At 72.7% G+C, this 44,602-nt stretch carries 46 protein-coding genes, 1 pseudogene and 1 riboswitch; of the genes and pseudogenes, 34 read left to right on the top strand and 13 right to left on the bottom strand.

Annotated elements, in window-relative coordinates:
* The first annotated feature begins 190 nt into the window (after positions 1-190).
* From clsA to ABT129_RS33350, 10 genes are all read left to right on the top strand, one after another.
* Positions 191-799, top strand: a complete 609-nt coding sequence (clsA, locus tag ABT129_RS33395) for a cardiolipin synthase ClsA (protein WP_351909138.1) — start codon at positions 191-193, stop codon at positions 797-799.
* Between the two features lie 116 nt (positions 800-915).
* Positions 916-3,411: a sugar phosphate nucleotidyltransferase gene (locus ABT129_RS33390; RefSeq protein ID WP_351909136.1), complete on the top strand. Its 2,496-nt coding sequence runs from the start codon at positions 916-918 to the stop codon at positions 3,409-3,411.
* Positions 3,412-3,512: 101 nt separating this feature from the next.
* Positions 3,513-4,442, top strand: a complete 930-nt coding sequence (locus ABT129_RS33385; protein WP_351909134.1) for a DUF881 domain-containing protein — start codon at positions 3,513-3,515, stop codon at positions 4,440-4,442.
* Positions 4,439-4,771, top strand: a complete 333-nt coding sequence (locus ABT129_RS33380; protein WP_015032176.1) for a small basic family protein — start codon at positions 4,439-4,441, stop codon at positions 4,769-4,771. Before ABT129_RS33385 ends, ABT129_RS33380 begins: the two co-directional genes overlap by 4 nt.
* Positions 4,772-5,094: 323 nt before the next feature.
* Positions 5,095-5,847 (top strand): DUF881 domain-containing protein, encoded by a 753-nt coding sequence (locus tag ABT129_RS33375; protein WP_502981985.1) that lies wholly within the window; start codon positions 5,095-5,097, stop codon positions 5,845-5,847.
* A gap of 81 nt (positions 5,848-5,928) precedes the next feature.
* Positions 5,929-6,870: an FHA domain-containing protein gene (locus tag ABT129_RS33370; RefSeq protein ID WP_351909142.1), complete on the top strand. Its 942-nt coding sequence runs from the start codon at positions 5,929-5,931 to the stop codon at positions 6,868-6,870.
* 29 nt (positions 6,871-6,899) lie between these two features.
* Positions 6,900-7,643 carry a transcriptional regulator FtsR gene (gene ftsR, locus ABT129_RS33365; RefSeq protein WP_351909130.1) on the top strand — a complete coding sequence of 248 codons (744 nt, stop codon included), beginning with the start codon at positions 6,900-6,902 and terminating at the stop codon, positions 7,641-7,643.
* 176 nt (positions 7,644-7,819) lie between these two features.
* Positions 7,820-8,293 carry a bifunctional nuclease family protein gene (locus tag ABT129_RS33360; protein WP_017238433.1) on the top strand — a complete coding sequence of 158 codons (474 nt, stop codon included), beginning with the start codon at positions 7,820-7,822 and terminating at the stop codon, positions 8,291-8,293.
* 192 nt (positions 8,294-8,485) lie between these two features.
* Positions 8,486-9,151: a MerR family transcriptional regulator gene (locus ABT129_RS33355; protein ID WP_351909128.1), complete on the top strand. Its 666-nt coding sequence runs from the start codon at positions 8,486-8,488 to the stop codon at positions 9,149-9,151.
* Positions 9,152-9,232: 81 nt separating this feature from the next.
* Positions 9,233-10,663, top strand: a complete 1,431-nt coding sequence (locus ABT129_RS33350; protein WP_351909126.1) for a DNA polymerase IV — start codon at positions 9,233-9,235, stop codon at positions 10,661-10,663.
* A 54-nt stretch (positions 10,664-10,717) separates the two neighbouring features.
* Here ABT129_RS33350 and ABT129_RS33345 read toward each other — a convergent pair whose 3' ends face one another.
* Entirely contained in the window at positions 10,718-11,092 is a 375-nt protein-coding gene (locus ABT129_RS33345; protein ID WP_351909124.1) for a PRC-barrel domain-containing protein, read from the bottom strand.
* 112 nt (positions 11,093-11,204) lie between these two features.
* Positions 11,205-11,304: riboswitch (glycine riboswitch) on the top strand.
* A 177-nt stretch (positions 11,305-11,481) separates the two neighbouring features.
* Between ABT129_RS33345 and gcvP the strand changes: the two genes are divergently transcribed.
* Complete coding sequence (gene gcvP, locus ABT129_RS33340; protein ID WP_351909122.1) at positions 11,482-14,367, top strand: aminomethyl-transferring glycine dehydrogenase; 2,886 nt, start codon at positions 11,482-11,484, stop codon at positions 14,365-14,367.
* A gap of 91 nt (positions 14,368-14,458) precedes the next feature.
* Here gcvP and ABT129_RS33335 read toward each other — a convergent pair whose 3' ends face one another.
* Together ABT129_RS33335 and ABT129_RS33330 are read right to left on the bottom strand one after the other, a co-directional pair.
* Entirely contained in the window at positions 14,459-14,665 is a 207-nt protein-coding gene (locus tag ABT129_RS33335; protein ID WP_041662108.1) for a DUF5999 family protein, read from the bottom strand.
* Between the two features lie 342 nt (positions 14,666-15,007).
* Positions 15,008-15,598 (bottom strand): hypothetical protein, encoded by a 591-nt coding sequence (locus ABT129_RS33330; protein ID WP_351909120.1) that lies wholly within the window; start codon positions 15,596-15,598, stop codon positions 15,008-15,010.
* A 478-nt stretch (positions 15,599-16,076) separates the two neighbouring features.
* On the opposite strand from ABT129_RS33330, the gene ABT129_RS33325 reads away from it, so the two are divergent.
* Positions 16,077-17,576, top strand: coding sequence for a glutamate-cysteine ligase family protein (locus ABT129_RS33325; protein WP_351909118.1), 1,500 nt, complete (start codon positions 16,077-16,079; stop codon positions 17,574-17,576).
* A gap of 199 nt (positions 17,577-17,775) precedes the next feature.
* On the top strand, positions 17,776-18,558 hold the full coding sequence (locus ABT129_RS33320; RefSeq protein ID WP_351909116.1) for a CPBP family intramembrane glutamic endopeptidase: 783 nt from the start codon (positions 17,776-17,778) through the stop codon (positions 18,556-18,558).
* 81 nt (positions 18,559-18,639) lie between these two features.
* Here ABT129_RS33320 and ABT129_RS33315 read toward each other — a convergent pair whose 3' ends face one another.
* Complete coding sequence (locus ABT129_RS33315) at positions 18,640-19,449, bottom strand: PhzF family phenazine biosynthesis protein (protein ID WP_351909114.1); 810 nt, start codon at positions 19,447-19,449, stop codon at positions 18,640-18,642.
* 293 nt (positions 19,450-19,742) lie between these two features.
* Here ABT129_RS33315 and ABT129_RS33310 point away from each other — a divergent pair, with 293 nt between their 5' ends.
* Positions 19,743-20,372 (top strand): PadR family transcriptional regulator, encoded by a 630-nt coding sequence (locus ABT129_RS33310; RefSeq protein WP_351909112.1) that lies wholly within the window; start codon positions 19,743-19,745, stop codon positions 20,370-20,372.
* Positions 20,373-20,441: 69 nt separating this feature from the next.
* Here the strand turns inward: ABT129_RS33310 and ABT129_RS33305 are convergent, their stop codons facing one another.
* Positions 20,442-20,873 carry a type II toxin-antitoxin system Rv0910 family toxin gene (locus tag ABT129_RS33305; protein ID WP_351909110.1) on the bottom strand — a complete coding sequence of 144 codons (432 nt, stop codon included), beginning with the start codon at positions 20,871-20,873 and terminating at the stop codon, positions 20,442-20,444.
* Positions 20,874-20,942: 69 nt separating this feature from the next.
* Positions 20,943-21,167, bottom strand: coding sequence for a hypothetical protein (locus ABT129_RS33300; RefSeq protein WP_351909108.1), 225 nt, complete (start codon positions 21,165-21,167; stop codon positions 20,943-20,945).
* Between the two features lie 195 nt (positions 21,168-21,362).
* Here ABT129_RS33300 and ABT129_RS33295 point away from each other — a divergent pair, with 195 nt between their 5' ends.
* The 3 genes from ABT129_RS33295 to ABT129_RS33285 all read left to right on the top strand — a co-directional run bounded on the left by ABT129_RS33295 (position 21,363) and on the right by ABT129_RS33285 (position 24,295).
* On the top strand, positions 21,363-21,932 hold the full coding sequence (locus tag ABT129_RS33295; protein ID WP_351909106.1) for a Clp protease N-terminal domain-containing protein: 570 nt from the start codon (positions 21,363-21,365) through the stop codon (positions 21,930-21,932).
* A gap of 104 nt (positions 21,933-22,036) precedes the next feature.
* Positions 22,037-23,098, top strand: coding sequence for an EamA family transporter (locus tag ABT129_RS33290; protein ID WP_351909104.1), 1,062 nt, complete (start codon positions 22,037-22,039; stop codon positions 23,096-23,098).
* Positions 23,099-23,323: 225 nt separating this feature from the next.
* Complete coding sequence (locus ABT129_RS33285) at positions 23,324-24,295, top strand: DMT family transporter (protein WP_351909140.1); 972 nt, start codon at positions 23,324-23,326, stop codon at positions 24,293-24,295.
* Positions 24,296-24,402: 107 nt separating this feature from the next.
* Here ABT129_RS33285 and ABT129_RS33280 read toward each other — a convergent pair whose 3' ends face one another.
* Together ABT129_RS33280 and ABT129_RS33275 are read right to left on the bottom strand one after the other, a co-directional pair.
* Positions 24,403-25,050 carry an FMN-binding negative transcriptional regulator gene (locus ABT129_RS33280; protein WP_351909102.1) on the bottom strand — a complete coding sequence of 216 codons (648 nt, stop codon included), beginning with the start codon at positions 25,048-25,050 and terminating at the stop codon, positions 24,403-24,405.
* A 52-nt stretch (positions 25,051-25,102) separates the two neighbouring features.
* The gene (locus ABT129_RS33275; protein WP_351909100.1) at positions 25,103-25,774 is read right to left on the bottom strand and encodes a pyridoxamine 5'-phosphate oxidase family protein; all 672 of its coding nucleotides are present in this window, start codon (positions 25,772-25,774) and stop codon (positions 25,103-25,105) included.
* A 35-nt stretch (positions 25,775-25,809) separates the two neighbouring features.
* Here ABT129_RS33275 and ABT129_RS33270 point away from each other — a divergent pair, with 35 nt between their 5' ends.
* Positions 25,810-27,144: an aminotransferase class I/II-fold pyridoxal phosphate-dependent enzyme gene (locus ABT129_RS33270; RefSeq protein ID WP_351909098.1), complete on the top strand. Its 1,335-nt coding sequence runs from the start codon at positions 25,810-25,812 to the stop codon at positions 27,142-27,144.
* Positions 27,145-27,245: 101 nt separating this feature from the next.
* On the opposite strand, the gene ABT129_RS33265 is transcribed toward ABT129_RS33270, so the two are convergent.
* Positions 27,246-28,325: a DMT family transporter gene (locus ABT129_RS33265; RefSeq protein ID WP_351909096.1), complete on the bottom strand. Its 1,080-nt coding sequence runs from the start codon at positions 28,323-28,325 to the stop codon at positions 27,246-27,248.
* A gap of 73 nt (positions 28,326-28,398) precedes the next feature.
* Here ABT129_RS33265 and ABT129_RS33260 point away from each other — a divergent pair, with 73 nt between their 5' ends.
* Positions 28,399-29,301 carry a LysR family transcriptional regulator gene (locus ABT129_RS33260; RefSeq protein WP_351909094.1) on the top strand — a complete coding sequence of 301 codons (903 nt, stop codon included), beginning with the start codon at positions 28,399-28,401 and terminating at the stop codon, positions 29,299-29,301.
* Between the two features lie 35 nt (positions 29,302-29,336).
* On the opposite strand, the gene ABT129_RS33255 is transcribed toward ABT129_RS33260, so the two are convergent.
* A complete protein-coding gene (locus ABT129_RS33255) occupies positions 29,337-29,804 on the bottom strand; it encodes a pyridoxamine 5'-phosphate oxidase family protein (RefSeq protein ID WP_351909092.1) in 468 nt (155 codons plus the stop codon).
* A gap of 78 nt (positions 29,805-29,882) precedes the next feature.
* On the opposite strand from ABT129_RS33255, the gene ABT129_RS33250 reads away from it, so the two are divergent.
* Positions 29,883-30,611, top strand: a complete 729-nt coding sequence (locus ABT129_RS33250) for a cysteine hydrolase family protein (RefSeq protein ID WP_351909090.1) — start codon at positions 29,883-29,885, stop codon at positions 30,609-30,611.
* Here ABT129_RS33250 and ABT129_RS33245 read toward each other — a convergent pair.
* Complete coding sequence (locus tag ABT129_RS33245) at positions 30,598-30,999, bottom strand: Rieske (2Fe-2S) protein (RefSeq protein ID WP_351909088.1); 402 nt, start codon at positions 30,997-30,999, stop codon at positions 30,598-30,600. The genes ABT129_RS33250 and ABT129_RS33245 overlap by 14 nt on opposite strands.
* Before the next feature lie 266 nt (positions 31,000-31,265).
* Between ABT129_RS33245 and ABT129_RS33240 the strand changes: the two genes are divergently transcribed.
* Together ABT129_RS33240 and lepB are read left to right on the top strand one after the other, a co-directional pair.
* On the top strand, positions 31,266-32,414 hold the full coding sequence (locus tag ABT129_RS33240) for an AraC family transcriptional regulator (protein WP_351909086.1): 1,149 nt from the start codon (positions 31,266-31,268) through the stop codon (positions 32,412-32,414).
* A 209-nt stretch (positions 32,415-32,623) separates the two neighbouring features.
* A complete protein-coding gene (gene lepB, locus ABT129_RS33235) occupies positions 32,624-33,232 on the top strand; it encodes a signal peptidase I (RefSeq protein ID WP_351909084.1) in 609 nt (202 codons plus the stop codon).
* 8 nt (positions 33,233-33,240) lie between these two features.
* On the opposite strand, the gene ABT129_RS33230 is transcribed toward lepB, so the two are convergent.
* Positions 33,241-33,858, bottom strand: coding sequence for a TetR/AcrR family transcriptional regulator (locus tag ABT129_RS33230; RefSeq protein ID WP_351909082.1), 618 nt, complete (start codon positions 33,856-33,858; stop codon positions 33,241-33,243).
* 190 nt (positions 33,859-34,048) lie between these two features.
* Here ABT129_RS33230 and ABT129_RS33225 point away from each other — a divergent pair, with 190 nt between their 5' ends.
* The 11 genes from ABT129_RS33225 (at position 34,049) to ABT129_RS33175 (ending at position 43,168) form a co-directional block, all read left to right on the top strand.
* The gene (locus ABT129_RS33225) at positions 34,049-34,729 is read left to right on the top strand and encodes a DUF6230 family protein (RefSeq protein ID WP_351909080.1); all 681 of its coding nucleotides are present in this window, start codon (positions 34,049-34,051) and stop codon (positions 34,727-34,729) included.
* 96 nt (positions 34,730-34,825) lie between these two features.
* On the top strand, positions 34,826-35,329 hold the full coding sequence (locus ABT129_RS33220) for a DUF6114 domain-containing protein (protein WP_351909078.1): 504 nt from the start codon (positions 34,826-34,828) through the stop codon (positions 35,327-35,329).
* Positions 35,326-36,132 carry a DUF6230 family protein gene (locus ABT129_RS33215; RefSeq protein WP_351909076.1) on the top strand — a complete coding sequence of 269 codons (807 nt, stop codon included), beginning with the start codon at positions 35,326-35,328 and terminating at the stop codon, positions 36,130-36,132. Before ABT129_RS33220 ends, ABT129_RS33215 begins: the two co-directional genes overlap by 4 nt.
* Before the next feature lie 5 nt (positions 36,133-36,137).
* Entirely contained in the window at positions 36,138-36,524 is a 387-nt protein-coding gene (locus tag ABT129_RS33210; RefSeq protein ID WP_351909074.1) for a DUF6114 domain-containing protein, read from the top strand.
* Positions 36,521-37,159: a hypothetical protein gene (locus tag ABT129_RS33205; protein WP_351909072.1), complete on the top strand. Its 639-nt coding sequence runs from the start codon at positions 36,521-36,523 to the stop codon at positions 37,157-37,159. The genes ABT129_RS33210 and ABT129_RS33205 overlap by 4 nt, the downstream gene beginning before the upstream one ends.
* Entirely contained in the window at positions 37,156-37,857 is a 702-nt protein-coding gene (locus ABT129_RS33200) for a DUF6230 family protein (RefSeq protein WP_351909070.1), read from the top strand. The genes ABT129_RS33205 and ABT129_RS33200 overlap by 4 nt, the downstream gene beginning before the upstream one ends.
* A gap of 230 nt (positions 37,858-38,087) precedes the next feature.
* Positions 38,088-39,344, top strand: coding sequence for an NAD(P)/FAD-dependent oxidoreductase (locus ABT129_RS33195; RefSeq protein ID WP_351909068.1), 1,257 nt, complete (start codon positions 38,088-38,090; stop codon positions 39,342-39,344).
* On the top strand, positions 39,341-40,339 hold the full coding sequence (locus tag ABT129_RS33190; protein ID WP_351909066.1) for a DUF1365 domain-containing protein: 999 nt from the start codon (positions 39,341-39,343) through the stop codon (positions 40,337-40,339). The genes ABT129_RS33195 and ABT129_RS33190 overlap by 4 nt, the downstream gene beginning before the upstream one ends.
* Positions 40,336-41,691, top strand: coding sequence for a class I SAM-dependent methyltransferase (locus tag ABT129_RS33185; protein ID WP_351909064.1), 1,356 nt, complete (start codon positions 40,336-40,338; stop codon positions 41,689-41,691). Before ABT129_RS33190 ends, ABT129_RS33185 begins: the two co-directional genes overlap by 4 nt.
* On the top strand, positions 41,688-42,524 hold the full coding sequence (locus ABT129_RS33180; RefSeq protein ID WP_351909062.1) for a DUF1295 domain-containing protein: 837 nt from the start codon (positions 41,688-41,690) through the stop codon (positions 42,522-42,524). The genes ABT129_RS33185 and ABT129_RS33180 overlap by 4 nt, the downstream gene beginning before the upstream one ends.
* Positions 42,521-43,168: an alpha/beta fold hydrolase gene (locus ABT129_RS33175; protein WP_351909060.1), complete on the top strand. Its 648-nt coding sequence runs from the start codon at positions 42,521-42,523 to the stop codon at positions 43,166-43,168. Before ABT129_RS33180 ends, ABT129_RS33175 begins: the two co-directional genes overlap by 4 nt.
* Positions 43,169-43,201: 33 nt before the next feature.
* On the opposite strand, the gene ABT129_RS33170 is transcribed toward ABT129_RS33175, so the two are convergent.
* Entirely contained in the window at positions 43,202-43,930 is a 729-nt protein-coding gene (locus tag ABT129_RS33170) for an adenosylcobinamide amidohydrolase (RefSeq protein WP_351909058.1), read from the bottom strand.
* 127 nt (positions 43,931-44,057) lie between these two features.
* On the opposite strand from ABT129_RS33170, the pseudogene ABT129_RS33165 reads away from it, so the two are divergent.
* Positions 44,058-44,602: pseudogene (locus ABT129_RS33165) on the top strand (hypothetical protein); the annotation flags it as partial.

Below are 44,602 nucleotides of genomic sequence, written 5' to 3'. Positions count from 1 at the left end.
TGCAGGGGGGACCCTGTGGGAGAGTAGGACGCCGCCGAACAATTTTTAGCCTCAACCCCCGGACTCTGTCCGGGGGTTGAGGCATTTTTGCGTTCCGGGGCGGGCCGGTGCCCCCTGTGCGCGGGGGCGTCGTGGCTGAGGGTAAGGTCAGGGGGCCATTGTCCATACGTTCTCAGCAGGAGGCCCCCGGGTGGAGGTCCAGGAGACCCGCGTTCAGACCGACCGGGTCCTCACCATCCCCAACATTCTCAGCATGGCGCGTCTCGCCGGCGTGCCGCTGTTTCTGTGGCTGATTCTCCGTCCGGAGTTCGGCGGGCCCAACAGTGACGGCTGGGCGCTCCTCGTCCTGATGCTCAGCGGCGTCAGCGACTATCTCGACGGCAAGCTCGCCCGGCGCTGGAACCAGATCAGCAACCTCGGTCGGCTGCTCGATCCCGCGGCCGACCGGCTGTACATCCTGTCCACCCTCGTGGGGCTCACCTGGCGCGAGATCCTGCCCTGGTGGCTGACCGCCGCCCTGCTGGCGCGCGAGGCCATGCTGCTGGTGATGGTGGGAATCCTCCGCCGGCACGGCTACCCGCCGCCGCAGGTGAACTTCCTGGGCAAAGCTGCGACATTCAACTTGATGTACGCGTTCCCGTTGCTGCTTCTCAGTGACGGAACGGGCTGGCTTTCGTCACTCGCTGAAGTTTTCGGGTGGGCCTTCGCCGGATGGGGTACAACTCTGTATTGGTGGGCAGGGATCCTCTACGTGGTCCAGGTCCGTCGACTCGTGAAGACGGATACCGCGGCCGATTGAGCCCGTCCGTCCTGTGCCGAGCAGCGTCGCCGGCAACAACGAGGACGTCCGAGGGCCACTGAGCGGACAGGTGAAGTCGGCAGGACCGTCGTCTCTTCAAGGAGGACGCTTCCGACATGAAGGCCGTTGTGATGGCCGGTGGCGAAGGAACACGCCTTCGCCCGATGACCTCGAGCATGCCCAAGCCTCTACTGCCGGTGGTGAACCGGCCGATCATGGAGCACGTCCTACGACTGCTCAAGAGGCACGGTCTCAATGAGACCGTCGTGACCGTGCAGTTTCTCGCCTCTCTCGTCAGGAACTACTTCGGCGACGGCGAGGAGCTCGGGATGGAGCTCACGTATGCCAACGAGGAGAAGCCGCTCGGTACAGCGGGAAGTGTGAAGAACGCCGAGGAGGCGTTGAAGGACGACACCTTCCTCGTCATCTCGGGGGACGCGCTCACCGATTTCGACCTCTCCGATCTCATCGCCTTCCACAAGGAGAAGGGCGGCCTCGTCACGGTCTGCCTGACCCGGGTGCCGAACCCACTGGAATTCGGCATCACGATCGTCGACGAGGAAGGAAAGGTCGAGCGCTTCCTGGAGAAGCCCACCTGGGGCCAGGTCTTCTCGGACACCGTGAACACGGGTATCTACGTGATGGAGCCCGAGGTGTTCGACTACGTCGAGGCCGACGCCTCGGTGGACTGGTCGGGTGATGTCTTCCCCCAGCTCATGAAGGAGGGCAAGCCGATCTACGGCTATGTCGCCGAGGGCTACTGGGAGGACGTCGGCACGCACGAGAGCTATGTGAAGGCCCAGGCGGACGTCCTGGAGGGCAAGGTCCAGGTCGACATCGACGGCTTCGAGATCTCGCCGGGAGTATGGGTCGCCGAGGGCGCGGAGGTGCACCACGACGCCGTGCTGCGCGGGCCGCTCTACATCGGCGACTACGCCAAGGTCGAGGCCGGTGCCGAGATCCGCGAGCACACCGTCATCGGGTCGAACGTGGTCGTCAAGAGCGGCGCCTTCCTGCACAAGGCCGTCGTCCACGACAACGTCTACATCGGCCCGCAGAGCAATCTGCGCGGCTGTGTGATCGGCAAGAACACCGACATCATGCGGGCCGCCCGGATCGAGGACGGAGCCGTCATCGGGGACGAGTGCCTGGTCGGTGAGGAATCGATCGTGCAGGGCAACGTCCGGGTCTATCCGTTCAAGACGATCGAGGCCGGCGCTTTCGTCAACACCTCGGTCATCTGGGAGTCCCGCGGGCAGGCCCATCTCTTCGGGGCCCGAGGGGTCTCCGGCATCCTCAACGTGGAGATCACCCCCGAGCTGGCCGTCCGGCTGGCGGGGGCGTACGCCACGACCCTGAAGAAGGGCTCGACCGTCACGACGGCCCGTGACCACTCCCGTGGTGCGCGGGCGCTGAAACGGGCGGTGATCTCGGCGCTGCAGGCCAGCGCCATCGACGTACGGGACCTGGAGAACGTACCGCTGCCGGTGGCGCGGCAGCAGACCGCGCGGGGAAGCGCCGGCGGGATCATGGTGCGTACCTCGCCCGGGGTGCCCGACTCCGTGGACATCATGTTCTTCGACGAACGCGGGGCGGACCTCTCCCAGGGCGGGCAGCGCAAGCTCGACCGGGTGTTCGCCCGGCAGGAGTACCGCCGGGCCTTCCCCGGAGAGATCGGTGACCTCTCCTTCCCGGCGAGCGTCTTCGACTCGTACACCGGGTCGCTGCTGCGGAACGTCGACACGACCGGGATCGCGGAAGCCGGTCTGAAGGTGGTCGTGGACGCCTCCAACGGCAGTGCGGGGCTCGTCCTGCCCAGCCTGCTCGGGCGGCTCCAGGTCGACTCGCTGACGATCAACCCCGGGCTCGACGAGTCCAGGCCCACCGAGTCGGTCGAGAGCCGGCGCGCCGGGCTCGTACGGCTCGGGGAGATCGTGGCGTCGGCGCGGGCCGCGTTCGGGGTCCGGTTCGACCCCGTCGGTGAGCGGCTGTCGCTCGTGGACGAGCGGGGCCGGATCATCGAGGACGACCGGGCGCTCCTGGTGATGCTCGACCTGGTCGCCGCCGAGCGGCGTTCCGGGCGGGTCGCGCTGCCGGTGACGACCACACGGATCGCCGAGCAGGTCGCCGCGTACCACGGCACCCAGGTGGAGTGGACGACCACCTCGCCCGACGACCTCACCAGAGTCGGACGCGAGGAGTCGACGATCTTCGGCGGCGACGGCCGTGGCGGGTTCATCGTGCCCGAGTTCAGCAGTGTCTTCGACGGTGCCGCCGCCTTCGTGCGGCTGATCGGTCTCGTCGCGAGGACACAGCTCACGCTCAGCCAGATCGATGCGCGGATTCCGCGGGCGCACGTCCTCAAGAGGGACATCGCGACCCCGTGGGCCGTGAAGGGCCTGGTGATGCGCCGGGTGGTGGAGGCGGCGGGCAACCGCTCCGTGGACACCACCGACGGCGTCAGGGTGGTCGAGGCCGACGGCCGGTGGGTGATGGTGCTGCCCGACCCGGCCGAGGCCGTCACCCATCTGTGGGCGGAAGGTCCCGACGACGCCTCCGCCCAGGCCCTGCTCGACGAGTGGGCCGAGGTGGTCGAGAGCGCAGGTCGCTGAGGGATCGCACCCTCAGGCCGGGAGGTGCCCGCTCGGGTGCCTCCCGGCTTCGTCGTGGGGCCATTCGGCGGTAGGCCGTGCGACGTGCGACGATGTGCGGCATGTCGCAGCAGCCCCCCGTTCGGAGCACCGGATCGCCTCCGCCGCGCCCGGACGCGTCCATGTCGCTGCTGAACAACGTGATCGACCACGCGCTCGACGACGGCTACGCCGAGGCGACCGCCCGGCGCGCCGCCGAGGGCGGGGGACTGCCGCGCAGCCTCCGGGCCAAGCTCGGGGTGGCCGCCGGTCTCGTGCTCGCCGCGGCCGTGGTGACCGTCGGCGCCGCCGAGGCACGGATCTCCGCGCCCGTCGTCGCCAAGGAACGGCAGGAACTGATCGACCGGATCGAGGCGGAGACGTCCACGGCCGATCAGCTGGAACAGGACGTCGAACGCATCCGCTCCGAGGTCGGCGAACGCCAGCGGCAGGCGCTGCAGGAGCACGGCGGCGACCAGGCCGAGCTCGTCGCTCTCCTCTCCGGGGCGACCCCGGTGCACGGGCCCGGCGTGAAGCTCGTCGTCGACGACGCCAAGGGCACCGACAGCGGTGGGGGCGGACCGCGGGAGAGCAGTGGTTTCTCCGACACGGGGCGGGTACGCGACCGGGACATGCAGCGAGTGGTCAACGGGCTGTGGGAGTCGGGCGCCGAGGCCGTGGCCATCAACGGCCAGCGGCTGACATCGCTGTCCGCGATCCGGGCCGCCGGCGACGCCATACTGGTCGACAACAAGCCGCTGGTGCCGCCGTACACCGTCCTCGCGATCGGGGACGGGCAGCGGCTGAGCACGGCGTTCCAGGACAGCGCCGACGGGCAGTACTTGCACGCGCTGGTGGAGAACTTCGGGATCAGGAGCAGCATCTCGGCCGAGGGCGACGTACGCCTGCCGGCCGCGCCGAGCTTGAGCGTACGTACCGCAGAGCCGAGGGGGGCCGGGGCGGCGACGCCCTCCGGTCGGGCCACGGCCGACACAGGGAAGGGCACATCGTGATCGCCGTACTGGGCCTGATCGTCGGAGTCGTGGTGGGACTGTTGGTCCGCCCCGAAGTTCCGGCGGTGGTCGAGCCCTATCTTCCGATCGCCGTGGTCGCCGCCCTCGACGCGGTCTTCGGCGGCCTCCGGGCCATGCTGGACGGGATCTTCGTCGACAAGGTCTTCGTGGTCTCGTTCCTCTCGAACGTGGTCGTGGCCGCGCTGATCGTCTTCCTCGGCGACAAGCTGGGCGTGGGCGCCCAGCTGTCGACCGGTGTGGTCGTCGTGCTCGGCATCCGGATCTTCTCCAACGCGGCCGCCATCCGGCGCCACGTCTTCCGGGCGTGAGGCCGATGAGCGAGAACCCGCAGGAACCGCAGAAGCCGCAGGACCCCCAGGAGCCGCGTGCCCCTCAGGACGCGCGGAAGCCGCCGAGTTCCCAGGAGCCGCCGAGTTCCCACGGGCCGCAGAGCCCTCAGGGGCCGCACAGCCCCCAGGGTCCGCTGGACCCGCGTGTGCCTCAGGAGTCGCGCAAGCCCCTCGACCCGCGCGGGGGCGAGGGGGCGGAGGCGCCGGAGGGCGCCGGTAGGGGTGCGGAGAGCGCCGGACCGGCCGAGCCCGAGGAGCCTTCGGGTTCCGTCTACGGCGGGACCGCGGACCACGACGTCCGGGTGCCGGTGACGCCGCCCGCTCCCGGGGCCGAGTCCAGCGGGCGGCGCAGGCTGGCCTCCGCGCTGTGGCCGCCCCGTGTGACCCGCGCCCAGCTCATCGTGGCGCTGCTGCTCTTCGTCCTCGGCCTCGGCCTGGCCATCCAGGTCTCCTCCACCAGCGAGAACAGCGCGCTGCGCGGGGCCCGCCAGGAGGACCTGGTGCGGATCCTGGACGAGCTCGACGACCGCACGCAGCGCCTGGAGGACGAGAAGGCCCGGCTCGAGAAGCAGCGGACCGAGCTGGAGTCCAGCTCCGACCAGGCCGAGGAGGCGCGCAAGCAGACCCAGGAGAAGGAGCGGCAGCTCGGGATCCTGGCCGGCACCGTCGCCGCCGAGGGGCCCGGCATCACCCTGACCGTCGGCGACCCCACCGGGGCCGTCGAGTCGGACATGCTGCTCGATGCCATCCAGGAGCTGCGCGCGGCGGGTGCCGAGGCGATCCAGGTCAACGGTGTGCGGGTGGTCGCGGACAGTTATTTCACCGGTGGCGGTGAAGACATGCGGATCGATGGAACGAAGGTGGCCGCTCCGTACGTCTTCAAGGTCATCGGCAAGCCGGAGGATCTCGAGCCCGCGCTCAACATCCCCGGCGGTGTCGTGCAGACCCTGGAGAAGGAGCAGGCCACAGCCACGGTGGAGCGGTCGGCGAAGATCGTCGTCGATGCCTTGCGACCCGCGAAGCGGCCTGACTACGCTCAGTCGTCCTCCCAGTGAGAGGGGGACGAGGGGGGTCCCGCGACATGGGCACGACGTTGCGGGGGGTCGGCGCACCACAACGGTGGTGCGTGGTGGAAACTGTCCGGAGGATACGGACGTTGTGAAGGTGTCCGGGTCGGCAGGTGTGATGGATCTCGGTTCGTCCTGCCCCACGGGCGGGTCTGTTTCGGTCAAGGGGAATCGCCCGTGAAGTTGTTTGCGAAGTTGTTCGGCAAGAGCGCACGCGAGGACGGCGGCAACGCCAGGCACCGCGCGCCGCGCCATGCCCAGAGCGAGGAGCAGGGCGGCGAGCGCCCCCTCTTCCGCGACGAGGTCGGTGGCCAGGGCGGTGACATTCCGGGCACTCAGGGCGCGTCGTCTGTTGACCCCGCCGGGGCCGCCCGCATAGGTTTCGGAGAACCATCAACCTCAAGTACGGGTGGAGGGTTTGCCCCCGATCCGTACGCGACACAGACCTCGGCGGGGCAGCCGCGGCAGGAGGATGCGTCCATGCCGGTGTGTACGAGGTGCGGTCACCGCAACACGGCCGACAGTCGCTTCTGCTCCCACTGCGGTACGCCGCTGCGCGGCGGGGTCGCTCCCGAGCGCGCGTCGGAGACGACGTCCACGATCTCCATCTCGGGCCTGGAGGCCTACGACGCGGAGGTCACCGGCCAGACGCAGCTGCCTTCGCTCTCTCCCGAGGCGCTGGCGGCCGTGGAGGCGCTGCCTCTGGGCTCCGCGCTCCTCGTGGTGCGGCGTGGTCCCAACTCCGGCAGCCGGTTCCTGCTCGACGGTGAGCTGACGACCGCCGGCCGTCACCCCCAGAGCGACATCTTCCTGGACGACTTCACGGTCTCCCGGCGGCATGTCGAGTTCCGGCGGGCCCAGGACGGCAGCTTCACCGTCTCCGATGTCGGCAGCCTCAACGGCACGTACGTCAACCGTGAGCCGATCGACTCGGTCGTTCTGTCCAACGGCGACGAGGTGCAGATCGGCAAGTACCGGCTGGTCTTCCACTCGAGCCAGCGGGGCGTGTGACGCCTCGGAGAAGCCTTCAGGGAAGGTCCATGCTGCGAACACCGACGGGCGGCGCCGGATCCGGCGCCGCCACCGCGGGCGACAGGCTGGTGAGCATCGGCTCGGTGCTGAACCAGCTGCGCGACGAATTTCCCGAAGTGACCATCTCCAAGATCCGGTTCCTGGAGGCCGAGGGGCTCGTAGAGCCCCGTCGTACGGCCTCCGGGTACCGGAAGTTCAGCCCGCAGGACGTGGAGCGGCTCGCTCAGATCCTGCGGATGCAGCGGGACCACTATCTTCCGCTGAAGGTCATCCGCGAGCACCTCGACGCCCTCGCGAGGGGGGAGCAGATCCCGCTCCCCGCCCCGGGGCGCCGTCGGGACCTGATCGAGGGCGCCTGGGAGCAGGAGACCGAGCCGCCGACCGCCGCGCGGATCGGGCGGGCCGAGCTGCTTGCCGCGGCCGAGGTGACAGAGACCGATCTCGTCGCCTGGGAGTCGTACGGTCTGATCTCCGAGACGGAGGCCGGGGGCTACGACCCCGAGACCGTCACCGTCGCGCGGCTGGTCGCGGATCTGGGGCGGTTCGGCCTGGAGCCCCGGCACCTGCGGGCCGTCAAGGCGGCCGCGGACCGGGAGGCCGGGCTGATCGAGCAGGTCGTCGCGCCGCTGCGCCGGCACCGCAATCCGCAGACCAGGGCGCATGCGGAGGCCACCGCGCAGGAGCTGGCGGCGCAGTCGGTGCGGCTGCACGCGGCGCTCGTCCAGACCGCTCTGGGAATTCGGCTCCAGTGACCCCGTGAGGGTCCGGGACCGGTTCGGCACGCTCGGACGCGGCCTCGGACGCGCCTTCGTCCCGGCCTCGGAGGGCCGTCCGGGAGCGGCCTCCGTACGGGTTCGGCGGTCGGTTCGGCACGTCCTTGGACGGGCCCGACTATCCAAACCGGTCGGGCACGTCCTAGGGTTGCTGTGTGAACGAGCTCGACGTTGTGGGTGTCCGGGTGGAAATGCCCTCCAACCAGCCGATCGTGCTCCTGCGTGAAGTGGGAGGCGATCGGTACCTCCCCATCTGGATCGGACCGGGGGAGGCGACCGCGATCGCCTTCGCCCAGCAGGGGATGGCGCCTCCGCGGCCGCTGACGCACGACCTGTTCAAGGACGTGCTGGAGGCCGTGGGGCAGGAACTTACCGAAGTCCGCATCACGGATCTGCGTGACGGGGTCTTCTACGCCGAGCTGGTCTTCGCCAGCGGCGTCGAGGTGAGCGCGCGCCCGTCGGACGCGATAGCACTGGCCCTCCGGACCGGAACGCCGATCTTCGGCAGTGACGGTGTCCTGGACGACGCGGGCATCGCGATTCCGGACGAGCAGGAGGACGAGGTGGAGAAGTTCCGCGAGTTCCTCGACCAGATCTCTCCGGAGGATTTCGGGACCAACAGTCAGTGAGCCGAAGCGGCGCGGCCGCATGCCGTTCACGGGGTGCTGTCAGGGCATTCGAGTAGCCTTTCCCCGGCGAGAGACATGGGAAACCACTCTCAGGGTGATTATCACTCGGCGTGCCGAGTGTGGCGATCGTTGACGCACCCCGAGTGACTGCCTACCTTCGTGTGGGCAGGTCAAGGACGGAGGGTCGGCGTGATGAGCAGCGCGGACGGTACGGCAGGGAGCTCGCTCGGACGCGTGTCCGGAGAGGGCGGTCCGTATCCGCTTCACGGCAGTGGGGGCGACTTCGGTACGGACGCCGGTGCGGGGACCGGGTCGGGCACGGGACAGGTGGCCGGACAGGGTTCCGGTCCGGGCGAGGCCGGTGAGGTGGTCGGCTACCGCGGCCCCACGGCCTGCGCGGCGGCCGGGATCACGTACCGCCAACTGGACTACTGGGCCCGCACGGGTCTCGTGGAGCCGAGCGTGCGGCCGGCGTACGGGTCGGGGACACAGCGGCTCTACAGCTTCCGCGATGTCGTCGTCCTGAAGATCGTCAAGCGCTTCCTCGACACCGGGGTGGCCCTGCAGAACATCCGGGCCGCCGTGCAGCACCTGCGCGCCCGGGGCTTCCGCGATCTGGAGCGGATGACGCTCATGAGCGACGGGGCCACGGTGTACGAGTGCTCCTCGCCCGACGAGGTCGTCAAGCTGCTCCAGGGCGGACAGGGCGTCTTCGGCATCGCCGTGGGCGTGGTCTGGAGGGACGTGGAGACGGCCCTCTCGCAGCTGCACGGCGAACGGGTCGACACGGGGGAGACGCTCGTGGGGAACAACCCGGGGGACGAGCTGGCGCGGCGGCGCCGCGACAGGGCCGTCTGAGGGCCTGCCGCCGCCCGGTCCCCGGGCCGGTGGCGGGTCGGTGCGGTCGCGTTGTCAGTGGTGTGAGGCAGCATCGGACGCGTGAGAGCCGCGCCCACCATCCTGCATCTCGACATGGATGCGTTCTTCGCCGCCGCAGAGCAGGCGTCGAAGCCCAGCCTGCGCGGAAAACCCGTGGTCGTCGGTGGTCTCGGGCCCAGGGGTGTCGTCGCCACCGCCTCGTACGAGGCACGCCGGTTCGGGGTGCACTCGGCGATGCCCATGGGCCAGGCGCGGCGGCTCGCCCCGAACGCCGCCTACCTCGTCCCCCGCTTCGCCTTCTACCGGTCGATCAGCGAGCAGGTGATGGAGCTGCTCGGGCGGCTCTCCCCGCTCGTGGAACCGCTCAGCCTCGACGAGGCCTTCGTGGACCTGGAGGCCGGAGGCGTGGCCGACGACAGCGCGAGCGCGCGCGCCGCGGGGGAGCGGCTGCGGGTGGACATCCTGGCGACGACCGGCCTGACGGGGTCCGTGGGGCTCGCCGGGTCCAAGATGATCGCGAAGATCGCCTCGGAGGAGGCCAAGCCCGACGGACTCGTCCTCATCGAGCCGGGGACGGAGCGGGAGCTGCTCGGGCCGCGTTCGGTGCGGATCCTGCCCGGGGTCGGGCCGGCGACCGGGGAGCACCTGCGGCGGGCCGGGATGACCACCGTCTCCGATCTCGCGGAGGCGGGCGAGGACGAGCTCGTACGGCTCCTCGGGCGGGCGCACGGGGCCTCCCTCCACCGCATGGCCCAGGGGTACGACGATCGGCCCGTGGTGGCCGAGCGGGACGCCAAGTCGGTGTCCGTCGAGGACACCTTCGACGTCGACCTGCACGACCGCGTGCGGATCAGGACCGAGGTGGAGCGGCTGGCGGAGCGGTGCGTGGGGCGGCTGCGGGCCTCGGGGCACTCGGGACGGACCATCGTCCTCAAGGTCCGGCGGTTCGACTTCTCCACGCTCACACGGTCCGAGACGCTCCGGGGGCCCACGGACGACCCGGGTGTGGTGCGGGAGGCGGCGGGGCGGCTGCTGGAGGGGGTCGACACGACGGGGGGTGTGCGGCTGCTGGGGGTCGGGGTGAGCGGGCTCGCCGACTACACGCAGGAGGATCTGTTCGCCCAGGCCGAGGCGGAGGCGGTGGCCGAGGCGATGGCGGGGGCAGCGGCCGATGCGGGGGCCGGGGCCGAGGCGGGGGCCGGGGCTTCTCCCGGTTCGGGAGGGGCCGAGGAGGGTGACGGGGCCCCGGGCGCGACGGCCGTGGCCCCCGCCGGGCCCGGGACCGAGGGGGCCGGCGAGCGGCACTGGTCGCCCGGACACGACGTGCGGCACGCCGTGTACGGGGCCGGGTGGGTCCAGGGGAGCGGGGTCGGGCGCGTCACGGTGCGGTTCGAGTCGCCCGGGTCGAAGCCGGGGCGGGTACGGACCTTCGCGGTGGACGATCCCGAGCTCGTGCCCGGGGAGGCGTTGCCGTTGGTGGGTGGGGAATAGGGGCGGCGGCCCCCGGGCGCGCCCGGGTCCGCCCGCGCCGCCCCTGTGAGGGGGCTACTGGCCGTCCTGGCCCGCCAGGCGGCCGAAGTCGGCGTCCGGGGCGTCGCTGGGCGGCGGGGGGAGCGCAAGGCTGTAGTGACGGTAGAGCTGGAGCTCCTGTTCGGGGGAGAGGTGGCGGCCCACGCCGAAGTCGGGGGCGTCCTTGATGAGCGCCCGCTCGTACGGGATGTGGAGACCGTCGTCCAGCAGGTCGCTCGGTTCCAGGGGAACGAAGGCGTCCCGGCTGAACAGGCCCGTGCGGACGGCCGCCCACTCGGGGATGCCGGTCGCGTCGTCCAGGTACACCTCGTCCACGGTTCCGATCTTGTGCCCGCTCCGGTCGTACGCCTTGCGGCCGATCAGGCTGCGCGGATCGATATCGGTCTGCACGGTCCCTCCAACTGGTCGCAACTGCTCTACACCCTACGAAAGTGCACATCTGGGATGTCGGCCACTTGAGCGATGGGAGCCGCAACCTCGCTGGTAGGCTGGCTGTGGCTGTCGACCCTGTGCGGGAGAGTCCCCCGGAGAAACCTTCCGGTGGGCGCCGAAGGAGCAAATCCTCCCCGGAATCTCTCAGGCCCCTGTACCGCGCGGACGAGGTCACTCTGGAAAGCAGAGCGGTGTCCGACGGCATGCGCTCTCACCGACGGTGAAAGCCGGCGTGCCGCGAAGCGTGCCGGTGAAACTCTCAGGTTGAGATGACAGAGGGGGAGGCCGTCCGGGTACCCGCGCCGTGGTGCCCCTCGCAGGTCGTGACGACCAGGAGGCCTCCGTACATGACCGCCAACCGCATTCCGCTCTCCGAGCTCGAACAGGGCATCCCGTTCGAGCAGCGGCACATCGGACCCGACGCCGAGGCGCGCGCCAAGATGCTCGCCCAGGTCGGTTACGGCTCCCTCGACGAGCTCACGGCCGCCGCCGTTCCGGACGTGATCAAGAACGCCGAGGCGCTCGGCCTGCCGGCCGCGCGCACCGAGGCCGAGGTGCTCGCCGAGCTGCGCACGCTCGCCGACCGCAACCAGGTCCTCGCGCCCATGATCGGCCTCGGGTACTACGGCACCTTCACCCCGCCGGTGATCCTGCGGAACGTGATGGAGAACCCCGCCTGGTACACCGCTTACACCCCGTACCAGCCGGAGATCTCGCAGGGCCGCCTCGAGGCCCTCCTGAACTTCCAGACCGTCGTCGCCGACCTGACGGGGCTGCCCACCTCCGGCGCCTCCCTCCTCGACGAGGGCACCGCGGCCGCCGAGGCCATGGCGCTCGCCCGGCGCGTCGGCAAGGTCAAGAACGGTGTCTTCCTCATCGACGCCGACGCCCTGCCGCAGACGATCGCCGTCATCGAGACCCGCGCCGAGCCGACCGGTGTCGAGGTCGTCGTCGCGGACCTCGGCGACGGCATCCCGGCAGAGATCGCCGAGCGCGGCGTCTTCGGCGTGCTCCTCCAGTACCCCGGTGCCTCCGGCGCCGTCCGCGACATCAAGCCGCTGATCGACGCCGCCCACGAGCTCGGTGCCGTCGTCACCGTCGCCGCCGACCTGCTCGCGCTCACCCTGCTCACCTCGCCCGGCGAGCTGGGTGCGGACATCGCCGTGGGCACGACGCAGCGCTTCGGTGTGCCGATGGGCTTCGGCGGCCCGCACGCCGGCTACATGGCAGTCCAGGACAAGCACGCCCGCTCCCTGCCCGGCCGTCTGGTCGGTGTCTCCGTCGACGCCGACGGGAACCGCGCCTACCGCCTGGCCCTGCAGACCCGCGAGCAGCACATCCGCCGCGAGAAGGCCACCAGCAACATCTGTACCGCACAGGTGCTGCTCGCCGTCATGGCCGGCATGTACGCCGTCTACCACGGCCCCGAGGGCCTCAAGGGCATCGCGCGCCGCACCCACCGGTACGCCGCGATCCTCGCCGCCGGCCTGACCGCCGGAGGCGTGGAGCTCACCCAGGGCGCCTTCTTCGACACCCTCACCGCCCGCGTGCCCGGCAAGGCCGACGAGGTCGTCGCCGCCGCCCGCGAGGCCGGTGTGAACCTCTACCGCGTCGACGCCGACCACGTGTCGATGTCCTGCGACGAGACCACCGGGCGCGCCCAGCTCGCCGCCGTGTGGGGCGCCTTCGGCGTCACCGCCGACGTCGAGGCCCTGGACGCCGACGCCGAGGACCGGCTGCCCGCCGGTCTGCTGCGCTCGGACGCGTACATGACCCACCCGGTCTTCCACGCGCACCGCTCCGAGACGTCGATGCTGCGCTACCTGCGCAAGCTCGCCGACCGCGACTACGCGCTCGACCGCGGCATGATCCCGCTCGGCTCCTGCACGATGAAGCTGAACGCGACGACCGAGATGGAGTCGGTGACCTGGCCCGAGTTCGGCCAGATGCACCCGTTCGCCCCGGTCGAGCAGGCGCAGGGCTACGTCACGCTCATCACCGAGCTGGAGGAGCGCCTCGCCGAGGTCACCGGCTACGACAAGGTCTCGATCCAGCCGAACGCCGGCTCGCAGGGCGAGCTGGCCGGTCTCCTCGCCGTCCGCGCCTACCACCGCGCCAACGGCGACGAGCAGCGCACGGTCTGCCTCATCCCGTCCTCCGCGCACGGCACCAACGCCGCCTCCGCGGTGATGGCCGGCATGAAGGTCGTCGTCGTGAAGACGGCCGACGACGGCGAGGTCGACGTCGAGGACCTGCGCGCCAAGATCGCGCAGTACCGCGACGAGCTGTCCGTGCTGATGATCACCTACCCGTCGACGCACGGCGTCTTCGAGGAGCACGTCGCCGACATCTGCGCCGAGGTCCACGAGGCCGGCGGTCAGGTCTACGTCGACGGCGCCAACCTCAACGCGCTGGTGGGTCTGGCCAAGCCGGGCCACTTCGGCGGCGACGTCTCGCACCTGAACCTGCACAAGACCTTCTGCATCCCGCACGGCGGCGGCGGTCCGGGCGTCGGCCCGGTCGGCGTCCGCGCCCACCTCGCGCCGTACCTGCCGAACCACCCGCTCCAGCCCACCGCGGGCCCGGAGACCGGCGTCGGCCCGATCTCGGCCGCCCCGTGGGGCTCCGCGGGCATCCTGCCGATCTCGTGGTCGTACGTGCGCCTGATGGGCGGCGAGGGCCTCAAGCGCGCCACCCAGGTCGCCGTGCTCGCGGCGAACTACATCGCCAAGCGCCTCGAGCCGCACTTCCCGGTGCTCTACACCGGCCCGGCCGGTCTGGTCGCCCACGAGTGCATCGTGGACCTGCGCCCGCTGTCCAAGGCGACGGGCGTCACGGTCGACGACATCGCGAAGCGTCTGATCGACTACGGCTTCCACGCGCCGACGATGTCGTTCCCGGTGGCCGGCACGCTCATGATCGAGCCCACCGAGTCCGAGGACCTGACCGAGCTGGACCGCTTCTGCGACACGATGATCGCGATCCGGGCCGAGATCGAGAAGGTCTCCTCGGGCCAGTGGCCCGCCGACGACAACCCGCTGCGCAACGCGCCGCACACCGCGGCCGCGCTGGGCGGCGAGTGGAACCACGCGTACACGCGCGACGAGGCCGTCTTCCCGGCCGGGGTCTCGGCCGCCGACAAGTACTGGCCGCCGGTGCGCCGCATCGACGGTGCCTTCGGCGACCGGAACCTGGTCTGCTCCTGCCCGCCGCTGGACGAGTACGACAACTGATCATGGAGTGAGGGCCGGTTCGGAGGAGTTCCTCCGGGCCGGCCCTCGGCTTTTCCGCTCTCGTGCGGTGTCGGTGTCGGCTCCGCACCCCTCAGGCGGCGGTCGTCACCTGCCCCGCCGTCAGCGGCCGGTGGGGGGCGATGATCTGCCCGTCCGGCAGCAGTTCACCGGTGTCCTCGAAGAGCAGGACGCCGTTGCACAGCAGGCTCCAGCCCTGCTCCGGGTGGTGTGCCGTCAGTCGGGCCGCCTCCCGGTCGGCGGAGTCGGCGGTGGGACAGGCAGGCTGGTGCTGGCACATGGGTGGGTTCTTTCGCTGCGTCGTGGTGGATGTCCTGCGGCTCTTCGCGCTCATCGCCGCCCCCGTCGGTCGGTTCGGTTCCGGTCCGGTCCGGTCCCAGTCTTGCCCCATGGACGCTCTTCCGCAGGGATTTGGCGGCAGCTCGTCCTTTCCCGGTAAGACGCATCACCCGCAGGGGCGGTTCAGGTCAACTGCACCGTCTCTTCGGGTGGTTCGGGGTGGTCCTAGTGGGCTAGTCCGTCCGGGAGGAGCGTTCGGGCGGAGCGTTCGAGCGGGGGGCTCGGACAGCAGTACGCCCCGTGACCCGGGTGGGTCACGGGGCGGAGACGCACGTGCGATGCATCAGGCGGGCGCCGCCGAGCCCAGGAGGGGCGGCGGCGCGAGGCGCGTACTCAGCACGGGCAGGAGGTCCGCGACCTGATAGGCGCGGTGGGCCGCGATCCCCGGCGGGGCGGGGGCCAGCGGCACCAGCAGATCGGCCGCGGCCGGGGACGTGGTGGCCCCGTCCGCCTCCGGTTCGGCGTGCAGCCAGAGGGTCAGCATGTACAGCTCCGGTACGGAGAGCAGTCGCGGCTGGTACGGGGCGGGCAGCGCCTCGGCCTGGAGCAGCGCCCGCTCCGTGGCGGTGACGTACGGCCCCTCGAAGAAGTGCGAGAAGGACCAGCCGTCGGGGGTGAGCATGGTGTCCGCGGCGGCGATCGCCCGGTCCCCGTTCCGGATGAGGAAACGCCAGCCGGCGAGTCGGGTACGGGGCGCGTGGCCCGGTGTCCCGGCGATTCCGAGGACGTGTACGGGCAGGGGGAGTTCGGGGCTCAGTGGTCCCTGCGCCGCCCGTAGGGCGGGAGTTCGTGCCTCGCGGACGGCGGTCGGTGAGCCGAGGGCCGCGAGGACACTGCGGAGGGCCGGCGCGGGGGCCGGAGAGGGTCGGAGCATGGTGGGTCGCCTCTCACTCAGGAGACACGTTGATGCGTGGGCAGGTACGACGGCGCTGTCAGCGGCGGGGCCAGAGAGGGCCATGAGGCCATGGCCGGGCGCCAACACTCTGCCTCGTCCGCGGAGTTTATACGACACGTGTTCACACAGTGTTTCCGCTAGACGGCTCCGATATTCCTGGCAAGGCGTCATCAGGCCGTAAATCGAGGGGAGTCGAAGCGGAATCCCGTGGTGCTGTCGCTTCCACCTGCGTATTCCTCGCGAAGGCGGACGGCTGGATTTCGATCCCGAGTTCCGAGGCAATAGGACGTTGGTATATGTCGATTGTCGTATGCCGCTGGAACGTGACGGTGGTGCACTGCATCCAGCCTATCCTCCGACAGGCTTCCCCCGCAGGAGTTATGGATCAGTCGGGTGGGCATCATCGATCGTGACGCGCGGCCGTCATGGCGGCCGCCCACTGGGGAGGGACGCTTCGATGGGGGAGAAGGTCGTGGCCGACGGGTTCGGCCCGTCCGACCGGCAGCAGTACCGGAGAAAGCTCCAGCAGTGCCTCGCGGGGCTCGCGAGGCTCCTGGCGGAGAAGAGGTTCGACCGCCCGCGCAATCTCATGGGCGTGGAGATCGAACTCAATCTCGCGGGCGCCGACGGACTGCCCCGGATGCTGAACGGTCCGGTTCTCGAAAAGATCGCGAGCCCCGATTTCCAGACGGAACTCGGAATGTTCAATCTCGAAGTGAACATCGCGCCCCACCAGCTCGGCGGGCGCGTATTCGACCGGCTCGCGGAGGAGATCGGAACCGGAATCGGATATGCCGACCGCAAGGCGGCGGAACTCGAAGCGGGCGTCGTCATGATCGGCATACTGCCCACGCTCACCCAGGACGACCTGGTCTTCGAGAACCTGTCGACGGCCGACCGCTACACGCTCCTCAACGACCAGATCCTCGTCGCCCGGGGAGAGGAGTTCACGCTCGACATCCACGGCGTCGAACGGCTCCGGTGTACCTCGGACTCGATCGTGCCCGAGTCGGCCTGCACCTCGGTCCAACTGCACCTCCAGGTGACGCCGGCCCGGTTCGCCGCCGTGTGGAACGCGGCGCAGGCGGTGTCGGGGGTCCAGATCGCCCTCGGTGCCAACGCCCCCTTCGTCTTCGGCCGCGAGCTGTGGCGCGAGTCCCGGCCGCCCCTCTTCCAGCAGGCCACCGACACCCGGCCGCCCGAGCTGCAGGCCCAGGGCGTCCGGCCGCGCACCTGGTTCGGGGAGCGGTGGGTCGACTCGGTGTACGACCTCTTCGAGGAGAACGTCCGCTACTTCCCCGCCCTGCTGCCCATCTGCGACGACGAGGACCCGCAGCTCGTCCTCGACGAGGGCGGGGTGCCCCGCCTCCAGGAACTCGTCCTGCACAACGGCACCGTCTACCGCTGGAACCGGCCCGTGTACGGCTGGGTCGACGGGGTCCCGCACCTGCGCGTCGAGAACCGGGTGCTGCCGGCCGGGCCGACCGTCACCGACGTCATCGCCAACGCGGCCTTCTACTACGGGCTGGTGCGCGCCCTCGCCGACGACCCCCGGCCGGTGTGGCGGCGGATGTCCTTCGAGGACGCCGAGGCCAACTTCGACACGGCATGCCGCCACGGCATCGAGGCGGAGCTGCGCTGGCCCCGCCCGGGCCGGGCGGGCGGCATGGCGACCGTCCCGGCGGTACGGCTCGTCCTCGACGAACTGCTGCCGCTCGCCGCCGCCGGGCTCGACGCCTGGCACATCGAGCCCGCCGACCGGGACTTCTACCTCGGCGTGATCGAACAGCGCTGTCTGCGGAAGGTGAACGGCGCCTCCTGGCAGGCCGACACCTTCCACCGGGCCCTGGAGTCGGGGCTCGACCGGGAGGCCGCGCTCGCCGCGACCACCCGCCGCTACCGGACCCTGATGCACGCCGGGGAGCCGGTGCACACCTGGCCGGTGGGGATCGACTGAGCCCGGCTCCTCCCCGGGAGCTTCGCGGGCGGGGGTGGGGGCGGGCCGGCGGCTGATCATGACAAAGTGGTCGGGGCGCCGCCGGGACGGTGTCCGCCGGGACGGCGTGTGCCGGGTCGGCGTGTGCGGGACGGTGACCGCCGGGACGGCGTCCGTCCGCGACCGCGAAGTGGAGACAGGTGTGGTGTCGGAACAACGAGTGAGTGATGCCGCCCTGCCTCCCGACGGACTGTCGCGCCGGGTCCTGCGCTCCGAGACGCTCATCGTCCTCGCGCTCTCGCTCGGCGCGAGCGCGGTGTCGTCCCTGATCAGCTTCATCGGCTCCCTGACCAGGGACGCGGCGCTGAAGGAACAGGCGGCGACGCTCAACGGCTCGTACGCGCCCGGGCGGCCGTGGCTCGACCTGGCCTGGCAGCTCTTCGGCATCGCCACCGCCCTCGTCCCCGTCGTCCTCGTCGCGCACCTGCTGCTGCGCGAGGGATCCGGGCTGCGGGCCATCGGCTTCGACCGGACCCGTCCGTGGTTCGACCTCGGACGCGGGACGCTGGTCGCGGCGGGCATCGGGAGCGCGGGACTCGCCTTCTACCTCGTGGCGCGGGCGACCGGGTTCAACCTGACCGTGGTGCCCGAGTCGCTGCCCGAGGTGTGGTGGAAGTACCCGGTCCTCATCCTGTCGGCGGTGCAGAACTCCGTCCTGGAGGAGGTCATCGTCGTCGGCTATCTGCTGCGCAGGCTCGGACAGTTGGGCTGGACGCCGATGGCCGCGCTGGTGGCGAGCTCGGTGCTCCGCGGCTCGTACCACCTCTACCAGGGCATCGGTGGCTTCATCGGCAACGTGGTGATGGGCGTGGTCTTCGTCCTGCTGTACCGGCGCTGGGGCCGGGTCGGGCCGCTCGTCGTCGCGCACGCGCTGCTCGACATCGTGGCCTTCGTCGGATACGGGCTGCTCGCGGGGAAGGTGGGGTGGCTGCCGACGGTGTGAGGCGGGCGTGAGGCGGCTCTCACCGGAAGAGGGCGTACGGATGCGGTCCGTACGCCCTCTTCCCGTATGCCGACCCGGTCGTCAGGCGTGCAGGTCGCCCTCGATGACCGTGACCGCGTGGCCGTTCAGGAGGGTGCGGTCGCCGCGCAGCCGGGTCCGGACGATGCCCGTGCGCGCGCCGCCCTGGAAGCCGGCGAGGTCGTCGCGGCCGAACCGGGCCGACCAGTAGGGGGCGAGCGCGGTGTGGGCGCTGCCGGTCACCGGGTCCTCGTCGATGCCGACGGCGGGGAAGAAGCCGCGCGAGACGAAGTCGTAGCCGCCGCCGGGGTGTTCCGCTGCGGCGGTCACGATGACGCCGCGCGAGGAGAGGCCCTTCAGGGCGGCGAAGTCCGGTGCGAGCGCGCGCACGGTGGACTCGTCGCGCAGTTCGACGACGAGGTCGCCGATGTGGGCGGCCGTGTCGTGGACGGCGAGGACCTCGGCGCCGAGCGCCTTCTCCAGACCGTCCGGGGCGGGGACCGGGGTGAGGGAGGAGGTCGGGAAGTCCATCGTGATCGTGCCGTCGGCCTCGGCGGTGGCCCCGAGGATCCCGCAGCGGGCCGCGAAGCGCACGGCGCCGCTCGCCGTGCCGGTGGAGTGCAGGACGTGGGCGGTGGCCAGGGTGGCGTGGCCGCACATGTCGACCTCGGTGGTGGGGGTGAACCAGCGCAGGGCCCAGTCGGCCTCGCCGCCGGCGGGCAGGGGGTGGGCGAAGGCCGTCTCGGAGAGGTTGACCTCCGCGGCGACCTTCTGGAGCCAGGCGTCCTCCGGGAAGGAGTCGAGGAGGAGGACTCCGGCCGGGTTGCCGGAGAAGGGCTGGTCGGTGAAGGCGTCGACGATTCGGATCCGCATGCCGCCGACCGTACCGGGGGCGGAAAGCGGTGGGCCAAGGCCAATCGCGGAGAACTGGACCGGGGCGGGGCGGGGCGGGGCGGGGCGGGACGGGACGGGACGGGGCCGGGGTCGGGACCGGCGGTGGGTTCGGGGTCGGGGTCGGGGTCGGGACCGGGACCGGCGGTGGGTTCGGTGTGGCCGGGGTCGGGGCCGGCGGTGGGTTCGGGAGGCTTGCTCGGTGAACAGTTCCGATATATCGTTGACGCATCGCGACAGTTCAGCGAGTGAATCCCGATGGAAGGAGCGTTGCGATGCGTTCACATGGACACGAGTACGGAAACGGACACGGGGCCGGCCGTGGAGGCTGCGGCCCCGGGCCTCGCGGTGACTTCGAGGGACGGCGTGCCGCGTTCGGCCCCTTCGGGCCGGGCTTCGGTGGGGGTCCCTTCGGGGGCGGGCCCTTCGGCGGTGGCCGCGGACGCGGTGGTGGCGGCCGGGGGAGGGCGCGCCGCGGTGACGTGCGCGCCTCGATCCTGGCGCTCCTCAAGGACCGCCCGATGCACGGCTACGAGATGATCCGGGAGATCGGCGAGCGCAGCGACGGGGCGTGGAAGCCCAGTCCCGGCTCGGTCTACCCGACCCTCCAGATGCTGGAGGACGAGGGGCTGATCACCAGCGCGAGCGAGGGCGGCAAGAAGCTGTTCACGCTCACCGACTCCGGGCGCGCCGAGGCCGAGGAGGGCCCCGAGGCCCCCTGGGAGGAGGCCGGGCGCGGGGTCGACTGGGAGGCCGTGAACGAGATCCGGCAGGCCGGATTCGGCCTGATGGAGGCGTTCGGGCAGGTCTGGAAGACCGGCAGCGCCGAGCAGCGTCAGAAGGCGGTCGGCGTCATCAACGAGGCGCGCAAGAAGCTGTACCTGATCCTCGCCGACGAGGACTGACGACGCGGGGAAGGGCCCCGCGGCGGATGCCGCGGGGCCCTTCCCCGTACCCGGGTGACGGGCCGCGCCTCAGGCGACCAGGCCCGAGAGCTTGCGCAGCGACTCGGTCAGGGCCGCCGTCGCCGAGTCCTTGAGCTTGCCGGCCATCAGGGAGACCGCCGCGCCCGTGAAGGCGCCGTCGATCCGTACGGTCGTCGCGTCCCCGTCCGCCGCCGCCAGCGAGTAGCGGGTGGTGACGAGGACGCCCATCGGGCCCTTGCCCTTGATGGCGAAGGCCCGCTCGGACTCCAGCTCCTCGATCGTCCAGAGGACCTCGGCGGGGAAGCCCATCAGTTTCATGTTCTCGGTGAAGGTGGCGCCCGCCGCCAGGGTCTCCGGGCCGCCGTGGGGGAAGTTGGTGTGGGTGGCGTTCCACTCGCCGTACGAGGAGAAGTCCGTGAGCTGCGCCCAGACCTTCCCGGTCGGCGCCTCGATCCGTGCCTCCGCGCTGACTTCGGCCATGAGACCACCCCTTCACGCGTGCCAACTGGGTTCCGGTGTCGCGGAAGGTAGCGGGACGGTCGTGAACATTCAATACTGATGAACCGTCAGTTCTGCGGCGGCCGGTCCCGCGCTGTCGCCGATCCACCAGATCTCGGCCGCGTCGAAGCTGTCGGAGGCGCGGGGCGCGCCGTCCTCCTCGTGGCAGTGGAACGCCGCCCAGAACAGATCGCCCGGCAGCGCCTCCCGGGGCGCGTACACCCGGTAGACGTACTGCCGCCCGTCGAGCGCGAGCAGGGCCACCATCCAGAACACGACCGGAGGACGTTCGGGGAAGGGCCCGTGGTTGCGTCGGGGGCGCAAAGCAAGGCGGCGCGCGCCCCGGGGGGCAACATGCGCGATCTCATCCGTAAGGAGGAGGAACCGTGCACACGTGCCCGACTCCGGTGGGACGCGGACATGCTCCTCTCCGGCGATGCCCGGGCCGCCCGGGCCTGATGAGGTGGGAGGGTGCACCGTCCCGTCCCGCTTCCCCCGTCCCTCCGGCAGCCCGCCGCCGCGCGCGCCGAGCTCGCGCCCTTCCTGACGCCGTCCCTCCTGACGGTCGTGACGGGTGCCCGCCGCAGAGCGCTCCGGGGCGGGGACCGTCAGATCGACACCGCCCACCTGCTGCACTCGCTCCTCGACTCCGACTCCGAGGCCGGTGCCGTCTTCGAGGGCGGCCACCAGCTCGCCCGCGTCCTCGGCTATCTCGTCCAGCGCTCCATCGGCTACGGCCTGCGCTGGCAGCGCTCGGTCGAGGACACCGGCACCAGGCGCCTGCTGCCCGCCGCGCGGGGGGCCGAGGCGCGCGACTCCAGGGCGTCCGGCTGGTCGCCGGCCGCGTCCGCCGCCCTGGAGGAGGCCTTCCGGCGGGCGGCGGAGCGCGGTGAGGCCCAGGCCCGCGGCCTCGACCTCCTCGCCGTCGTCGCGGCCGATCCGGAGAGCCGGGCGGTCGAGGTGCTGCGCCGCGCGGGGGTCGATCCGGACGCCCTGGTCACCCGTATCGCCACGCGGATCGGCGGTGGGGCGGCCTCCTGAAGGGGGGCCGGTACGGAAGGGTTCGTTCCGTGGTGTGAGGGCGGGCCGTCTCAACAGGTGTAACGGGGGTTACGCGCCTGACCGAGCCCTGTCATCATGGCCCGATGCACGCGTCTCAGGGGAGAAGCGCCGGCCTGGGACTCGCCCTGGCCTCGGCCTTCGCATTCGGTGGTTCAGGAGTGGCGGCCAAGCCACTCATCGAAGCGGGACTCGACCCGCTCCATGTGGTGTGGCTCCGGGTCGCCGGCGCCTCGCTCGTCATGCTCCCGGTGGCCTGGCGCCACCGCGACCTCCTGCGCCGCAAACCCGCGCTCCTGGTGGGCTTCGGGCTGCTCGCCGTCGCCGGTGTCCAGGCCTTCTACTTCGCCTCCATCTCCCGTATCCCCGTCGGGGTCGCGCTGCTCATCGAGTACCTCGCTCCGGCGCTCGTCCTCGGCTGGGTCCGCTTCGTCCAGCGCAGGCCCGTCACCCGCGCCGCCGCCCTCGGCGTCGTCCTGGCCGTCGGCGGCCTCGCCTGTGTCGTCCAGGTCTGGTCCGGGCTCACCTTCGACCTCTTCGGCCTCCTCCTGGCGCTCGCCGCCGCCTGCTGCCAGGTCGGCTACTTCGTCCTCTCCGACCAGGGCTCCGACGAGGCCGAGCCGGCCGACCCGCTCGGAGTCATCGCCTACGGGCTGCTCATCGGCGCGCTCGTCCTGACCGTCGTCGCGCGCCCGTGGGGCATGGACTGGGCGCTCCTCGGCGGCAGCGCCGACATGGACGGCAGTGCTGTGCCCGCGTGGCTGCTGCTCGGCTGGATCGTGCTGATCGCCACCGTGCTGGCGTACGTCACCGGGGTCATCTCGGTGCGCCGGCTCTCCCCGCAGGTGGCGGGTGTCGTGGCCTGTCTCGAAGCCGTCATCGCGACCGTCCTCGCCTGGGTCCTGCTCGGTGAACACCTCGACGCGCCGCAGATCATCGGTGGCGCCGTGGTTCTGATCGGGGCCTTCATCGCCCAGTCCTCGACGCCGAAGGCGCCGGCGGCGGTGCCGGTCGCCGGGTCGGTCGGCGGTGCCGGTGACGCGGGCGATGTCGGCGAAGCCGGGGGTGGCCGTGATGCGCGTGCTGCCCGTGATGCCGACGGGGCGGACCGGGATACCGAGTTGTCCGCCGGGCAGCACGCCCCCTAAGGTGCCGATCATGCATTCGACCGTCCTTCCGCCGCCCGCCGCCTAGCGCGCGGCGACTCTCCTCGACGAAGACCGGGCTCGGCCGGGCGACTCCTCGCCCCCGAGCGGTTCGTCGCTGCCCGCGCGCGGAGCCGAGCGACCACCCTTCCCTCCTGTCTTCCACGGAGAAGTCACGTGTCGAACACTTCGGAAACCGCCCTGTCCGGATCCCTGGACGGATCCGCCCTGCCGGGGTCCGTCCTGCCCGGGGCCGCCCTGTCCGTCGGGCGGAGTCTGCTCTATCTGATCGTCGCCGGGGTCGCCTGGGGCACGGCGGGCGCCGCCGCCTCACTGATCTTCCGCATCAGCGACATGGGCCCGCTCGCGCTGTCCTTCTGGCGCTGCGTCGGCGGCCTCGTCCTGCTCCTCGGGGCGCTCGCCCTGCGTCCGCGGCGCGAGGTCTCCCGTACGGCCGGGGAACCGCGCGGCCGTCGGACCGCCCGCATCCTCGGCACCGGCATCGGCCTCACCGTCTTCCAGAGCGCCTACTTCGCCGCCGTCCAGGCCACCGGACTGGCGGTCGGCACGGTCGTGACCCTGGGGGCGGGCCCCGTCCTCATCGCCCTCGGCGCCCGCCTCACCATGGGTGAGCGGCTCGGGCGCGGCGGCGTCGCCGCCGTCGTCGGGGCGCTCGCCGGGCTCTTCGTCCTCGTCCTGGGCGGCGGGGCGGCGGAGGTGCGCCCGCTGGGTGTCGTCCTCGCGGTCGTCTCGGCGGCCGGATACGCGGCGATCACGCTGCTCACCCGGTGGCTCGGCCGGAACGGCGGCGGTACGGACGCCCTCGCCACCACCACCTGGGCGTTCGCGATCGGGGCGGCCGGGCTGCTGCCGGCGGCGCTCGCTGAGGGACTCCTCCCGCACACCGACGCGCCGGTGAGCGTGGTGCTCCTGCTCGTGTACGTGGCGGCCGTGCCGACCGCGCTCGCGTACGCGCTGTACTTCGCCGGGGCGGCGGTCGTCCGGGCCGCCACCGTCTCCGTGATCATGCTCCTGGAGCCGGTGAGCGCCGCCGTGATCGCCGTCTCGTTGCTCGGCGAGCGTCTCACCGCCGCCATCGTGCTCGGCACGCTGCTGCTGCTCGCCGCCGTCACGGGGCTCGCCTTCGCCGAGGCCCGGACGGCGGCCGCGGAACGCAGGCGGGAGGCGGTGGCCGTGTAGTGCGCCCGCCCCCTGCCCGCCGCCGGTGGCGCCCGGTGGCAGGCGGGGTCGGTGCCAGCCGGTGCGGCCCCGACCGCCCGCCGGTGGCGCCCCGTCGCCGGTAGGTGTCAGCCGCTGATGCTGCGGCGGCGCCGCTGGTGGGTCCGGGCCGCCAGGTCGCCGGGGCCCGCGCGTTCGGCGAGCCGGTCCATGACGCGGTCCTGGACCTCCTGAGGCTTGTTGCCCGCGTACTTGAACTTGGCCCGCACCTCGGTCACCTCCAGGCGCAGCACCCGGATGCCGGACAGGAGGCGGCCGAAAGGGGCCTCGCCCGGGACGGCCGGGGCGGTGCCGCCGTCCGGCTGGAAGTGCGCGACCTGCCGGTTGAGCAGCTCGGCCTTCTCCGCCGGGTCGTCGACGACGTGCGCGGTGCAGCGCAGCTGGACGGCGGCGTAGTACGACGTCGGGGTGCCGTGCTCGGACGGCGTGCCCTCGGGGGCCGTCCAGGTGCCCGGCACGAAGACGTGGTCGTCGACCACGCTGAGCAGCACCACCGGGTCGGCCTCCAGGGCGCGCCACAGCGGGTTGGGGCGGGCCAGGTGGGTCAGCACACGGCCGTACGGGCCGGGCTCGGCCTCGTACCGGAAGTGCGCCGGCTGCACCCACGGCGGGTCTCCGGGCAGGCCGTTCACGGCGAGCTGCCCGAAGTCGTGCCGGGAGAGCCAGTCGCGCCACTCGTCCTCGTCCTGCGCCGCGTCCCAGGGGTGGATCAGCATCGTGCGTCCCTCCGTCCTTCGTCGTTGCCTCGTGCCTGCGGTGCGGGCCGGCTCAGAGCGCGGTCAGGTACGCGGGCACGGCGATCGCCGGGTCGAGGTCGTCGGCCGGCACCGGCGCGCCGTAGCCGCCGCGCACCGGGACCACCCCGGACCAGTACGGGAGGGCCAGGTCCTCGGCGTCGTCGTTGGGGCCGCCGGTGCGGACCTTCGCGGAGACCTCGTTCAGGTCGAGGCGGATCACGGCGGTGGCGGCGAGCTCCTTGGTGTTCGCGGGGCGCGAGTCGGCGGAGCGGCCGGGGACGACGTGGTCGACCAGGGCGTCGAGGGCCGTGCGCAGCTCGTCGGGGTCGGTGACCTGGTGGGCGGTGCCGAGGACCACGACCGAGCGGTAGTTGAGGGAGTGGTGGAACGCGGAGCGGGCCAGGACGAGGCCGTCGACGTGGGTGACGGTCAGGCAGACCGGCAGCCCCGGCGAGGTCACGCCGTCACCGGCGGCGCGCAGGGGCCGGGAGCCGGTGGAGCCGTGCACGTAGAGGCGGTCGCCGACGCGGCCGAAGAGCGTCGGCAGGACGACCGGGGCGCCGTCGCGGACGAAACCGAGGTGGCAGACGTAGGCCTCGTCGAGTATCGAGTGGACCAGCGCCCTGTCGTACGAGGCGCGCTCGCGGGAGCGGGTGGGCACGGTCCGGTCGGTCGGCGCGTACGTGTCGGCGGCGGCGGTCATTGCGTACTCCATTGCACTAGTGCATACTTGGCTTTGTGCTAGGAGAGTATCGGATCGAAGGTCGCCGCGCATCGGACATTGCCGCGAGCGTGGAACGAGGCGTCGCCGACGGGTCCCTGCGGCCCGGTGAACTGCTGCCGCCCATGCGGGAGTTGGCCGGTACCCTCGGCGTGAACCCCAACACCGTGGCCGCCGCCTACCGCACCCTGCGCGAGCGCGGGGTCATCGAGACCGACGGGCGGCGCGGCAGCCGGGTGCGCCCGCGCCCCGCCACGACCGCGCGCGGCTCGATCCGGGTCGAGGCCCCCGCGGGGGTCCGCGACGTCAGCAACGGCAGCCCCGACCCCGTCCTGCTGCCGCCGCTCGGCGAGGCCTTCGCCGAGGTGGCGCGACGGTACGCCGAGCGGCCCGGCATGTACGGAGAGGCGCCCGTCGACGAGGAGTTCGGGCGGCTCGCGCGCGCCGCCTTCGACGCCGACGGGGTGCCGGACGGGCCCGTCGGCGTCGCCTCGGGCTCCCTCGACGCCGTCGAGCGCGTGCTCGCCGTCCACCTCAGGCCGGGCGACGCCGTCGCCGTCGAGGACCCGGGCTGGGGCAGCCTCCTCGACCTGGTGCCCGCGCTCGGGCTGCGCCCCGTGCCGATGGCCGTCGACGACGAGGGGCCCCTGCCGGAGGAGGTCGAGCGGGCCGTCCGGAAGGACGGGGCGCGGGCGGTGATCGTGACCGACCGGGCGCAGAACCCGACCGGGGCGAGTGTGACCGAGGGCCGGGCGCGGGAGCTGCGAAGGGTCCTCGCCGGCCATCCGGGCGTGCTCCTGGTCGAGGACGACCACGGGCACGGCATCGTCGCGCAGCCGCTGCACCCGCTGGCCGGGGGCACCGACCACTGGGTGCTGATCCGTTCGGTCGCCAAGGCCTACGGGCCCGACCTGCGGATCGCCACCTTCACCGGCGACGCCGAGACCGTCGACCGGGTCCTCGGGCGGCAGCGGCTCGGCCCCGGCTGGGTCAGCCGGCTCCTCCAGGGGACCGTCGCCCATCTCTGGGCCACGGAGTCCGTGGACCCGGCCGTCGTCGCGCGCGCGTACGGGAAGCGGCGCGACGGACTCGTACGGGCGCTGGCCCGTCGGGGCGTCGAGGCCCACGGGCGCTCCGGCATGAACGTGTGGGTGCCGGTCGCCGACGAGACGGGCGCCGTGGCGCGGCTCATCGCGTCGGGGTGGGCGGTGGCGCCGGGCGCGCGGTTCCGGATGAACACGGGGCCGGCCGTCCGGGTCACCGTCTCCGGCCTCGCGGTCGCGGACGTCGAGCCGCTGGCCGACGCCCTCGCCCGGGCGGCGGGACCGGTGGCGGCGCGGAGCTACGGCTAGGGCCTGTCGTCACCTTGCCGTCATTGCCCGGCGGGGCAGACGGCAAGGCGACGACAGGCCCTAGCGGCCGCACCCCGCGCGGAGCGGGGGCCGCTCCCGGGTCAGACCGGGGTGGTGGTCCGCCGAGGGGCCTTCCCGGCACCGGCCGCCCGATCCCGGGAGGCCGCGTCCTGGCCGGCGGTCCGCTCCGGGCCGTCCGTGTCCGGGGCGGCCCGCTCCACCGGGGGTGGAGTGGTGACCGCGCGGCGGCGAGAGGTGCGGGTCTGGGTGAGCGCCGCGCCCGCGAGGACCACGACGGCGCCGACCGGGGTGTTCCAGGTGAGCTGCTCGTCCAGGACCGCGACGCCCGCCGCCGTGGCGATGACGGGGATGAAGTACGTGACCATCGCCGCCGTCGTCGGGCCGACCTCCGCCACCACGCCGTACTGGAGCAGCATCGCGTACCCCGTGCCGAGCGCGCCCAGCGCGATCACGGCCAGCAGCGGCACCACCTCCACCGACTCCGGGAGCGAGGTGAACAGCGGGGTGACGATCGCCAGTTGCAGGGTGGCGAGGCCGACCTGAGAGCCGGCGAGCGAGAGGTTCGAGACGCCCGTGCCGCTCAGCGTCCTGCGGACGTAGATCCAGCCGACCGCGTAGCTGAACGAGGCGAGCAGGGCCAGCGCCGTGCCCGTCACGTCGAGTCCCGAGAACCCCTGCCACGCTCCGAGGACGGTGAGCACGCCCATGAAGCCGATGCCCAGACCCGCCGCGCGGACCCGGGTCGGACGGTCCTCGGAGAGGGCGACGAGGGAGAGCAGCATGCCCCACAGCGGCGTCGTCGCGTTGCAGATGCCCGCCAGGGTCGACGGGATGGTCAGCTCCGCGTACGCGAAGAGGGAGAACGGCAGCGCGTTGAGGAGGAGGGCCGCGACCGTCAGATGACCCCAGACACGCGCGCCGCGCGGCAGCCGGTCACGCTTCACGGCCATCGCGACGGCGAGCACCGCCGTACCGAAGAGGAGCCGCCCGAACGTGACCTGGAACGGCGCGAAGCCCTCCGTGCCGACCTTGATGAAGAGGAAGCTGAAGCCCCAGATCAGGGCCAGCACGCCGAAGCGGACACGCCAGTCGAGCAGGCGTGAGGCGGGGGAGGGAGAGGGGGCGGGGGACGGCGAGGAGGGCGGGGCTGCGGGGCTCATGCACTCAGGGTGACGGGACCGACCTCGTAGAACAAGCGAGAATTCCTCGACCCCTCCCCTTAGAATCGCTTACATGTTGAATCTGGAGCGCCTGCGCACCCTCGACGCCGTCGCCCGGCACGGCTCGGTCAGCGGCGCGGCCGACGGTCTGCACGTCACGACCTCGGCCGTCTCCCAGCAGCTGTCCAAGCTGGAGCGCGAGGTGGGCCAGCAGCTGCTCGCCAAGAACGGCCGGGGGGTCCGGCTCACCGACGCCGGGCAGCTGCTCGCCGAGCACGCCGCCCGCATCCTCTCCCAGGTCCAGATGGCCCAGGCCGACATCGAGGCCCAGCGCGGCCAGGTCGTGGGCGAGGTGCGGGTCGCGGGCTTCCCGACGGCGGCCCGGGGACTCTTCCCGGCCGCGCTCGCCGCCCTGCGCGAAGGGCACCCCGAGCTCCGGGTCCGTACGACGGAGCTGGAGCCCGAGAACGGGGTGCGCGCGGTGCTGCGCGGCGACGCGGACCTCGCGCTCGTCCTGGACTGGAGCAACAAGCGGGCGCCCGTCCCCGGCGGCCTGGAGCGCGCCCACCTCCTGGACGACACGGCCGACGTGGCGCTGCCCGCCGGGCACCCGCTGGCCGGACGGGAGACGGCCGACCTGGTGGACTTCGCCGACGAGGAGTGGGTCTCCTGGCCCGAGGGCGAGTTCTGCCACGACTGGCTGATGTTCACCCTGCGCTCGCAGGGCATCGAGCCGCGCATCGGGCACCTGGCGGGCGAGCACCACACCCAGCTGGCCCTGGTCGCGGCCGGACTCGGCGTGTGCGTCACGCCCCGCCTCGGCCGGCCGGTGCCGGACGGCGTCGTCTTCGTCCCCGTACGGCAGAAGGTGCGGCGCCACATCTACGCCACCTGGCGCGCCGACGCCGGCCGCCGGCCCTCGGTGCGGGCGGTCGTCGGGGCGCTGCGGGCGGCGGCCGAGCCCTTGGGGAGCTGAGGCGCCGAGTCCGCCGCCGGGTTCTTCCGTGCCCCTCAGAAGCCCCCGAGTTTGCGGAAGTCCCAGGAGGCGATGGCGTCCGGTGTCAGCCGCATCCAGGCGTGCCGGTCGTCGTGCGGCATGGCGTCCAGGCCGAAGTTCTTGGCGGCGAACAGCTGCTCGGGAAGGTCGAGTTCGGGGCACGGCTCGCCCGTACGCGGAGCCTCGCCGACGAAGGTGACGGTGCCCGACAGCTCGACGCCGCGCAGTTCGCCGTACTCCTCGCCGTCGTCCACCACGACGGCGACCCTCGGGTCGGCCCGCAGCTCCGCCCAGCGGCGGCTGCGCGTCAGCGAGTACAGCCAGAGCGAGGAGCCGTCCCAGACGAACCAGAGCGCGCTCACGTGCGGCCGGCCGTCGGCGGACACGGTCGCGACCCGGCAGGTGCGCTGTTCGGCGAGGTAGGAGTCGAGCTCCGCCGGGGTCATCATGATCCGGCGTCCACGGCGCTGTGCGACGGTCATCGTCCGCACCCTTCTGGATTTCTGATGAGACGTCAGAAAGCATGGAGGGCCATTCGCGCGCGTGCAAGAGGAGTGACCATGGGGCAGGGACACGAGCACGGTCGGGGTCAGGGGTCGGGGCAGGGGCAGGGTCGGAGCGCCAAGGAGCGGCTCGGGGAGCTGATCCGCGCCGACGGCGGGGTCGTGCTGCTCACCGTCGAGTGCCAGCAGGGGGTCGTGGGCCCGGACAGCGCCCTGCCCGAACTGGCCGCCGTGGCCCGCGCGTCCGGGGCCCTGCGGAACGTGGCCCGGCTCGTCGCCGCCGCACACGAGGCGGACGTCCAGGTCGTCCACGCCGTCGCGGAGCGGCGCCCCGACGGGCGGGGCGCCAACAGCAACGCCCGGCTCTTCCGGGCCGCCTCCCGCCTCCCCGTACAGCAGCACAGCGGCAGCACGGCGGTGCGGATCGCCGAACCGATCCAGGTCACGGAGGAGGACCTGGTCGTACGGCGCCTGCACGGGCTCTCCCCGCTCGCCGGGACCGATGTCGATCCGCTGCTGCGCAACCTCGGCTGCCGGACGCTGATCGTCACCGGCGTCTCCGCCAACGTGGCCGTGCCCAACGCGGTCTTCGACGCCGTGAACCTCGGGTACACGGTCGTCGTGCCCGGCGATGCCATCGCGGGGGTGCCGGCCGACTACACCCCCGCGATGATCCGTCACACCCTCGCGCTCGTCGCCACGATCACCACGACCGACGAGGTGCTGGGGTGCTGGAAGGCCCCCAGGAGCTCCGCGCGCCCCGGGGGCGCGGTCACCCGAGACTGATCTCCTCGCCCACGACCTGGATCGGCTCCGGCGGCAGCGGCGCGGTGGCCGGGCCCGACTTCACGCTGCCGTCCGACACGTCGAAGTGACTCTGGTGGCACGGGCAGACGATCACCCCGTCCTTGACGCCGCTCACGGCGCAGCCCGCGTGGGTGCACTTCGAGGAGAAGGCCTTGAACTCGCCCGCCGTGGGCTGGGTGATCACCAGGCCCTTGTCGGCGAGGACCTTTCCGCCGCCCACCGGGATGTCCCCGGTCCGCGCGAGGGTGGTGCCCTCCGGTGCCGGGTTCCCGTCGTCCGTGCCACCGCCACCACAGGCGGCGAGCACCGCTGTGAGGCCTGCGCCACCCGCCGCCGCGACCACCGTCCGGCGTGCCACTCCGCTCATGCGTCGTCCCTCTTCCCTCGGTGCGTACCGGTCTGTTCGGTCTGCCGCGTGCGTGCCCGGCACGTGCTCCGCGCGCGTTCGGCGCACTGACGCGTCGGCCCGACGGTACGGCTGTGAGCTGTGTCCCGTTCACAGGTTGGCCGCTCCGGAGCCTTACAGTTCTGAGTAGAGTGTCGGATCGTGGACACCTGACAGTGAAAGTGTCCAGGTTGCCGGGTCGGGTGCGACGCTGCGGGAACGGGGGCGACGGGATGCCGACGTGGTCGGTGAGTGCCCATCACGTACGGGCCGTGCTGCTCGGCGCCGAGCGCGGCGGAGTGGCCCCCGGACCGCTCCTCGCCCGGGCCGGCCTGCCCGCCGCGCTCCTGGAGGACCCCCGGACGGCGGCCAGGGTCCCGGCGGAGCGGTTCGGACAGCTCGTCAGAATGCTGTGGGCCGCCCTCGACGACGAGCTCATCGGCTTCGGCGGCGCCCCCAGCAAGGTCGGGACCTTCGCGATGATGGCCCACGTCGCCGTGCACGGCAGCCGCGACCTGCGCGAGGCGCTCCGGCGGGCCCAGACCTTCTACTCACTCTTCCCGGCCGGACCGCGCTTCCGGCTCGTGGAGCCGGAGGTGGTGGAGCTGCGAGCGGAGGTGGCGGGGCCCGCCGGGGGAGGGGCCGTCGACGGCGTGGACGAGGCGCGGATGGAGTTCGACGTCTCCGGGTACGACGACCCGCTCCACTTCGGCGCCGAGTCCACCGTCCTCGTCGCGCACCGCTTCGCCGGCTGGCTGGTCCGGCGCCGGATCGGCCTGCGGCGGGTCGAGTTCGTCCACCCCGAGCCCCGGCACGCCCCCGAGTACGCCCTCCTGTTCGGGGCGCCCTGCGTGTTCGGCGCCGCACGGACGGCGGCCGTCTTCGACCGGGCGGACCTCGACGAACCCGTCCTGCGGGACGCGGCCGCGCTCCGGGTCTTCCTCCGCCGCGCCCCCGGCGACGTCCTCGTCCGCGCCGACTACGGCAGTACGGCGACCGGGCGCGTACGGCACCTGATCGGGCGGGCCCTGCCCGCCGGGCCGGTCCCGACGCCCGAGGAGCTCGCCGACCGGCTGTCCGTCAGCCCGCAGACCCTGCGCCGCCAACTGGCCGCCGAGGGGACGACGTACCAGCGGCTGCGTGATCAGGTGCGGCGCGACCACGCCATCGCCGAGCTGGCCGGTGGCCGCACATCGATCGAGGGGCTCTCCCGCCGGCTGGGGTTCTCCGAACCCAGCGCGTTCCACCGGGCGTTCCGGCGCTGGACCGGCGAGACGCCCAAGGCCTTCCAGGCCCGCTCAGGTGCCGGTGCCGGTGCCGGTGCTGGAGCCGGTGCTGCTGGTGCCGGGTCGGGGGCGGAGTCGGGGTCCCAGGGCGTGCGCGCTCGCGGGCGGTGACTCTGCGGGGTGGCCGGGTCGGCGGCCCCGAGGGGTGACCGGGGCGGCGACCCTGAAGGGTGGCCGGGTCGGTGACCCCGAGCGGTCACTCGGTCAACAACCCTGAGCGGTACGGTCACAGCCGTCGTCCGCCACCCGTCCTACCGTCCGGCCATGACCGAAATCGACCGGTCCGGCGCCCTGTGGCCGCCGGACCCCACCCGCGCCCGATGAGCCCGCGCCGGACGGTCGGCGCCGTCCTCGGGACCGGGGTCGTGCTCTGCCTCGTCGCGGTGGTGGCCGTGACGGCTCTCGGCGTTCGGGTCGACGGCACCAGCATGGCCCCCACCCTCCGGGCGGGCGACCGCGTCCTGACGACGCCGGGCTCCGCCGGGGAGGCGCACCGGTTCGACGTGGTGCTGCTGAGGGCCACCGGGAGGGACAGCCTCCTGGTGAAGCGGGTGATCGGGCTGCCCGGGGACCGGGTCGCGATCGTCTCGACGCCGGAGGAGCCCTTCCAGGTCCTCCTCCAGGAGCGGGGCGCGGGCCCGGTCCACCGGGTGGTCGCGTCCCAGTGGGCGGCGCAGGCCCACCGTACGGGCGCGTGCTGCGGACCGGACGGCACCCGCTCGGCGCGGACCGAGCTGCGGACCGTCCCCGAGGGCTCGTTCTTCTACCTGGGCGACAACCCCGACCTCTCGGACGACTCCCGGGCGTACGGCTGGGGCGAGATCGCGCGGGTCGAGGGCAGGGTCGGTGTGCGGGCCTTCCCGGTCTCCTCCTCACCGGAGATCGGCAACAGACCCGTTCTGGAGGAGTACCGGGGACCGAGCCCGTAGGGGCGCGTCTAGCCGGCCCGGCTCGGGGGCGGGACCCGCTCGTCGCCGGTGCTCAGGGCGACCCGGACCACCGTGTCGGCCACGCGGCGGGCCGACTCCTCGGGCGAGGAGGAGGACTGGACGATATGACTCGCGGTCAGCCGGACCGCCGCGTCGACGGCGAGTTCGCGCGCGACCGGATCGACCGTGGGCCAGGCCTCGGTGACGTACGCGTCGGCCATCCTGGTCGCCAGGTCGAACGCCGCCGCCGACCGGGTCGTCAGGTACGAGAGGAGTCCGTCCTCGCCGGTGCTCGTCAGCATGGCCCTGATCAGCGGGTTCCGCCCGGCCAGCGTGAGCGTGAAGCCGACGGCGGCCTCCACCGCGGCCCGCAGGTCGTCCCGGTGCGCGTCCAGGCCCTGCTGGATGCCGACGAGGCAGCGTTCCAGCTCGCGCTGGAAGAGCGCCTCGCCGACCGCCTCCTTGGAGGGGAACTCGGAGTACAGCGTCTGGCGGCTGACGCCGACCGCGCCGGCCAGGTGTGCCATGCGCAGCTTGTCGAAGCCGCGGTCCGCGACCGCCTCGTACGCGGCGTCCAGCAGGCGCTCGCGCAGCAGCGTCCGGACCGTCTCCCTGAAGCGTGGCATCGGCCAAGCCTAGTCCAGCGGTAATTCTCCCCAGGATTGTCCGAAGTGTTGACACTTGACGAGAGAGTGTCCAATTCTCGTACAGGTAGCCGCACAGTGTCATCCGTCTCCGACCATCCGGCCGCGGGACGCACGGCTGCGTTCACACCCCCACCCGCGCGGCTCGTGCGGGACGACGGTTGGAGATCACATGGAGCACGAGACCAGGGGCGTCACCCGCTGGCGCAGATCGGCGTTCCTCGCCGTGCCCGCCACGGCGGCCGTCGCCGCCATGGCCACGGCCATGGTGCAGGGCGCGCTCGCCGCGAACCTCTCGCTGACCAGCGTCCCCTTCACCCTCAGCTCGAAGACGGTCGCCGCGCCGCAGGGCATCGGCGCGGTCATGCACACCATCGACGCAGGCGGGGCCAAGGGGGCCGCCGAGGTCGGCATCGCCAAGGCGGGGCTCGACGGCATCTGCGTCCACGCCGTCCAGTCGGTCAACCTTCCGGTGATCGGCAGCCTCGGCACCTGGTCGCTCAACATCTCCTCGCCCGCGGCGGCCACCCCGCTCACCAGCGACCAACTCGTCGCCGGGGCCGGACTCCAGGCCAACAAGCTCGTCCTGGACGCCCAGTCGCTCAAGGCCGCCACGGCCACGCTCAACGCGAGCGACGCCACCCCGAACGTGATCGGCGCCGCCGCCGACGGCGCCGGGATCAAGGGCACCGGCATCACCGACGGCACCCCGGGCCAGTTCGGCCTCGACGCCACCGGCGGCCGGACCGACATCAGGAACCTCAACGCCGACGCCAACGGCGCCACCATCTCCGGCGCGATCACCCTTCCCGACCTCGCCATCGGCATCGCCCACGGCGACAAGGGCTGCTGAGCCGGAACCGCGTGCCACGAACCGGGGTCCGCGCTCCGATGCGGGCGCGGGCTCCGGCCCCACCACCCGCGACCCACCGTCAGCTGTGAGGCCCTGATGACCACCACCACCGCCACCACCACCCCCGCGCATGCCACCGCCGCCGCCCCCGGCGCGCGGCCCCGGGGAGCGCGAGCCGCGTTCCGGAGCTGGCGTCGTACCCGGCCGTTCTGGGCGACCGTCTGGACCGGACTCGGAGGATTCGTCATCTTCTTCCTGCCGATGGCGCCGCTCGGCAAGATCCTCCAGGTCGGCGTCGGTGGCATAGCGGGCATGGCGGGCGGTGTCGTCCTCATGGCGATGACCCTGCTCATGCTGGTGCTGCCCGGCCAGCGCCACACCGCAGGTGTCATCGCGGTCATCGCGGGGGTCGCCTCGTTCCCCCTGTCCAACCTCGGCGGACTCTTCGTCGGCATGGTCCTCTCGATCCTCGGCGGGTGCATGGCCTTCGGGTGGCTCCCCGAGAAGCCCGCCGAGCGGCGAGGTGGCCTCCTGCGCCGTGCGCGGCCGACCGCCGGAACCTCCGTACCGCCCGTATCCGTGGGGAGCGGCTCCGTATGACCCACCTCTTCTCCGGTGCGCCCCTCGTCGGCGCGGTCCTCGCCCGGACGCGTGACGCCGGTGCCCGGATCCGTACGACCGGCTCCCGCGCCACCGCCGACTGGAACGCCCGGATGCTCGCCGAAGCGGCCGACGGCACGCGGCGCGGCACCCGCTGGGGGCGCGGCGCGCTGGCCCTGATCCCCTCGGCCCTCGCCGTCGGAGCCCTCGGCACCGCGCTGGCGCAGGGCGCCCTCGCCGCCAACTTCAGTGTCGCGGGGCAGCCGTTCACCCTCACGTCCAACGGCGTCCAGGGCAGCGGCTTCGGTGCCATCGTCAACACCCCGGCCGTCGGGCGCCCGGACGGCACCACGACCACCAACACGGCCATGGCACGCGTCGGTTTCGCGAGCGCCGGGCTCGCCGGGCTGTGCGGGATCGTTCACCAGACGATCGCGGGAGTCCCGTACTCGCTGCTCCTGACGGGCGGCCAGAAGGTGACGGCCTCCCCGCCCGCGAGCTTCACCACCGACATCGACGCCTCGAACCTGTACATCCAGGCGACCGAACTCCAGGCGTACGGGCCGACCACCCTCCAGAACGCGGTGCTCGGTCAGTCCGCCGACCAGGTCACCGTGGCCGGCAAACCGCTCACGGGCGCACTGCCCGGCGGGTTCGGGCTCGGTTCGGCGGGCGGCGAGGGAGGCAGCTCCATCAAGCTGCACGGGCTGAACGCGACCGCGTACGACGCCGAGATGGCCGGGGCTCTCGTCCTGCCCGACCTGAAGATCAGGGTCGTGCCCGGAACGGCCACGACATGCTGAGGCGGGTGCGGGCCGCGTCCGTGTGGTTCCGGGCCTTCCGCCGTACCCGGCCGTTCTGGGGCGGGGTGTGGCTGGTCGCCGGAGGGTGGACCGTCCTCAAGTTCTCCCTCAGCTCCTTGCAGCTGATCGTGAGCACGGGTTTCGGGGGAGTGGCCGGCTACCTCGTCGGCGGCGGGATGATCCTCTGCGGGCTCATCCCGCTCGCACTGCCCGGCCAGCGGTACACCTTCGGGCTCATCGGCGTGGTCCTCGCGGTCGTCTCGCTCGTCGTCTCCAACCTCGGCGGCTTCCTGCTCGGCATGACGCTGGGGGTCCTCGGCGGTTCCATGATGGTCGGCTGGGGCGCCAAGCGGCCGCGCCGCCGCCGGGCGGCGGTGGAGGTGGAGGGATGACGGGGGCCGCCCCGCGCCGGGCCGCCGCCCTCGCGCCGCGCAAGGCCGTCGCCGTGACCGTGGCCCTCGTGCTCGCCGTCGTGACGGCCGTCTGGTCCGGGCAGCCGAGCCGTGCCGCCGGGGCGGCCGCCGCCGTCCAGCCGTTGGGCGCGCCCTTCCTGCCCTCCCCCGACCCGCTGCACGTCACCATCGCCAGCATGGTCGCCGTCTCCATGACCGTGGAGAAGAACGTCACCATCCGGCTCTCCGACGGCACGACCCGCGTCACCAACCAGTACACCTTCACCAAACTGAAGATCCGCTCGCACATGAACGTCACCCAGCGCGCGGCCGGTCACACCGTCACCATCGACGTCCCCGACGAGGGCTCCCTCGGCGGTTACGACAGCGCGGGGAAGCCCGAGACGACCACGATGTGGGGCACGATCTCGAACGTCTGCGTCCGGGTCCTGATCAAGATCTGCGGAGTGCAGGGCCTCCTCGACTTCTTCGGCTCCCTCATCCCGCTCACCGCCGGAGCCGAGGACTTCGTCGGCGACATCTACGCGATCCGCACGGTCGACGACCACGCGGCCCTCGACTCCACCGACAACCCCGTCCACCTCCCCGGAACCATCACGGTGACCACCCCATGAGCCCCGAGAACCGCCGTCCGGAAGGGCGGACCCACTGGCGCCGGTCGCTCGCCGTCGCCGTGCCCGCGCTCCTCGTCGCCGGGGGCCTCGGCTCCGCCGTGGCGAGCGGCGCGCTGGCCGTCGGCCTCCGGATCCAGGACCGGCCCGTCGACTTCACCACGAGCAGCCTGTACGGCACGCAGTACGGCGCCGCCGTCGTCGACCAGGCCGTCGTCCGGCCCGACGGCACCACCGGAACGGTACGGGTGCTCCGCATGGGCTTCGCGGACGGCATGATCAACGGGCTCTGCCTGAGCCAGCGCCAGCAGATCGCGGGAGCCACGTACACGATGCTCCTCACCCTCGGCGACGACGATCCCGGCTCCTGGGAGATCAGGACGAAGAACACCGTCCTCGACCTGCGCAACGCCACCGGGGTCCTCGACATGGACGGCGTCGTCGACCTCAACACCAACGGCGCCGACGTGAAGACCGTCAAGGACGCCACCGGGGCGTACGTCGTCAACCCGCTGAACAGCCCGCAGCACCGTTTCGGCATCCAGGCGCGGTACGCCAAGTTCGACCGGATCGTCGGCACCGCCCAGGACTTCCAGATCCCCGGCCTCCTCACCACCCCCGGGCTCAAGCTCTCCGTCCGCCCGGGCACGGTCGCCTGCCCCGCCCCGGCCGCGCCCGCGGGGACACCGGGGACCCCCTGACCGGCCGTCGGAAACGCCCCGGTACGACCATCGCCCGATACGACGCATGAACGATGCGACTTGAGCCGCCTCCACCGTCCGGCCGACGGTGGGGGAACCGGGAGCAGCGAGCCCCGCCCGCGTGTCGCTCGGCCGGTCACCCGTCCGACGGGCCCGCGGCTACGAAGTACAGACGGGGCGGCGCGTCATGGAGCGCCGAGGGACCCCGGACCCGAAGGGCGGCGGAGACGATGGACGGGCGAAGCATCGCGGTGGTGGGCGGGGGTGTGGCGGGTCTGACCGCCGCGCACGTGCTGTCGCGGGCGTACGACGTGGTGCTGTACGAGTCCGAGGGGAGGCTCGGCGGCCATGCGCACACCCACGAACTGCCCACGCGCGAAGGCGGCACCGTCCGCGTCGACACCGGCTTCATCGTGCACAACGAGCGCACCTACCCCCACCTGCTCCGCCTCTTCCGCGAACTGGGTGTCACCACGCAGGACTCCGAGATGAGCATGTCCGTCCGGTGCGACGGCTGCGGAGTGGAGTACGCCGGCGCCCGGGGCGTCCGCGGGCTCCTCAGCGGCGGCAACCTCCGGCGAGGACGCCACCTGCGCATGCTCGCCGACGTGCCCCGCTTCCACCGGGCCGCCCGGCGGCTGCTCACCGCGGGGGACGACACGCGGACGCTCGGTGACTTCCTCGCCGAGCACCGGTTCTCGCCCTACTTCACCGGGCACTTCGCCATTCCGCTCGTCTCCGCCGTCTGGTCCTGCGCGCCCGACCAGGCACTGCGCTACCCGGCCGCGTACCTCTTCCGCTTCCTCGACCACCACGGACTTCTCTCCGTCACCGGCTCCCCGCAGTGGAAGACCGTGACCGGCGGGTCCGCCGCCTACGTCGAGCGCGCGGCGAAGGGGATCTCCTCGGTCCGTACGGCCACCCCCGTGCGCGCGATCACGCGCGGAGCCGACCACGCGCGCGTGACCACCGAGGACGGTGAGACGACCACCCACGCGGCCGTCGTCATCGCCGTCCACGCCGACGTGGCCCTGCGGCTCCTCGCCGACCCCACCGCCGACGAGCGGCGCGTGCTGGGCGCGTTCCGGTACTCCCGCAACGCCACCGTGCTCCACCGGGACGCCTCCGTGCTGCCCCGCTCGCCGCACGCCCGGGCGTCCTGGAACTACCGGCTCCCCTCCTGCGAGGCGCGCCCCGACGCCGTCCAGGTCAGCTACGACATGAACCGTCTCCAACGGCTGCACGTGACCGAGCCGCACCTCGTCACCCTCAACGCCGACGACCGGGTCGACGAGTCCACCGTCCTCGCCCGCATGACGTACGAACACCCCGTCTACACACCGGAGTCCGTCGCCGCCCAGCGCGAACTCCCCGGCCTCCGCACCGCCGTCACCGCCTACGCCGGAGCCCACCACGGCTGGGGCTTCCACGAGGACGGCTGCCGCTCGGGCGTCGAGGCGGCCCGCGCCCTGGGGGTGAGCTGGTGACCACCCACGCCGCCGAACGGGCCGTCGCCCCGACCCCGGCCATACCGCCCCGGGTCCCGGCGCTCTACCTGTCCGAGGTCGCTCACGCGCGCGTGAGCCCGGTGCGGTACGGCTTCCGCCACCGCACCTACTTCTGGCTGGTCGACCTCGACGCGCTGCCGAGGCTGCCCCGGGTCCTGCGCCCCCTCGCCCGCTTCGACCCCCGCGACCACTTCGACGGCACGGCGCCGACCCTGCGCGCCGCCCTCGACGGGTACCTCGCGTCCCAGGGCGTACGGAACGCGGACGGGCGGGTCCTGATGCTCGGCCACGCGCGCGTGCTCGGGTACGTGTTCAACCCGCTGACCCTGTACTGGTGCCACGACCGGGCCGGCCGCCCGGTCTGCGTCGTCGCCGAGGTGCACAACACGTACGGGGGGCGCCACTGCTACCTGTTGAGGACCGGCGGTACGGACGCCTCGTCCGGCGGTACGTCGGCCCCGTCGGGCGATACCGCGTCCTCGTCAGGCGGTACGGCCTTCTCGTCCGGCGGTACGGCCTCCTCGTCCGGTACGTCGACCTCGCCCCGCACGTCGGCCGAGGCGGCATCGTCGGCCCCGTCGGTCGTGTCCGTGGCGAAGGAGTTCTACGTCTCGCCCTTCTTCGACGTCGAGGGCTGGTACCGGATGCGGCTGCCGCTCCCCGACGACCGCCTCGACGTCACCGTCCAGCTGTGCCACGACGACGGCACCCGGCCCCTGACCGCCACCGTCCGGGGACGCCACCGCCCCGCGACGGCGCGCGCCCTGCTGGGCATCGCGCTGCGCAGGCCGTGGTCCACCGCCGCCGTCTCGCTCGGCATCCGGCTCCACGGAATCCGCCTCTACCTCAAGGGACTTCGCGTACGACCGCGTCCACCGGACCCGGCGTGTGTGCCGCCTTCGGCACCGACCTCACCCCAGGCCCCGAACCCGACCCCGGTCCGCCCCCTGTCCTCCCGAGAAGGCATGTCGTGACGCTCTCCCTCCCCTCGTCCCGTCCCACCGGCGCCGCGCCCGGCGAACCCACCGCCGACTCCGCCGGCCCCGTCACCGTCGACCCGGAGCGCTGGCCCGAGGTCGCGCGCCTCCCGCGCGCCTCCGCCCTGCGCACCGCCATCGCCCGGCGGATCCTGGAACGAGCGTTCTCGCGCCTGCCGATCCGCGTCCGGTACGAGGGCCGACCGACCGCCCACCCCCGGATCCCCGCACCCGCCCGGCACGGCGGCGCCCAGCCCACCCTCACCCTCCACGACCCCGCCGCCTTCCACCGGCGGATCGGCGCTCGCGGTCTCATCGGCTTCGGCGAGTCGTACATGGCGGGAGAGTGGGACAGCGACGACCTCGTCGGTCTGCTCACCGTGTTCGCCTCCCGCGTCGACGAACTCGTGCCCGCCCCCCTGCGCCGGCTCCGCGGTGCCTGGGTCCGCCGCAGGCCCGCCCGTGACCGGAACACCCTCGACGGCGCCCGCGAGAACATCCAGCGCCACTACGACCTGTCCAACGAGCTCTTCGGCCTGTTCCTCGACCCGACCCTCAGCTACTCCTCGGGCGTCTTCGCCGCCTTCCCCGCCACGCCCGATCGCCTCGTCTCCGCCCAGCACCGCAAGATCGACCGGCTGCTCGACCTCGCGGAGGTGGGCCCCGGTACCAACCTCCTGGAGATCGGCACCGGCTGGGGCGAGCTGGCCGTCCGGGCGGCGGCACGAGGGGCCCGCGTCCGCACCGTCACCCTCTCCGCCGAACAGCGCGCGCTCGCCCTCCGGCGGATCGCCGACGCCGGGCTCTCCGACCGGGTGACCGTCGAACTCCGCGACTACCGCGAGGTCGAGGGGGAGTACGACGCCGTCGTCAGCGTCGAGATGATCGAGGCGGTCGGAGCCGACTACTGGCCCGACTACTTCGGCGCCCTGCGCCGCCTCCTCGCCCCCGGCGGCCGCGTCGCGCTCCAGGCCATCACCATGCCCCACGAGCGGATGCTCGCCACCGCCCGCACCCACACCTGGATCAGCACGTACGTCTTCCCCGGCGGCCTCATCCCCTCCCCGGAGGCCATCGACCGCGAGAGCGCCGCCGCAGGACTGCGGATCACCCACGACACCGGCTACGGCGCGCACTACGCCGAGACCCTCCGCCTGTGGCGGGAACGGTTCCACGCGGAGAGCGAGGCGGTGGAGGCCCTCGGGTTCGACCACGTCTTCCGCCGCATGTGGGAGCTCTACCTGGCGTACTCGGAGGCCGGATTCCGCGCCCGGTACCTCGACGTACGGCAGATCCTGCTCACCCCGGCGCCCACCCCGGCCGAGTCGCACGAGGGCAGGCCGTCATGAACGTCCTCGCCCAGAGCCTCGACGCCGGCGCCCTCGGACTCAACCTCGCGGTCTGCGCCGGTGTCGCGCTCGCCGTCATGCTGCTGACCTTCGTCATCGGCACCGTGAAGGGCCTGCACAGGATCGTCGACGTCGCCTGGGGCATCGCCTTCGCCGCGGTCGCCGTGACGACCTGGTTCCTCTCGGCCGGGTACGGCGACGACGGGCGCAGGACCGCCGTCGCCCTGGCGACCGTCGTATGGGGACTACGTCTCGCCGCGCACATCGCACGGAGGGGACGTGGCCACGGTGAGGACCCCCGCTACGCCCGGATGCTCGCCCGCGCCCCGGGCAACCTGACGTTCTACGCCCTGCGCACCGTCTACCTTCTCCAGGGGTCGCTGGTCTGGCTCGTCTCCCTGCCGGTCCAGGCGGCGGCGTACCTGCCCCACTCCCTCGACGCCCTGGCCTGGGCGGGGCTCGCGATCTGGGCCGTGGGCCTCGGTTTCGAGGCCGTGGGCGACCGGCAGCTCGCCCGTTTCAAGGCGGATCCCGCGCACCGGGGGCGCATCATGGACCGGGGGCTGTGGGCCTGGACCAGACACCCCAACTACTTCGGGGACTTCCTCGTCTGGTGGGGTCTGTACCTCACGGCCTGCGCGACCTGGCAGACTGCGGCCCTCACCGTCGTCTCCCCTCTCGTCATGAGCGCCCTGCTCATCAAGGGAAGCGGCAAGCGACTCCTGGAGGCCCACATGGCGCAGCGGCCCGGATACGCGGCCTACACCGCGCGCACGAGCGGGTTCTTCCCCCGGCCACCGCGCCGGAGCGGGGACGGGGCGACCTCGCGATGACCTTCTGCCGCACCGGCCGGGCCGACCCGGGCGCGCTGCTCGTCCGCAGCGCGCCCGCCGTGCCCACGGCGGCCGTGCTGGTGCTGCACGGAGGCCGCGCCGACGGGGCCGGGCCGCCGCCGGCCCTCAACCTCCCCGCGCTGCGGATGCGTCCCTTCGTCGGCGCCGTGACCCGTGCGGTTCGGGGCCGGAACGTGCTGGTCGCGGAGGTGCGGTACCGCCACCGGGGCTGGAACGGCCCGCGGGCCGACGCGGTCCGCGACGCGGAGGCCGCCCTGGCGAGCCTCAGGGAACAGGCGGGGCCCGTGCCCGTCGTCCTCCTCGGGCACTCGATGGGCGGCCGTGCCGCGCTCCGCGCGGCGGGCGACCCGGCGGTCAGGGGCGTCGTCGCCCTCGCGCCCTGGTGCCCCGCGGGCGAGCCCGTCGACCATCTCGGCGGTCGCCGCCTCTACCTGCTCCACGATGAGACCGACCGTGTCACCTCGGCCCGCGAGTCCTGGGACTTCGTCCGCAGGGCCCGGGCGGCGGGCGCCGACGCGGCGGGCATCCCGATGTCCACCGGCGGGCACGCGATGCTCCGGGGCGCGGACCTCTGGCACCGGCGCGCGGCCGAGCTCACCGCCTCTCTGCTGGCGCACGGCTGAGGGACGGCCGGATGCCGCCCGGCGCCCGGTGCGTCAGGTGGCGATGCCGGGGCTCCGGGCCCCGGCGCCGACGACCGAGCCCTCGGCGGCGAGCAGCCCCGCGCAGGCGTCCCGGGTCGCCCGGTGCACCGCGCGGGCGAGCCGCGCGCCCCAGAGCGAGCGGGGCCCCGCGAACGGTTCGGCCTCGCCCCCGATCGGTGCGGGAGCGGCGACGCAGACGGCGTCCGTGGGCGTTCCGGAGGCGTCCGCGCCCAGTTCGACCAGGGCCTGGACCTTCGCCTCCGTCGCGGTGGCGACAGCGTTGACCAGGGCGGCGTCCGTGAGGGGCACGGGCAGCGACACGATGATGTTGATCGTGCCGGGCCGGGGAGCCGGCACCCCGCCGGTGCCCGGCGCGGCGGCCCAGCCCCGTACCCCGATCCCGGCGGTGACCACGGCACGCGCACCGCCGTCCACGGCCTGGCGCCGGTCCGCCACCGAGGCCGCCGTCATCAGCCCCACGCCGGGTCCGGCGAGGCCCGCGCCGGTGGCCAGGTCGCGGAGGTGGGCCACCGGATCGAGACGGTCGTAGCCGGGCGGGACCTGGGCGTTGAGGACCCACTCCCGTGGGCCGATGCCTCCGCCGAGCACGGCGCTCGACACCATGCGCACGCCCGGTCCCGGAGCCCACACCAGGAGCGGCCATTCCCGGCCCTGCTCCGTGTGCGCGAGGAGGGCCGCGTCGGCAAGGGAGGGGTCGGTGAGGGGGGTTCGCGGAGGCACCCCACACCCTAACGCGCGACCGCTCCGGCTTACCCTGACGAGAGCCGGTCGGCAAGGGCCGCTTCCGGGGGGTCGTACGGTCACAGGTCCGAGGTGACGCCACCGCCCCGGGGCTCGTTGGCCGGTCATGTCGTCCCGTCATATCGCCTCCGGAAGCTCGATATCTGCCGACCGCACCGACCGTACCGACCGCACCGACCGTCCCGCCCGCGATGCCGCCGAGGCCGCGCTCGTCGAGAACTACCCCGGCCTCGTCCGGCTCGCGTACCTCGTCCTGCCGCCCGCGCTCGGCCGGCACCGCCGCGTCCTCACCGCCCACGGTCTCGTCCAGAAGGCCCTCGCGGAGTCCGGCGGCCGACGCGGCCGGTCGGAGCCGGCCCGAACCGTGGCCGGGGCGGGGGCCGGGAACGCGACCCGGGCGGAGGTCGAGACGGAGACGCGGTCCGGGGCCGGGGTCGGGTCTGACGCCGAGTCCTCCTCCGAGTCAGAGCCCGCCGAGTCCCACTCCCAGCCCGTGTCCGGGTCCCGGTCCGAGCCCGCCGAGTCCCCGTACGGGTTCGGGGCGCCGGGCGCCTCCGGTGAGGTCCGGCGGCCCGGGCCCGGGCCCCCGGCGGCCCCACCCCCGCAGCCGCCCGGAACCCTCCGACTCCAGGAGTCGCTCCATGCGCAAGC

The organism is Streptomyces sp. NPDC002057 (assembly GCF_040296665.1).
GTDB lineage: Bacteria > Actinomycetota > Actinomycetes > Streptomycetales > Streptomycetaceae > Streptomyces.
Note: the sequence above shows the minus strand (reverse complement) of the source record. Positions and strands in the feature narration are given on the sequence as shown.

What these genes read in the sequence shown, in the direction of transcription:
- ABT129_RS33265 (WP_351909096.1), bottom strand. Translation starts at nt 28,325, where the DNA reads ATGAGCCCCGCAGCCCCGCCCTCCTCGCCGTCCCCCGCCCCCTCTCCC.
- ABT129_RS33355 (WP_351909128.1), top strand. Translation starts at nt 8,486, where the DNA reads ATGAGCAGCGCGGACGGTACGGCAGGGAGCTCGCTCGGACGCGTGTCC.
- ABT129_RS33195 (WP_351909068.1), top strand. Translation starts at nt 38,088, where the DNA reads ATGGACGGGCGAAGCATCGCGGTGGTGGGCGGGGGTGTGGCGGGTCTG.
- ABT129_RS33250 (WP_351909090.1), top strand. Translation starts at nt 29,883, where the DNA reads ATGGGGCAGGGACACGAGCACGGTCGGGGTCAGGGGTCGGGGCAGGGG.
- ABT129_RS33215 (WP_351909076.1), top strand. Translation starts at nt 35,326, where the DNA reads ATGACCCACCTCTTCTCCGGTGCGCCCCTCGTCGGCGCGGTCCTCGCC.
- gcvP (WP_351909122.1), top strand. Translation starts at nt 11,482, where the DNA reads ATGACCGCCAACCGCATTCCGCTCTCCGAGCTCGAACAGGGCATCCCG.
- ABT129_RS33325 (WP_351909118.1), top strand. Translation starts at nt 16,077, where the DNA reads ATGGGGGAGAAGGTCGTGGCCGACGGGTTCGGCCCGTCCGACCGGCAG.
- ABT129_RS33200 (WP_351909070.1), top strand. Translation starts at nt 37,156, where the DNA reads ATGAGCCCCGAGAACCGCCGTCCGGAAGGGCGGACCCACTGGCGCCGG.
- ABT129_RS33220 (WP_351909078.1), top strand. Translation starts at nt 34,826, where the DNA reads ATGACCACCACCACCGCCACCACCACCCCCGCGCATGCCACCGCCGCC.
- ABT129_RS33175 (WP_351909060.1), top strand. Translation starts at nt 42,521, where the DNA reads ATGACCTTCTGCCGCACCGGCCGGGCCGACCCGGGCGCGCTGCTCGTC.
- ABT129_RS33205 (WP_351909072.1), top strand. Translation starts at nt 36,521, where the DNA reads ATGACGGGGGCCGCCCCGCGCCGGGCCGCCGCCCTCGCGCCGCGCAAG.
- ABT129_RS33245 (WP_351909088.1), bottom strand. Translation starts at nt 30,999, where the DNA reads ATGAGCGGAGTGGCACGCCGGACGGTGGTCGCGGCGGCGGGTGGCGCA.
- ABT129_RS33290 (WP_351909104.1), top strand. Translation starts at nt 22,037, where the DNA reads ATGCACGCGTCTCAGGGGAGAAGCGCCGGCCTGGGACTCGCCCTGGCC.
- ABT129_RS33230 (WP_351909082.1), bottom strand. Translation starts at nt 33,858, where the DNA reads ATGCCACGCTTCAGGGAGACGGTCCGGACGCTGCTGCGCGAGCGCCTG.
- ABT129_RS33310 (WP_351909112.1), top strand. Translation starts at nt 19,743, where the DNA reads ATGCGTTCACATGGACACGAGTACGGAAACGGACACGGGGCCGGCCGT.
- ABT129_RS33180 (WP_351909062.1), top strand. Translation starts at nt 41,688, where the DNA reads ATGAACGTCCTCGCCCAGAGCCTCGACGCCGGCGCCCTCGGACTCAAC.
- ABT129_RS33260 (WP_351909094.1), top strand. Translation starts at nt 28,399, where the DNA reads ATGTTGAATCTGGAGCGCCTGCGCACCCTCGACGCCGTCGCCCGGCAC.
- ABT129_RS33255 (WP_351909092.1), bottom strand. Translation starts at nt 29,804, where the DNA reads ATGACCGTCGCACAGCGCCGTGGACGCCGGATCATGATGACCCCGGCG.
- ABT129_RS33280 (WP_351909102.1), bottom strand. Translation starts at nt 25,050, where the DNA reads ATGCTGATCCACCCCTGGGACGCGGCGCAGGACGAGGACGAGTGGCGC.
- ftsR (WP_351909130.1), top strand. Translation starts at nt 6,900, where the DNA reads ATGCTGCGAACACCGACGGGCGGCGCCGGATCCGGCGCCGCCACCGCG.
- ABT129_RS33315 (WP_351909114.1), bottom strand. Translation starts at nt 19,449, where the DNA reads ATGCGGATCCGAATCGTCGACGCCTTCACCGACCAGCCCTTCTCCGGC.
- ABT129_RS33385 (WP_351909134.1), top strand. Translation starts at nt 3,513, where the DNA reads ATGTCGCAGCAGCCCCCCGTTCGGAGCACCGGATCGCCTCCGCCGCGC.
- ABT129_RS33225 (WP_351909080.1), top strand. Translation starts at nt 34,049, where the DNA reads ATGGAGCACGAGACCAGGGGCGTCACCCGCTGGCGCAGATCGGCGTTC.
- ABT129_RS33390 (WP_351909136.1), top strand. Translation starts at nt 916, where the DNA reads ATGAAGGCCGTTGTGATGGCCGGTGGCGAAGGAACACGCCTTCGCCCG.
- ABT129_RS33330 (WP_351909120.1), bottom strand. Translation starts at nt 15,598, where the DNA reads ATGCTCCGACCCTCTCCGGCCCCCGCGCCGGCCCTCCGCAGTGTCCTC.
- ABT129_RS33335 (WP_041662108.1), bottom strand. Translation starts at nt 14,665, where the DNA reads ATGTGCCAGCACCAGCCTGCCTGTCCCACCGCCGACTCCGCCGACCGG.
- ABT129_RS33305 (WP_351909110.1), bottom strand. Translation starts at nt 20,873, where the DNA reads ATGGCCGAAGTCAGCGCGGAGGCACGGATCGAGGCGCCGACCGGGAAG.
- ABT129_RS33275 (WP_351909100.1), bottom strand. Translation starts at nt 25,774, where the DNA reads ATGACCGCCGCCGCCGACACGTACGCGCCGACCGACCGGACCGTGCCC.
- lepB (WP_351909084.1), top strand. Translation starts at nt 32,624, where the DNA reads ATGAGCCCGCGCCGGACGGTCGGCGCCGTCCTCGGGACCGGGGTCGTG.